The 54,466-nt window shown below is 66.5% G+C and carries 57 protein-coding genes and 3 pseudogenes (2 of these 60 only partly in view); 26 read left to right on the top strand and 34 right to left on the bottom strand.

What is annotated here, in order from left to right:
* The 6 genes and pseudogenes from AC1D2E_RS01155 to AC1D2E_RS01130 form a co-directional block, all read left to right on the top strand.
* A protein-coding gene (locus tag AC1D2E_RS01155) for an NADH:flavin oxidoreductase/NADH oxidase (protein WP_478195679.1) crosses the window boundary here: on the top strand, positions 1 to 264 show its final stretch. Its footprint begins 858 nt before the window's first position; only the last 264 of its 1,122 coding nucleotides appear in the window; its start codon lies beyond the left edge, outside the window; the stop codon is at positions 262 to 264.
* Between the two features lie 25 nt (positions 265 to 289).
* Positions 290 to 772 carry a (2Fe-2S)-binding protein gene (locus tag AC1D2E_RS01150; RefSeq protein WP_478195678.1) on the top strand — a complete coding sequence of 161 codons (483 nt, stop codon included), beginning with the start codon at positions 290 to 292 and terminating at the stop codon, positions 770 to 772.
* On the top strand, positions 769 to 2,883 hold the full coding sequence (locus tag AC1D2E_RS01145) for a molybdopterin cofactor-binding domain-containing protein (protein ID WP_478195677.1): 2,115 nt from the start codon (positions 769 to 771) through the stop codon (positions 2,881 to 2,883). Before AC1D2E_RS01150 ends, AC1D2E_RS01145 begins: the two co-directional genes overlap by 4 nt.
* A gap of 49 nt (positions 2,884 to 2,932) precedes the next feature.
* Positions 2,933 to 3,385, top strand: a complete 453-nt coding sequence (locus AC1D2E_RS01140; protein ID WP_478195676.1) for a VOC family protein — start codon at positions 2,933 to 2,935, stop codon at positions 3,383 to 3,385.
* On the top strand, positions 3,382 to 4,617 hold the full coding sequence (locus tag AC1D2E_RS01135) for an FAD binding domain-containing protein (RefSeq protein WP_478195675.1): 1,236 nt from the start codon (positions 3,382 to 3,384) through the stop codon (positions 4,615 to 4,617). Before AC1D2E_RS01140 ends, AC1D2E_RS01135 begins: the two co-directional genes overlap by 4 nt.
* Before the next feature lie 302 nt (positions 4,618 to 4,919).
* Positions 4,920 to 5,641: pseudogene (locus tag AC1D2E_RS01130) on the top strand (IS6 family transposase).
* A gap of 56 nt (positions 5,642 to 5,697) precedes the next feature.
* On the opposite strand, the pseudogene AC1D2E_RS01125 reads toward AC1D2E_RS01130, so the two are convergent.
* Positions 5,698 to 5,973: pseudogene (locus AC1D2E_RS01125) on the bottom strand (IS6 family transposase); the annotation flags it as partial.
* A 238-nt stretch (positions 5,974 to 6,211) separates the two neighbouring features.
* Here AC1D2E_RS01125 and AC1D2E_RS01120 point away from each other — a divergent pair.
* Entirely contained in the window at positions 6,212 to 7,021 is an 810-nt protein-coding gene (locus tag AC1D2E_RS01120; protein WP_478195674.1) for an alpha/beta fold hydrolase, read from the top strand.
* A gap of 1,380 nt (positions 7,022 to 8,401) precedes the next feature.
* Here the strand turns inward: AC1D2E_RS01120 and AC1D2E_RS01115 are convergent.
* Positions 8,402 to 8,656: a hypothetical protein gene (locus tag AC1D2E_RS01115; RefSeq protein ID WP_478195673.1), complete on the bottom strand. Its 255-nt coding sequence runs from the start codon at positions 8,654 to 8,656 to the stop codon at positions 8,402 to 8,404.
* Positions 8,657 to 8,753: 97 nt separating this feature from the next.
* On the opposite strand from AC1D2E_RS01115, the gene AC1D2E_RS01110 reads away from it, so the two are divergent.
* Positions 8,754 to 9,095, top strand: coding sequence for a hypothetical protein (locus tag AC1D2E_RS01110; RefSeq protein ID WP_478195672.1), 342 nt, complete (start codon positions 8,754 to 8,756; stop codon positions 9,093 to 9,095).
* Between the two features lie 523 nt (positions 9,096 to 9,618).
* Here AC1D2E_RS01110 and AC1D2E_RS01105 read toward each other — a convergent pair.
* The gene (locus tag AC1D2E_RS01105; protein WP_478195671.1) at positions 9,619 to 10,428 is read right to left on the bottom strand and encodes an IclR family transcriptional regulator domain-containing protein; all 810 of its coding nucleotides are present in this window, start codon (positions 10,426 to 10,428) and stop codon (positions 9,619 to 9,621) included.
* A 222-nt stretch (positions 10,429 to 10,650) separates the two neighbouring features.
* Between AC1D2E_RS01105 and accB the strand changes: the two genes are divergently transcribed.
* The 7 genes from accB (at position 10,651) to AC1D2E_RS01070 (ending at position 19,119) form a co-directional block, all read left to right on the top strand.
* A complete protein-coding gene (gene accB, locus AC1D2E_RS01100) occupies positions 10,651 to 11,127 on the top strand; it encodes an acetyl-CoA carboxylase biotin carboxyl carrier protein (RefSeq protein WP_478195670.1) in 477 nt (158 codons plus the stop codon).
* 8 nt (positions 11,128 to 11,135) lie between these two features.
* On the top strand, positions 11,136 to 12,545 hold the full coding sequence (locus AC1D2E_RS01095) for an acetyl-CoA carboxylase biotin carboxylase subunit (protein WP_478195669.1): 1,410 nt from the start codon (positions 11,136 to 11,138) through the stop codon (positions 12,543 to 12,545).
* A 52-nt stretch (positions 12,546 to 12,597) separates the two neighbouring features.
* The gene (locus tag AC1D2E_RS01090) at positions 12,598 to 14,061 is read left to right on the top strand and encodes a hypothetical protein (RefSeq protein WP_478195668.1); all 1,464 of its coding nucleotides are present in this window, start codon (positions 12,598 to 12,600) and stop codon (positions 14,059 to 14,061) included.
* Positions 14,058 to 14,933, top strand: coding sequence for an HAD-IIA family hydrolase (locus AC1D2E_RS01085; RefSeq protein WP_478195667.1), 876 nt, complete (start codon positions 14,058 to 14,060; stop codon positions 14,931 to 14,933). Before AC1D2E_RS01090 ends, AC1D2E_RS01085 begins: the two co-directional genes overlap by 4 nt.
* Positions 14,930 to 16,939 carry an acetoacetate--CoA ligase gene (locus tag AC1D2E_RS01080; RefSeq protein ID WP_478195666.1) on the top strand — a complete coding sequence of 670 codons (2,010 nt, stop codon included), beginning with the start codon at positions 14,930 to 14,932 and terminating at the stop codon, positions 16,937 to 16,939. The genes AC1D2E_RS01085 and AC1D2E_RS01080 overlap by 4 nt, the downstream gene beginning before the upstream one ends.
* Before the next feature lie 93 nt (positions 16,940 to 17,032).
* Complete coding sequence (locus AC1D2E_RS01075) at positions 17,033 to 18,277, top strand: Tm-1-like ATP-binding domain-containing protein (protein WP_478195665.1); 1,245 nt, start codon at positions 17,033 to 17,035, stop codon at positions 18,275 to 18,277.
* 50 nt (positions 18,278 to 18,327) lie between these two features.
* Complete coding sequence (locus AC1D2E_RS01070; RefSeq protein ID WP_478195664.1) at positions 18,328 to 19,119, top strand: SDR family NAD(P)-dependent oxidoreductase; 792 nt, start codon at positions 18,328 to 18,330, stop codon at positions 19,117 to 19,119.
* Here the strand turns inward: AC1D2E_RS01070 and AC1D2E_RS01065 are convergent.
* The 7 genes from AC1D2E_RS01065 to AC1D2E_RS01035 all read right to left on the bottom strand — a co-directional run bounded on the left by AC1D2E_RS01065 (position 19,104) and on the right by AC1D2E_RS01035 (position 26,087).
* Complete coding sequence (locus AC1D2E_RS01065) at positions 19,104 to 20,369, bottom strand: amidase (RefSeq protein WP_478195663.1); 1,266 nt, start codon at positions 20,367 to 20,369, stop codon at positions 19,104 to 19,106. The genes AC1D2E_RS01070 and AC1D2E_RS01065 overlap by 16 nt on opposite strands.
* Before the next feature lie 16 nt (positions 20,370 to 20,385).
* Positions 20,386 to 21,444: a branched-chain amino acid ABC transporter permease gene (locus AC1D2E_RS01060; protein WP_478195662.1), complete on the bottom strand. Its 1,059-nt coding sequence runs from the start codon at positions 21,442 to 21,444 to the stop codon at positions 20,386 to 20,388.
* A 1-nt stretch (position 21,445) separates the two neighbouring features.
* Entirely contained in the window at positions 21,446 to 22,351 is a 906-nt protein-coding gene (locus tag AC1D2E_RS01055; RefSeq protein ID WP_478195661.1) for a branched-chain amino acid ABC transporter permease, read from the bottom strand.
* Complete coding sequence (locus AC1D2E_RS01050; protein WP_478195660.1) at positions 22,348 to 23,103, bottom strand: ABC transporter ATP-binding protein; 756 nt, start codon at positions 23,101 to 23,103, stop codon at positions 22,348 to 22,350. The genes AC1D2E_RS01055 and AC1D2E_RS01050 overlap by 4 nt, the downstream gene beginning before the upstream one ends.
* Positions 23,100 to 23,768, bottom strand: a complete 669-nt coding sequence (locus tag AC1D2E_RS01045; RefSeq protein ID WP_478195659.1) for an ABC transporter ATP-binding protein — start codon at positions 23,766 to 23,768, stop codon at positions 23,100 to 23,102. Before AC1D2E_RS01045 ends, AC1D2E_RS01050 begins: the two co-directional genes overlap by 4 nt.
* Positions 23,769 to 23,852: 84 nt before the next feature.
* Complete coding sequence (locus AC1D2E_RS01040; protein WP_478195658.1) at positions 23,853 to 25,175, bottom strand: ABC transporter substrate-binding protein; 1,323 nt, start codon at positions 25,173 to 25,175, stop codon at positions 23,853 to 23,855.
* 54 nt (positions 25,176 to 25,229) lie between these two features.
* Positions 25,230 to 26,087 (bottom strand): SDR family NAD(P)-dependent oxidoreductase, encoded by an 858-nt coding sequence (locus AC1D2E_RS01035; protein WP_478195657.1) that lies wholly within the window; start codon positions 26,085 to 26,087, stop codon positions 25,230 to 25,232.
* Between the two features lie 247 nt (positions 26,088 to 26,334).
* Here AC1D2E_RS01035 and AC1D2E_RS01030 point away from each other — a divergent pair, with 247 nt between their 5' ends.
* Positions 26,335 to 27,108, top strand: a complete 774-nt coding sequence (locus AC1D2E_RS01030) for a coniferyl-alcohol dehydrogenase (protein WP_478195656.1) — start codon at positions 26,335 to 26,337, stop codon at positions 27,106 to 27,108.
* A 438-nt stretch (positions 27,109 to 27,546) separates the two neighbouring features.
* Here the strand turns inward: AC1D2E_RS01030 and AC1D2E_RS01025 are convergent, their stop codons facing one another.
* Positions 27,547 to 28,497, bottom strand: coding sequence for an amidohydrolase family protein (locus AC1D2E_RS01025; protein ID WP_478195655.1), 951 nt, complete (start codon positions 28,495 to 28,497; stop codon positions 27,547 to 27,549).
* Between the two features lie 763 nt (positions 28,498 to 29,260).
* The gene (gene pobA / locus AC1D2E_RS01020) at positions 29,261 to 30,433 is read right to left on the bottom strand and encodes a 4-hydroxybenzoate 3-monooxygenase (RefSeq protein WP_478195654.1); all 1,173 of its coding nucleotides are present in this window, start codon (positions 30,431 to 30,433) and stop codon (positions 29,261 to 29,263) included.
* A gap of 214 nt (positions 30,434 to 30,647) precedes the next feature.
* Here pobA and AC1D2E_RS01015 point away from each other — a divergent pair, with 214 nt between their 5' ends.
* Positions 30,648 to 31,493, top strand: coding sequence for a helix-turn-helix domain-containing protein (locus tag AC1D2E_RS01015; protein WP_478195653.1), 846 nt, complete (start codon positions 30,648 to 30,650; stop codon positions 31,491 to 31,493).
* Positions 31,494 to 31,550: 57 nt separating this feature from the next.
* Here AC1D2E_RS01015 and AC1D2E_RS01010 read toward each other — a convergent pair whose 3' ends face one another.
* From AC1D2E_RS01010 to nifH, 19 genes and pseudogenes are all read right to left on the bottom strand, one after another.
* Positions 31,551 to 32,342, bottom strand: coding sequence for a TOBE domain-containing protein (locus tag AC1D2E_RS01010; protein ID WP_478195652.1), 792 nt, complete (start codon positions 32,340 to 32,342; stop codon positions 31,551 to 31,553).
* The gene (locus AC1D2E_RS01005) at positions 32,335 to 33,126 is read right to left on the bottom strand and encodes a sulfate/molybdate ABC transporter ATP-binding protein (RefSeq protein ID WP_478195692.1); all 792 of its coding nucleotides are present in this window, start codon (positions 33,124 to 33,126) and stop codon (positions 32,335 to 32,337) included. The genes AC1D2E_RS01010 and AC1D2E_RS01005 overlap by 8 nt, the downstream gene beginning before the upstream one ends.
* Positions 33,127 to 33,144: 18 nt before the next feature.
* Positions 33,145 to 33,894 carry a molybdate ABC transporter substrate-binding protein gene (modA, locus tag AC1D2E_RS01000; protein ID WP_478195691.1) on the bottom strand — a complete coding sequence of 250 codons (750 nt, stop codon included), beginning with the start codon at positions 33,892 to 33,894 and terminating at the stop codon, positions 33,145 to 33,147.
* 28 nt (positions 33,895 to 33,922) lie between these two features.
* On the bottom strand, positions 33,923 to 34,597 hold the full coding sequence (gene modB, locus AC1D2E_RS00995) for a molybdate ABC transporter permease subunit (RefSeq protein WP_478195651.1): 675 nt from the start codon (positions 34,595 to 34,597) through the stop codon (positions 33,923 to 33,925).
* A gap of 167 nt (positions 34,598 to 34,764) precedes the next feature.
* A pseudogene (locus AC1D2E_RS00990) lies at positions 34,765 to 35,064 on the bottom strand (globin family protein); the annotation flags it as partial.
* A gap of 84 nt (positions 35,065 to 35,148) precedes the next feature.
* Positions 35,149 to 35,745 carry a nitrogen fixation protein NifQ gene (locus AC1D2E_RS00985; protein WP_478195690.1) on the bottom strand — a complete coding sequence of 199 codons (597 nt, stop codon included), beginning with the start codon at positions 35,743 to 35,745 and terminating at the stop codon, positions 35,149 to 35,151.
* A 2-nt stretch (positions 35,746 to 35,747) separates the two neighbouring features.
* A complete protein-coding gene (gene fdxB / locus AC1D2E_RS00980) occupies positions 35,748 to 36,053 on the bottom strand; it encodes a ferredoxin III, nif-specific (RefSeq protein WP_478195650.1) in 306 nt (101 codons plus the stop codon).
* A gap of 45 nt (positions 36,054 to 36,098) precedes the next feature.
* The gene (locus AC1D2E_RS00975) at positions 36,099 to 36,293 is read right to left on the bottom strand and encodes a CCE_0567 family metalloprotein (protein WP_478195649.1); all 195 of its coding nucleotides are present in this window, start codon (positions 36,291 to 36,293) and stop codon (positions 36,099 to 36,101) included.
* 2 nt (positions 36,294 to 36,295) lie between these two features.
* Positions 36,296 to 36,781, bottom strand: coding sequence for a NifX-associated nitrogen fixation protein (locus tag AC1D2E_RS00970; RefSeq protein WP_478195648.1), 486 nt, complete (start codon positions 36,779 to 36,781; stop codon positions 36,296 to 36,298).
* Positions 36,774 to 37,187, bottom strand: a complete 414-nt coding sequence (gene nifX / locus AC1D2E_RS00965; protein ID WP_478195647.1) for a nitrogen fixation protein NifX — start codon at positions 37,185 to 37,187, stop codon at positions 36,774 to 36,776. Before nifX ends, AC1D2E_RS00970 begins: the two co-directional genes overlap by 8 nt.
* Before the next feature lie 21 nt (positions 37,188 to 37,208).
* Positions 37,209 to 38,603, bottom strand: coding sequence for a nitrogenase iron-molybdenum cofactor biosynthesis protein NifN (nifN, locus tag AC1D2E_RS00960; protein ID WP_478195646.1), 1,395 nt, complete (start codon positions 38,601 to 38,603; stop codon positions 37,209 to 37,211).
* Between the two features lie 27 nt (positions 38,604 to 38,630).
* On the bottom strand, positions 38,631 to 40,139 hold the full coding sequence (gene nifE, locus AC1D2E_RS00955) for a nitrogenase iron-molybdenum cofactor biosynthesis protein NifE (protein ID WP_478195645.1): 1,509 nt from the start codon (positions 40,137 to 40,139) through the stop codon (positions 38,631 to 38,633).
* Positions 40,140 to 40,338: 199 nt separating this feature from the next.
* Positions 40,339 to 40,695, bottom strand: a complete 357-nt coding sequence (locus AC1D2E_RS00950; protein WP_478195644.1) for a hypothetical protein — start codon at positions 40,693 to 40,695, stop codon at positions 40,339 to 40,341.
* Between the two features lie 78 nt (positions 40,696 to 40,773).
* Entirely contained in the window at positions 40,774 to 41,259 is a 486-nt protein-coding gene (locus AC1D2E_RS00945) for a hypothetical protein (protein WP_478195643.1), read from the bottom strand.
* Between the two features lie 19 nt (positions 41,260 to 41,278).
* Positions 41,279 to 41,515, bottom strand: a complete 237-nt coding sequence (locus tag AC1D2E_RS00940) for a hypothetical protein (protein ID WP_478195642.1) — start codon at positions 41,513 to 41,515, stop codon at positions 41,279 to 41,281.
* Between the two features lie 27 nt (positions 41,516 to 41,542).
* Positions 41,543 to 41,863 (bottom strand): hypothetical protein, encoded by a 321-nt coding sequence (locus tag AC1D2E_RS00935; protein ID WP_478195641.1) that lies wholly within the window; start codon positions 41,861 to 41,863, stop codon positions 41,543 to 41,545.
* A 35-nt stretch (positions 41,864 to 41,898) separates the two neighbouring features.
* Entirely contained in the window at positions 41,899 to 43,458 is a 1,560-nt protein-coding gene (nifK, locus tag AC1D2E_RS00930) for a nitrogenase molybdenum-iron protein subunit beta (protein WP_478195640.1), read from the bottom strand.
* Positions 43,459 to 43,533: 75 nt separating this feature from the next.
* Entirely contained in the window at positions 43,534 to 44,997 is a 1,464-nt protein-coding gene (gene nifD, locus AC1D2E_RS00925) for a nitrogenase molybdenum-iron protein alpha chain (RefSeq protein WP_478195639.1), read from the bottom strand.
* Positions 44,998 to 45,085: 88 nt separating this feature from the next.
* Positions 45,086 to 45,973, bottom strand: coding sequence for a nitrogenase iron protein (gene nifH, locus AC1D2E_RS00920; protein WP_478175548.1), 888 nt, complete (start codon positions 45,971 to 45,973; stop codon positions 45,086 to 45,088).
* A gap of 378 nt (positions 45,974 to 46,351) precedes the next feature.
* On the opposite strand from nifH, the gene AC1D2E_RS00915 reads away from it, so the two are divergent.
* From AC1D2E_RS00915 to hmuQ, 9 genes are all read left to right on the top strand, one after another.
* Entirely contained in the window at positions 46,352 to 46,819 is a 468-nt protein-coding gene (locus tag AC1D2E_RS00915) for a group II truncated hemoglobin (RefSeq protein WP_478195638.1), read from the top strand.
* Positions 46,816 to 47,424 carry a hypothetical protein gene (locus tag AC1D2E_RS00910; protein ID WP_478195637.1) on the top strand — a complete coding sequence of 203 codons (609 nt, stop codon included), beginning with the start codon at positions 46,816 to 46,818 and terminating at the stop codon, positions 47,422 to 47,424. Before AC1D2E_RS00915 ends, AC1D2E_RS00910 begins: the two co-directional genes overlap by 4 nt.
* A gap of 14 nt (positions 47,425 to 47,438) precedes the next feature.
* Positions 47,439 to 47,999 (top strand): ankyrin repeat domain-containing protein, encoded by a 561-nt coding sequence (locus AC1D2E_RS00905; RefSeq protein WP_478195636.1) that lies wholly within the window; start codon positions 47,439 to 47,441, stop codon positions 47,997 to 47,999.
* A gap of 7 nt (positions 48,000 to 48,006) precedes the next feature.
* Entirely contained in the window at positions 48,007 to 49,656 is a 1,650-nt protein-coding gene (locus tag AC1D2E_RS00900; RefSeq protein ID WP_478195635.1) for a nitroreductase family protein, read from the top strand.
* Positions 49,653 to 50,423 carry an ankyrin repeat domain-containing protein gene (locus tag AC1D2E_RS00895; RefSeq protein WP_478195634.1) on the top strand — a complete coding sequence of 257 codons (771 nt, stop codon included), beginning with the start codon at positions 49,653 to 49,655 and terminating at the stop codon, positions 50,421 to 50,423. Before AC1D2E_RS00900 ends, AC1D2E_RS00895 begins: the two co-directional genes overlap by 4 nt.
* Positions 50,424 to 50,519: 96 nt before the next feature.
* Positions 50,520 to 50,768 carry an FmdB family zinc ribbon protein gene (locus tag AC1D2E_RS00890; protein ID WP_478195633.1) on the top strand — a complete coding sequence of 83 codons (249 nt, stop codon included), beginning with the start codon at positions 50,520 to 50,522 and terminating at the stop codon, positions 50,766 to 50,768.
* Positions 50,768 to 51,205, top strand: a complete 438-nt coding sequence (locus tag AC1D2E_RS00885; protein WP_478195632.1) for an Ohr family peroxiredoxin — start codon at positions 50,768 to 50,770, stop codon at positions 51,203 to 51,205. The genes AC1D2E_RS00890 and AC1D2E_RS00885 overlap by 1 nt, the downstream gene beginning before the upstream one ends.
* A gap of 50 nt (positions 51,206 to 51,255) precedes the next feature.
* Positions 51,256 to 51,717, top strand: coding sequence for a hypothetical protein (locus tag AC1D2E_RS00880; RefSeq protein WP_478195631.1), 462 nt, complete (start codon positions 51,256 to 51,258; stop codon positions 51,715 to 51,717).
* Complete coding sequence (hmuQ, locus tag AC1D2E_RS00875; RefSeq protein WP_478195630.1) at positions 51,702 to 52,004, top strand: heme-degrading protein HmuQ; 303 nt, start codon at positions 51,702 to 51,704, stop codon at positions 52,002 to 52,004. Before AC1D2E_RS00880 ends, hmuQ begins: the two co-directional genes overlap by 16 nt.
* Positions 52,005 to 52,109: 105 nt before the next feature.
* Here hmuQ and AC1D2E_RS00870 read toward each other — a convergent pair whose 3' ends face one another.
* The 3 genes in view from AC1D2E_RS00870 to AC1D2E_RS00860 are tightly spaced (at most 56 nt apart) and all read right to left on the bottom strand, a layout consistent with a single transcriptional unit that may run on beyond the window.
* Positions 52,110 to 52,484 carry a hypothetical protein gene (locus AC1D2E_RS00870; RefSeq protein WP_478195629.1) on the bottom strand — a complete coding sequence of 125 codons (375 nt, stop codon included), beginning with the start codon at positions 52,482 to 52,484 and terminating at the stop codon, positions 52,110 to 52,112.
* The gene (locus AC1D2E_RS00865; protein ID WP_478195628.1) at positions 52,481 to 54,094 is read right to left on the bottom strand and encodes a flavin monoamine oxidase family protein; all 1,614 of its coding nucleotides are present in this window, start codon (positions 54,092 to 54,094) and stop codon (positions 52,481 to 52,483) included. Before AC1D2E_RS00865 ends, AC1D2E_RS00870 begins: the two co-directional genes overlap by 4 nt.
* A 56-nt stretch (positions 54,095 to 54,150) precedes the next feature.
* A protein-coding gene (locus tag AC1D2E_RS00860; protein WP_478195627.1) for a 2Fe-2S iron-sulfur cluster-binding protein crosses the window boundary here: on the bottom strand, positions 54,151 to 54,466 show its 3' portion. 5 nt of this gene lie beyond the right edge of the window; the window shows 316 of its 321 coding nt (coding positions 6–321); the start codon falls outside the window, past its right edge — the gene reads right to left on this strand; it ends in the stop codon at positions 54,151 to 54,153.

Here is a 54,466-nt window from a genome sequence, read left to right as displayed (position 1 = left end):
GGCTTCCAGGTCGGGCTGGCCGCGCAGGTGCGGCGCCGCAGCGGGATCGCCACGCGTGCCGTCGGCGGCATCAGCGAGCCGGCGCAGGCGGCCGAGATCGTCGCCTCGGGCCAGGCCGACCAGGTGGCGCTGGCCCGCCCCTTCCTGGCCGATCCGCGCTGGGTCTGGCGGGCGGCCGAGACCCTTGGCAGCACGCCTTACTACCCGCCACCGTACCTTCGCGCGGCCGGGCTGCGCAAGCCTGCCATGGCGCCGGGCGCCTGAGCGCGCGGCCCCACTTCGAGCCCCCATGACTTCCACCTTCGAACTCAAGGTCAACGGCAGCGCGCACCACGTGCAGGCCGACGAAAACGACCTGCTGCTGTACGTGCTGCGCAACGATCTCGACTGCAAGGGCGTGCGCTTCGGCTGTGGCGCCGGCCATTGCGGCGCCTGCACCGTCTGGATGGACGGCCGCGCGGTCCAGTCTTGCGACATGCCCCTGTGGGGCACGGTCGGTCGCGAGCTCACCACGGTCGAGCATCTGCGCGACGACCCGGTCGGCGCGGTCGTGCTCGACGCCTTCGTCACGCTCCAGGCCGCGCAGTGCGGCTATTGCATCAACGGCATCCTGATGTCGGTGACCGCGCTGCTCCATCGCACCACCGCGCCGACCGCGGCCGAGCTGCACGAGACGATGCACCGGCACCTGTGCCGCTGCGGCGCGCATGCGCGCATCCTGAAGGCGATCGAGGCGGCCGCGGCCCGGCTGCGCGCGGAAGGCCGCCCATGAGTTCCACGCTCTCCACGCCGTCGGCCATCCAGGCCCATCCGCGGCTCGGCCAGTGGCTGCGCATCGGACCGCAGCGCCAGCTCACCGTGTTCACCGGCAAGGTCGAACTCGGTCAGGGCATCGAAACGGCCCTGGTACAGATCGCCTGCGACGCCCTCGGCCTGACGCCGGCGCAGGTGCTGCTGGTGGCCGGCCACACCGACCGCTCGCCCGACGAGGGCTACACGGCGGGCAGCCTCTCGGTGCAGTACGGCGGCGCTGCGCTACGCTGGGCCTGCGCGCATGCCTACGCGCTGTTCCTGGCCCAGGCCGCGCGCCGGTTGGATGTCTCGCCCTCCGCGCTGCAGGTGGACGCGGGTTGCTTCAGCGATGCCGGCGGCGCGCGCCGGACCGACTACTGGGCGCTCGCCGCCGCCGTCGATCTCGACGTCCTGATCGTCGCGCCCCCTGCCAGCCTTCGCCACGCCGCCGAGCCCTACGTGGGGCGATCGCTGCCGCGCGTGGACCTAGGGCCCAAGCTGACCGGCGCAGGCTACCTGCAGGACCTGGTCATTCCCGGCATGCAGCATGTGCGCATGCTGCGCGGCCGGCATCCCGCGCAGCAACTGGCGGCGGTGCCTCTGGCCGGGTTGCAGGCGCTACCGGGCGTGTCGCAGGTCGTGCACAGCGGCCGCTTCTTGGCCCTCGTGGGCCCGCACGAAGGCGCGTTGGTGCGCGCGCTGCCCAAAGCGCGCAAGCTGCTCGACTTCGATGCCATGCCCGATCCTCATGCAGGCCAGGACGCGGTCACGCTGCTGCAGGGCTTGCCCGCCAGCACGCGGCGCGTGCATGAGGCCGGCACGCCGGGGACGGGGCTGCAGACCTACAGCGCCACCTACTCCCGCCCCTACCTGGCGCACGCGTCGATCGGCCCGGCCTGCGCGCTGGCCGATCCGCGCGGCGGACAGCTGCGTGTCTGGTCGCACACGCAGGGCGTCTATCCGCTGCGTGACCAGATCGCCGCGGCGCTCGGACGCGAGGCCACCACGGTGGAGGTCATCCACGCACCAGGCGCCGGCTGCTACGGCCACAACGGCGCCGACGATGCCGCCTTCGACGCCGCCTTCGTCGCCACCCGCATCGGCCTGCCGGTGCGCGTGCAGTGGATGCGCGAGGACGAGATGACGATGTCGCCGTTCGGCTCGGCCAGCGTGGTGCAGCTCACGGCCGGCCTCGACGACGCCGGCCGCATCGGCGGCTGGGCCGTGTCCCTGTGGAGCCACACCCACATGAACCGGCCAGGCTGGGGCGATGGCATCAACCTGCTCGGCGCCTGGGAGATCGACCCGCCGCTGCCGCGGCCAACGCCGCGTGACATGCCCCTGCCGATGGGCGGCGGAGACCGCAATGCGATCGCGCTGTACGACCTGCCCCACCAGCAGGTCGACTACCACTTCATCCCCGCCTCGCCGGTGCGCGTGTCGGCACTGCGCTCGCTCGGCTCCTATGCCAACCTGTATGCGATCGAAAGCTTCATGGACGAGCTGGCGCAGTGGGCCGGCTGCGACCCGGTCGAATTCCGCCTGCGCCATCTGGCCGACCCGCGCGCCCGCGCGGTACTGGAGGCCGCTGCCGAGATGGCGGGCTGGAGCCGGAGCGGCGAGAGCGGAACCGGTAGCGGCCTGGGCATCGCCATCGGCCGCTACAAGAACCAGGCGGCGTACTGCGCCATCGCGATGCGGGTCAGCGTCGAAGAGAAGGTCCGGGTCGAGAAGGCCTGGGTCGCAGTCGACGCCGGCGCGGTGGTCAATCCCGACGGCCTGGTCAACCAGATCGAAGGCGGCGTGCTGCAATCGCTCAGCTGGACACTCAAGGAAAGCGTGAACTGGGACCAGAGCGGCATCACGTCCAGCGACTGGGAGCACTATCCGATCCTGAGCTTCGACGAGGTCCCGGAGATCGCCGTGCGTGTGATCCAGCGGCCGGGCGAGCCCAGCCTGGGTGTCGGCGAGGCCGCCGCAGGGCCGGCCGCCGCGGCCGTCGCCAACGCCGTCGCGCATGCGCTCGACCTGCGCGCCCGCCAGTTGCCGCTGTCCGCAGAACGCCTGGCGCAGCTGATCAACGCGGGCTGAGCGCCCGCCTTCCGAACCCGATTCGAATCCAACGTCCAAGGACCCCATCATGGCCATCCAGACCCTTGCCCACTACTCGGTGCGCACCACCCGGCTCGAAGCTTCGCGCCACTTCTATGTCGACGTGCTCGGCTTGCGCGAAGGCTTCCGGCCGCCGTTCGACTTTCCCGGCCTCTGGCTCTACAAGGGCGACGACGAGGCCCAGTTCGGCGTGGTGCACATCATCGGCATCGACCCTGACGCGCCCCAGGGCCTGGTCGAGTACCTCGGCGACAAGAGCGAAGAGTCGCTGCACGGAAGCGCCGCAATCGACCACCTGGCCTTCCTGGCGACCGACCTGCCCGACATGCGCCGGCGGCTGCAGCAGGCCGGCCTGGCCTTCCGCGAACGCACGGTGCCGAGCATCGGCCTGCACCAGGTGTTCGTCGAGGATCCGTCGGGCGTGACGATCGAGCTGAACTACCCGGCCGATGAGGCACGGGGCCAGGGAGCGCACGCATGAACGCGCCGAAGTCCGCGAATCCGGCGCGCAAGGCGCTGGTCATCGGTGGCTCGCTGGGCGGCCTGTTCGCGGCCAACCTGCTGCTGCGCGCCGGCTGGGACGTCCATGTCCATGAGCGCGTCGCCGACGAACTGGAAAGCCGAGGCGCCGGCGTCGTGACCCACCCCGAACTGATGGAGGTGCTGACCGCCGCGGGCGTCGACGTCAGCGACGGCATCGGCGTCGAGGTCCGCGAGCGCATCACCTTGGCACGCGACGGCCAGGTCGAGGACTCGCGGCCGCTGCCGCAGCTGCTCACCGCCTGGGGGCGCCTGTACCAGGTGCTGCGCCGTGCCTTCCCCTCGGAGCGCTACCACAACGGCCGGCCGCTGGTCTCCTTCGAACAGGATGTCGCCGGCGTGCGCGCGACCTTCGCCGACGGCGAGGTGGTGGCGGCCGACCTGCTGGTGGCGGCCGATGGCTTGCGCTCCACGGTGCGCCAGCAGCTGCAGCCCGACACCCGGCCCCGCTATGCCGGCTACCTGGCCTGGCGCGGCCTGGTCGAGGAAGCAAGCCTCTCGCCGCGTGCGCTCGCCGAGCTCTTCCCGTATTTCGCGTTCGGCCTGCCGCCGCGCGAACAGATGATCGCCTACCCGGTCGCTGGCCAAGGCAACAGCGTGGAGCCCGGCAAGCGGCGCTACAACTTCGTCTGGTATCGGCCCGCCGACCAGGACACGACGCTGCGCGAGATGCTGACCGATGCGACCGGCAAGATCTGGCCGGACGGTATCCCACCGCCGCTGATCCGGCCCGAGGTGCTGGCCGCCGCGCGCCAGGCGGCGCACGAGGTGCTGGCACCGCAGTTCGCCGAGGTGGTGCAGAAGACCGAGAACCTGTTCTTCCAGCCGATCTTCGACCTCGAGAGTTCGGCCCTGGCCTTCGGCCGGGTCGCACTGCTGGGCGACGCGGCCTTCGTGGCCCGGCCGCATTGCGGCATGGGCGTCACCAAAGCCGGAAGCGATGCGGCGGCGCTGGTGCGGGCGCTCGACCAGACGCCCGACGTACCCGCCGCACTCCAGGCCTACGAGGCCTCGCGGCTGGACGCCGGCAGCTTCATCGTCAACCACGCTCGCGCCCTCGGCGCCTATATGCAGGCGCAGATCAGCACGCCGGCCGAACGCGCGATGGCGGAGCGCTACCGGACCACCGAGGCCGTGATGCGCGAGACCGCGGTGCCGCCGGTGCGGCGTTGATGTCTTCATTGGCTGCCGTGTAGCGCTCGTTCAAGCGCACGCGGCCAAACGCGCAGTGCGAGTGCACCAGGCGCCGAAGCTGCGGAGAGTGCCGTGAATGCGACTAGCCCCACTGGGCGAGCAACAGTGCGCTGGCGGCAGGGCCGACGGCCGATGAACATGCCCGTGAACAGCACTGCGTTGAGCCTGCTGCGTGCGCCGTGATCGCCGCCCATGTCACCGGACACTTCGTGACCTTCGGCGCGGCGCTGGTGCACGGCGCCTGGTTCTGTCGCAATAAGCCTGTCGGCGACCATCAGGGGATGGTACCGCTGCACGTTCAACTTAAAAAATCGACCCTGCGAGGAGTTATCAAGCGGCTGCATTTCCCGCTGGAGATCGTGCTGGTGTGCGTTTCGCTGGTACGCGGCCTACCCTTTGAGCCTGTGCAATCTGGAAGAGATGATGGCCGAGCGCGGGGTGCTGGTCGACCACGCAACCGTCCACCGCTGGTCACTGAAGATGCTGCCGGTGCTGGCCAAAGTGTTTCGTCGGCGCAAGCACCCGGTGGGGTCCTCGTGGCGTGTCGACGAGACCTACTTGCTCGTGGGTGGCCAGTGGGAGTATCTGTACCGAGCCGTCGATCGGCTGGGCCAGACCGTTGACTTCCTGCTGACCGCGCGCCGTGACGTGGCGGCCGCACGCCGGTTCTTCGAGCGCGCGATCGGCCAGCACGACGTGCCCGAGAAGATCACGATCGACAAGAGCGGTGCCAACACCGCCGCCGTGCGGGGTCTGATCGCCGATAGCGGCGTCACCATCGAACTTCGGCAGTCCAAGTACCTCAACAATCTTGTCGAGCAGGACCATCGGAGCATCAAGCGGCGAATCCGACCGATGATGGGATTCAAGTCCTTTGACTGTGCTGCCCGGATGATTGCCGGCATCGAGACCATGCACATGGTCAAGAAGGGGCAGTTGCGCTGCCCCGGTGGCCTGGCATTTTCAAAATGCCGACTACTTCTACAGCCTCGCCGTCCGTTGATCCGGACAACTGCCGGCCTCAACTCGCCTTGACCGGCTTATTGCGACAGAACCCTTGCCACGGACCTTCACATAGGTCTCGTCGACGCGCCAGGATCGACCGGCCGCGCGTGCGAATCGATTCCAGCGCTTCTCGAACTCCGGCACGAATCGTTGCACCCAGCGCATGATCGTCGTGTGAGCCAAGTCCAGGCCGCGCTCGGCCATCATCTCCACCAGGTCACGCAGGCTCAACTTGAAGCGCAGGTACCAGCGAACGCACAGGACGATGGTCTCGCGCTCGAAGTACCGACCTTTGAACAGTTCGTCCATGCTCTGCAGCCTCTGCGCCATCGACCCGCCCTCAGTTCAAAAGGCCGGTAGCCTACCGCAAGCCAAACTTTGCACCAGAGCCCTAACCGTCGCTGACCATCACCAGCATGTGCAGGGCATCGACCCGGATACAAGGCCGATACACGCCGCGATAGCGAATACCCCTTTGCAACGCAGTGTGCATATCGCGACATGCGGGAGATACCAGCCGTGTCGATGCTTCGCAGCACGGCCGTTTGCCGCTTCACAGGAGTGCACCATGTCCACCACCCGCTTGCTGAACCCGTCGCACGGCACCGCCGCGCGACTGATCTGCCTACACAGCAGTGCCGCATCTCCGCGTCAGTGGGACGCCTATCGGCAGGCCCTGGCGGCGCACGCCGAGGTGCTGACGCCTGAATTGATTGGCTATGCCGGCGCGGCGCATTGGCCGACCGGCAAGCCGGTGTCGCTGGACGACGAGGCGCGGCAGTTGGCACCGCTGCTGCCACGCACCGGGGTGCACCTGCTGGGCCATTCTTACGGCGGCGCGGTGGCCCTGCAGATCGCGCTGCGCTGGCCTGAACTCGTGCATAGCCTGACGCTTTACGAGCCGGTGCGCTTCGAGCTGCTGAGGCACCACACGGTGACGCGCGAATCGGCCGACTGGATCGGCGGCATCGGTCGGCGCATCGGGATGCAGGTGATGTCGGGCGTGCTGCACGGGGCGGCGCAGATGTTTGTCGATTACTGGTCCGGCGACGGCAGCTGGGCGCGGCTGAGCGAGGCGCGACGGCAGGCACTGGCCAGACTGATGCCGAAGGTGCACGCCGAGTTCGAAGCGCTGTTCGCCGACCGGGTGCCCCCGGCGGCCTACCGCCAGCTGCAAATGCCGGTGACTTTGCTCGGGGGCAGCCGTTCGCCCCTGCCGGCGCGGCAGGTGCTGGATGTGCTCCAGCGGTTGCTGCCGATCTGTCGTCGTGTGCACTTCGACGGCCTGGGCCACATGGGGCCGGTGCAGGCCCCTGACCGGGTGCGGACCGAGGTCGTCTTGCCACTTGGCACCGAGCCGTGGCCCCTGGCGGCCTGAGGGTGGGGGACACGTCATGAACACACCTGGGCCAAGGGGGGCCCAGCACCCGGCCGCGAAGGACGGCCATCCGGCGCTGCCGCTTCGCTCTCCGCGCGCGCCACGCTGGCGCCGCTGGGCGTCGGCCGGCCTGTGGCTGATCGCGCCCTGGGCGTCGTCGGCTGTGCTCGCCTGCCGGACGTGGCCGAGCGGCCGCACTCGCAAGCGCTGACCGAGGTCGACGACTCGCCGCTGGCCCGACTGGCTGTTGTATCGACAGCGCATGGGCGACGCCACCTGTCCGGCTTTGGTTGTTTTCGAATGTCACGAACAGGCGGCCCGGGCCCAGACGAGCACGTGGGGCCCTCGGGCGGTCACACGCTGGTCGTCCGTTGCTACCAGGATCTGACGCGGTCGACGAACTCGAATTTGCTCGTGGCTGTCGCCGAAGGTCGTGACCGGTTTTGCAGATGGGGCGCCTCGCCAAGCGGGAACCTGCCAGCGCGCCTGGCGCGCATGCAGCATGAGGTGCCAGGTTCACGGACCCGCACGGATAGAAGCTCGTCCGGGCACGGACTCGGACTTGCATCGGTTCCCGACCTTTGATCGCTCAGTTTTGACAATCGACCGCCATGAAGGGCCTTGACATTCCAGCCCTCACTTTCATGGTGATCTTTCGGCGGGAGCCGCGTCGAACGATTCGACGGGTGTCAGATTGATGAGCCGGCGCGCTTCTTGCAAGGTGGAACTATGCCCCTACCCTTCCGGCCGACGAGCGAGGCTCGCAGGTCCTTCCGAAGGGCACGGTGAGCCCAAGCCGCTCGATACAAACAGATGATCCGTATCATTCATTCCACAAGGACAACGCCCGGTCCGTCGGGCGGCGAGGAGAAAAGGATCGTGGGCACTTTCACAGCAACCATGTTCAGGGCGCTGCGCGCGTCCGAACGCGTCATCGTCGATGGCCTACTGGTTAAGACTTACCAACTCGAAGGATCTGATGGCGGTTCCGGGACCCTGAACCTTAAGATGGAAACGCAATATCCTTTGCGAATCAGGAAATCACCATCATCAACGGCTATAGCGCCTTCCGCACTGAGGCACCAAATCCGCACTGCATCGACTTCATCGCCGCAGGGCAGCGAGCTCTGGCGCAGGCCGACATGACTGAACATTTGAGGCCTGATTCCCAAGCGACTGGCGAGCAATAGGCCGGCGACCATGGTGGCGCTTGCGGTGATTGGGGCCCGAAATTGCCGCTCAGCCGCCCGGACGCTCAATGAGGTAGCGGCTTGCGATATGGACGCCGGCCTCCGGCATCGAGGAGCCGCCCGTGTCCGGGTGGGTACCGAAGCTTCCTCTACCAGCGCCGGAGGCCGTCGTGTTCGCTGCAACGGATCGCTATAGTTCCAAGAATCCCGTTTCGCCGATGTGGGTGCGGGACATCCAGTCGTCGATGAAGCCCCGAGCTTTCGCGCACAGGGCGAGCCTTGCGGCCCTCTCATCAAGTCGCGAAGAGGACAACGCCATCCGGCATTTGTGCTGTCCCTCCCAGAAGAGATCCGCATGCGCTGAAAACGCTTCTCCGGCACTTGTGATCTCCACGCGTACTACCCATTCTCGATAGTCAAAATCTGCGTAGCCGTCGCTGACCATCGTGATCCTCTCTCATCTGATCCAGGGCGCAAATTGTTCTGGTCGGCAGCATTGGCGCGTCGAGTGCTTCTTGCTTTGTTCAGGATCAAGGTTCACGATGATTCTTTCCTCTCCGACCTTGCAAGAAGGTCTTGCCCGCTTCGGCGGGCTTTTTCATGGTGCGCCCAGCATGGGCGCACTCCCGGAGGTGCAAGTCCTCCCGCAAGTTGATCACAGCGAACGAAGCGAAGCGCAACTGCATCAGGACGACCGAGTGTGGGGAGGAAGCGCGGAGCGAAGCTGCGAGCCGATGGACAAGAACCGGATAGAAGGCGGTGCCGAGCAGGGCGAGCGGGCCATGAACCGCGAAGCTTTCGTGATCAAGGCAAGAACCGGATATTCGACAACGTCTCTCAGATTTACAGGCATCGCCATATCGTGCTACCGGCCTCGATCATGAATTGAGCCGTCGCTACTTAACCATACGCCATCGCTGAGGTACCCCCGGCGTGCGCCTTGCCGCCTTTCAGAGACCAAGGCACTTGGCGTGGGTCACGGCGGCAGCTGGAGCAAGGGTGAACCGCTGTGGACGGGGTCGTGCTTGGTCCCAGGCTCTCATGCTGTTGCCGGACGTCAGCTTCCCGGCTTCGCTACGACCTCACGGTCCTGGCCGCGAGCGTGAGTTCGCGGCCGAGCCTGGCAGCTGCCGTTCGGCGTGATCGCCCGGTTGGCCAACGCTGCTGTCGGCGAGTTTTGGTGAACGGGCAGTCCCGGCCTCTGCAGTCATTCGCGCCGCGAGCGTCGACATCTGCTTCAGCGGCAAGCAGACGTTGGTTCAGTGGCTGTCCTTGGTGGACGGACGCCTTGTGCTTCGTGAAGCGCCGAGCCTTGTGGGGACGCGGTCGCCCTTGCCCATCACCAAGGCGATGGGACCTCGCTTCGGTTGTCGTCGGCAGGGTGACCTTGCCCCTCTGTCCGCCTGTTCACTCCGCGAGCAGCCGCATCGAGATGTCCCTTGCCGCAGCTGTCAGGAGCGGCAAATGCGCCTTGACCATGTCTTGAACCGTGGCAACCTTGTGCATCCAGGTCAGGTTGATCGCCGCGATCACTTCGTCGTTGACCCAGATTGGCACCGCGATCGAATCCCTCCCATCGTTCCACTCCCGGCGACTCTGTTCAWAGTGGCCGCCAAAATCCGGTGTCCTGTGCCCGTACCCCAGACGCCGAGTTTCTTCGAGCAAGCGCTCCACCATGGCAGGCTGACGCGCCATAAAGTTGCCCGGCTCGTTGCTGGCTGCCAGGCGCTGAATCATGGCCTTGCGCTCGCTCTCGCTGCAGAACGCGATGTACGCCCGTCCCGTTGCTGAACGCAGCATGTTGATCCTGAAACCGATCGGACCTACCGGCACATTCGAGAAGTAGGACTTGGGGCGGTTGGTTTCGATGACCTCCATGCAATCAAGCCGCGGGACCGCCAATACCGACGGCCAATTGACCTTCTTGCACAACCGCTCCATGACCGGCGACGCGACCTCCACCAGGTAGTTCTCGTCGCTGAGCTGAGGCGCGCGCGGCTGCAGGGTGTGACTGGCCATGTAGGCCCCGTCGGCCAGCCGTTGCCAGACCATTCCACGACGCTCGAGCGTCAAGATCACCCGGGTCAGCGTGGCCTTCGGCAAGCCCGTGGCGAGGAAGAGATCGTGCAGGCTGGCCGCCCGCGCCTGGTGCAGGTGCGCCAGGACTTCCAGGCCGCGATCCAGCGCCCTGATTGTCTTGACCTTGTAGTCGCGCATGCGATGTCTCTAACGCGGTAAGTTTCACTAGGAGAAAAGCTGATGCGTGATGCTACCCGGCGAACCCCATGGGCGCCAATACTTTCGCCATGCCCCGGAGCACCACTGGCCGGGAAAACAAGAAGACAGGAGACAAGCGTGCGACGGCCGTCCTCGGCCGCCGCGAGCCATGGCTCCTTCTTACCTGTGCGGCGAGCGCCGCGCCTTCAAGGAGTCATGTTCATGAGTTTTTCCCACGAAGATGTTCAGCGCCTCTTGCAGCTGCTGGACAGCTCGCAGTTCGACGAGCTGCAACTTGAAACCGAGGGCATCAAGCTGTCACTTCGCCGCAATGGTGCCGGGTCGAATTTCACCCCTTCGGCGTCGAGCGCCGCACCCGTGGCCCTGCCTCGCGTTTTACCCGCAGCCGCGCCCGCAGCACCTGTGCAGCCAGCCCCCACCCCAAGCAGCGACCCCTCGCTCCTGGAAATCCGTGCGCCGATGCTCGGCACCTTTTATGGCGCTCCAAAGCCTGGCGCTGAACCTTTCGTCACCGTGGGTGGACGGGTCGACGCGAACACCGCCGTGGGGATCATCGAGGTCATGAAGCTGATGAACTCGATTTCCGCCGGCTTGGTCGGCGTAGTGGTCGAAGTGTTGGCGCGCGATGGTGATCTGGTCGAGTTCGACCAGGTGCTGATGCGAGTTCGCCCAGAGTGAGCGCGGTCATGAGAACGGCAGACGAACTGGCGATCGACGGACCGATCCGCCGGGTTTTGGTGGCGAATCGCGGCGAGATAGCGGTGCGCATCATCCGCACGCTCAAGCGCCTGGGCATCGAGTCGGTGCTGGCGGTCTCGGCCGCCGATCGCGACAGTGTCGGGGCCCGGCTGGCCGATCGCTCGGTGTGCATCGGACCGGCGCGCGCGACCGACAGCTACTTGCGTATCGGCACGCTGATCGAGGCCGCGCGCGGCGTCGGCGCACAGGCCGTTCATCCGGGCTACGGATTTCTCTCCGAGCGTGCCGAGTTCGCCGCAGCCTGCGAAGAGAACGGCCTGATCTTCATTGGGCCCACCGCTGAACAGATCGAGCGGGTCGGGAACAAGCTCGAGGCACGCCGCTGCGCCGAACAGGCGGAGGTGCCGATTGCCCCTGGCGGGCAGGTCGATACGTTGCCTGCCGCGCTCACGATGGCCGAGCAGATTGGCTATCCCGTGCTCATCAAGGCCGTGGGCGGGGGTGGCGGCCGTGGTTTGAAGCGTGCGAACACGCCGGAAGAATTGACTGCGCTTTTTGATCTCGCGAGTTCCGAGGCCCTGGCCGCCTTCGGCGATGGACGCGTGTACGTGGAGTGCTTCGTGACCCAGGGACGCCACGTCGAGGTACAGATTCTGGGCGACGGCGAGAGCGTGATCCACATCGGCGACCGCGATTGCTCTGTCCAGCGCCGCTACCAGAAGCTGGTCGAGGAGGCGCCCGCGCCGAACCTGACCGAGGCCATGCGCCGCGACCTGCACGCGGCAGCCGTTCGCTTCTCCAAGCACATCAACTACCGCAGCCTGGGGACGATCGAATTCCTGGTCGACGTGGCGCGCCAACGCTTCTACTTCCTGGAGATGAACGCGCGCATCCAGGTCGAGCATCCGGTGACCGAGCAAATCAGCGGCCTGGACCTGGTGGCCGAGCAGCTTGTCGTGGCACAGGGCCATCGGTTGCGCCTGAAACAGGCCGACGTGAGCCTGACAGGCCACGCCATCGAATGCCGTATCAATGCCGAGGATCCCACGCATGACTTTCGGCCCGCGCCGGGCCGAATCACGGCGGTCCACTTTCCGACCTGGCCGAACCTGCGCGTGGACACCCACATGGAGGCGGGCGCGATGATCTCTCCGTACTACGACTCGATGATCGCCAAGGTCATCGCCACCGGTGCAGACCGCGAACAAGCCCGGAGGCTCCTCGAAAGCGCCCTGTCGGAAGTTCGCATCGATGGCGTCTTGAACAACATCGCCTTGCACCGTGCCGTCCTCGCCACGCCCGAGTTTGTCGAAGGCGGCTTCGACACCGGATTCCTCGGACGATTCCTGGCGGGCTCCGGCGCCGCCGTCTTCCGCCAACCGGCGGCACAGGCCTAACTCAAAGGACACCCTGATGACCTCAACTCGACTCGACTTCATCGACACGACGATGAGAGACGGCAACCAGAGCCTGTGGGGCGCCACCGGCCTTCGTACCGGCATGATGCTGGAGATCGCGCCCGATCTCGACCGCGTGGGGTATCGCGCGATCGACTTCGCTACCAGCACGCACATGGCCGTGACGGTGCGGTTCCACAAGGAGAACCCTTGGGAGCGCATCCGTCTCATGAAGGCGCGCATGCCGCGCACGCCCCTGAGCTTCTTGTCGACCGGCATGCGCTTCATCTCGTGGGAGACGGCCCACCCTGAACTGATGGACCTGTCGTATCAATTGCTGGTACGCAACGGCATCGAGCGCTTCATGGTGATGGATCCCATGAACAACATGCAAGCCGTCGCCGACAGCGCGACCGCCATCGCCGCTGCCGGCGCGCGCGAGATCGTGGGTGCTGTCGTCTACACGGTCAGCCCGATCCACGACGACGCCCATTTCGCCGACGCCGCGCGCAAGTTGGCCGCGGTGCCGGCGATCACGCGCGTCTACCTCAAGGACCCGGGTGGTTTGCTGACCCTGGAGCGCGCCCGGACGTTGCTGCCGGCACTCCACAAGGCCCTGGCCGGCAAACCGCTGGAGTTGCACTCGCACTGCACGATTGGTCTCGCGCCGTTCACCTATGCCGAGGCACCCGCCCTCGGCGTGGAAACGCTGCACACGGCCTCCCGGCCGCTGGGCAACGGAAGCAGCCAGCCGGCGATCGAGAACGTGGTGGCCAATTTGCGAAGCCAGGGCGTCTCCGTCGATCTGGACATGGAGGCAGTGGAACGTGTCAGCAGCTACTTCGCTGCGCTGGCCGCCGCCGAGGGCCTCGCGCCGGGCGTACCGCAGGAGTACGACATGCGCTACTTCCATCACCAGTTGCCCGGCGGAATGATCGGCACCATGCGTCGACAACTGCGAGAGATGCGTCAGGAGCATCGCTTGCCGGAGGTGTACGAGGAGGTCGAGCGCGTTCGGCGCGAACTGGGCTATCCGATCATGGTGACCCCGTTCTCTCAAGTGGTCGGGACCCAGGCCGTGATGAACGTCTTGGCGCCTGAACGCTATGCCAACCTGCCAGACGAGGTCATCCGCTATGTGATAGGCCGGTTCGGCACGCCGCCCGCACCGATGGACCCCAACGTGCGCGACCGCATCGAGCAGCTGCCCCGTGCACGAGAACTGGCAAACCAGAGCGCGATGCCGGAGCTCTCCGAGCTTCGCCGCCGTTTCGACTCCAGGCTCTCCGATGAGGAGTTTCTGCTGCGTGCCACGATGCCTGCCGAGCAGGTGGATGCCATGGTGGCGGCCGGTCCCTGTCGCCAGCACTACAGCGCGGTGGCCAGCCCGGTGGAGCGCCTCGTCAGCGAGCTTTCCAAGAGACCCGACGTGAGCCATGCGCGCATCGAGCGGGACGGTTTCCTCCTGGACCTGCGGGCCAGCAGGCCAGCCGCCCCGGCGGGAGGTGCTGCATGAGCGACAAAAATCAGAGCGCTGCACCGGAGACGGAGACCGCGGTGACCGCTCCCACGTTGGCCGGCGTGCGCGGATACGTCTTCGACATCGATGGAACATTGGCACTGGCGGACAAACGCCTGAGCGGTTATCAAGCGCTTCCGGGCGCCCGTGAATTGCTCGCATTGCTCCGTGAGCGCGGACTTCCCTACGTCGGCTTCACGAACGGGAGTACCAAGACCCCACAACAGCTCTCGCAGGCGCTGACGCAGATCGGTATCGAACTGGACGAGAAGCACACCCTGACACCGGTCAGCGTGGCGATCGACCTCTTTCAACGCCGGCGCTACAAGCGGCTGCTGGTACTCGGCGGCGAAGGCGTCTGGAAGCCCTTGGTCGAAGCAGGCTTCGACGTGGTGCGCTCTCCCGAGCGCGCCGATGATGCCGAAGCCGTCCTGATTGGCTGGCATCCGGAGTTCGCGCTCGGCGATCTCGATGCGGCCTGCCGCGCGGTCTGGGCCGGCGCGGCGTTCTATACCGTCTCCAAGGCAGCTGTCGTGGCCAGTCGAGAGGGCCGCACGCTGGGAATCTCGGGCGCGCTCGCGGCGGCCGTGGGCAGCGTCACGGGAAAGAAGGCGGTGGTCGTCGGCAAGCCGTCGGCCCAGGCCCTGGTGTGTGCCAGTGGGCGTTTGGGTGGCCTGAAGCCGGCCCAGATGGCGATCGTCGGCGACGACATCAGCCTGGAGAACGCCATGGCCCTGCGCGGCGGAGCGATCTCGGTGGGCGTCCACACGGGATTGAGCAGTGCCGAGGACTTCGAGCGTTTGCCCTTGGGTAGCCGTCCCCACCTGTCGATCAGCGGCGTGGATCGGCTCCTGGAGATGCTGACATGAGTGCCACAGACACCGCCAGCGCTCCCGCAGAGGTCTTGTGGGCACCTCGGCCTGACCAGGTCGAGCCGACGCGCCTCGCCGCCTATATGCGGTGGCTGGCCGCCGACAGAGGTTTGAAGTTCGACAGCTACGACGCGTTGTGGCGCTGGTCGGTCGACGAGCTCGAGGCCTTCTGGCAGTCGATCTGGGACTTCTTCGATGTGCAGGCTGATGGCAGCGGTGAGCCTGTGCTGGGCTCGATCGCCATGCCCGGCGCGCGATGGTTCCCGAACACGCGGTTGAACTATGCCGAGCATGTCTTTCGCCATGCCAGCGACGACCGGTCCGCGCTCATCGCACGCAGCGAGGACACCGGCACGTACGAGGTCTCGTGGGCGGACATGCGGCGCGACACTGCAGCGCTGGCAGCCCGCTTCCGCGGCCTCGGTGTCGGCCCTGGCGATCGCGTGGCCTCGTACATGCCGAATCGGGCCGAGACCGTGGTGGCGTTCCTGGCCTGCGCCAGTCTGGGCGCGATCTGGTCCAGTTGTGCTCCCGACATGGGCGCTACCGTGGTTCTGGATCGGTTCCGTCAGATCGAGCCAAAGGTTCTGCTGGCCGTGGACAGCTACAGCTACAACGGCAAGGTCCACGACCGCCGCGAACTGGTCGACGAGTTGCTGCTGGAACTGCCGACCGTTCGCCACGTCATCCATGTGGCAGGGCCGATATGCAGGGCCGCGTCGCACAAGCCTCCGGCATGGCGGGATCGCTCGAGTTGGCAAGACTCGGTCGCGGCCGATGCCGAACTGCGTTTCGAGCGGTTGCCCTTCGATCACCCCCTCTGGATCGTCTATTCGTCAGGCACGACCGGGCTGCCCAAGGCCATCGTGCACAGCCAGGGCGGCATCGTGCTGACGCACCTGAAGACCATGGCGCTGCAGCACGACCTGCGCCCAGGCGATCGCCTGCTGTTCCTGGGCGGCACCGGCTGGATCGTATGGAACCTGCAACTTGGTGCGCTGCTGACGGGGGCGAGCATTGTGCTCTACGACGGCAATCCGGCCTGGCCCGAAACGGCCTCGCTGTGGCGCTTCATCGATGAACAAGGAGTCACGTTGTTGGGCTGCGGTGCGGCCTACCTGATCAACTGCATGAAGGATGGCCTGCGGCCGCGCGATCTGGTCCCCATGAAGAGCCTGCGGGCCATCAACGCCACAGGGTCGCCTTTGCCGATCGACGCCTACCGCTGGGTCTATGACGCGATCAAGCCCGATCTCTGGCTGGCCTCGATCAGCGGCGGAACCGACATCGCTTCCGGCTTCGTCGCTTGCGCGCCGATCCTCCCTGTGACCGCCGGCGAGATCCAGTGTCGTGAGCTGGGTGTCGCCGCCTATGCGTTCGACGACAACGGACACGCAGTGATCGACGAGGTGGGCGAACTCGTGATCACGAAACCCATGCCCTCCATGCCGATCTACTTCTGGGGAGACCCGGAGCAGCGGCGCTACCGCGAGAGCTATTTCGAGATGTACCCGGGCCTCTGGCGCCACGGCGACTGGATTCGCTTCACGGATCGCGGGACCTGCGTCATCTACGGCCGTTCCGATTCGACCATCAATCGATATGGCATCCGCATGGGAACGGCGGAGATCTACCGGGTCGTCGAAGAATTGCCGGAGATTCGCGACAGCCTGGTGGTCGACCTGGAATACCTCGGGCGGCCGTCCTTCATGCCGTTGTTCGTGGTGCTGGCGCCCGGCGAGGTCCTTGACGATGCCCTGAAGGCACGCATCGTCCAACAGATCCGTACCAAGGCCTCCGCCAGGCATGTCCCCAACGAAATCTACCAGGTGGCCGAGATCCCGCGAACGCTCACCGGCAAGAAGATGGAGGTTCCGGTGCGCAAGCTCCTGTTGGGGGCCGCGCCGGACAAGGTGGCCAGCGCAGATGCGATGGCAAACCCGAAAAGCATCGCTTTCTTCGTGCGTCTGGCCGAGCAAATGAAAGCCTCGGAAGCGACGTAACGCGATCTGCATCAGATTTTTTGAACCCGCGGAAAGCCGCATCTCGACGGCCGCCGCATTTTCACCGTGTCACGCGACACAAGGAGACAGGAAATGAGCAGCAAACCCAAGGTACTGATGATCATCACGCTCGACACCAAGGCGGTGGAGGCGAAGTACATTCGTGACGTGCTGGAATCGCAAGGCGTGGACGTGGTCCATCTCGATCCGAGCATCCGTGAGTCGTCCGATTCGAGCGCGGAGATCACGCCCGAGGCTGTGGCTGGCGCAGCCGGCAAGACGATCCAGGAGGTACGCGACCTGAAGCACGAAGGCAAGTGCCAGGCCGTGATGATCGAAGGCGCCGTCAAGTGCGCACTGAAGTTCCACGAGGAACATGGCCTGAGCGGCATCATCGGAGTCGGCGGATCCATGGGAACCGCGCTTGGCACGGTCGTGATGGGCGCTTTCCCGTATGGTCTACCCAAGGTCATGGTGTCGACGATGGCCTCGGGCTTCACGAAGCCATTCATCGGCGCCAAGGACATCAACATGTTCAACCCGGTGTGCGACATCGCGGGGCTGAACAGCATCACACGCGATGTATTCCGGAACGCGGCGCTGGCCACGGCTGCCATGGCGAAGGACTACTCGCCGAAACGCGTGGAACCCAAGCCTCTCATCGCCATGACGACGCTGAGCACGATCGACAAATGCACGGTCAACGTGCGCAAGCAACTGGAAGCCAAGGGCTACGAGGTCATGGTGTTCCACACCCTTGGTACAGGCGGCATGGCCATGGATCAGATCGTCGGCGAGCGCGACGTCGCGGCGGTGGTCGACACCTCATTGGTGGAGATCAACGACTTTCTCAACAACGGCCTCTGCAGCGCCGGTCCGGACCGAGCGAAGTCGGCCATCCGCAAAGGCGTTCCGGTGATCTTCGCCCCCGGCAACGCGGACTTCATGGTGGCCGGCCCCGTCGACCAGGCTCGCGCTCAGTTTCCTGGCAAGCGTTACCACATGCACAACCAAGCACTGACGGCCGTGCGCACCGAAGCCGGCGAGCTTGAGGCGCTGGCCAAGCACATGGGAGGCCTGATCAAAGATGCGGAGAAGACGCGTGGCCCGGTGTCGTTCTTCGTACCGTTGAAGGGCTTCTCGAACCACGACAGTCCGGACGGCTATCTGCATGACCCGGCCCTGTGCCCGGTGTTCCTGGAAGCGCTGAAGAAGGCCCTGCCGGCGGGCATCGTGCCCCGCGTGTTCGACTGTCACATCAACGATGCGGAGTTCGCGGATGCGATCGTCGAGCAGGTTCTGGCGTACACAAAAGACAAGAGCGCGGCAACTGCCTGAGCACGCAAGCGCGTGTAGCAAACGTTTCATCACGAAAGAGACTCGACCCAATGACCACGGATACCAGGAACCCGGGCGGCCCAACCGCTCAGCGCGCCTTCGAGGGCAAGGTTGTCCTCGTCACTGGGGCGAGTACCGGAATTGGTCGAGCCACCGCGATCGCCTTCGCGAGCGCAGGCGCCCGACTGATGCTGGGCGACATTGACAAGCGATCCGCCGACACCGCTGCCTCCATCGTGGCGGCGGGCGGCGAGGCGCGTTTCGTTCCTACCGATGTCAGCGATCCCGAGTCGGTTCGCGCGTTGGTCGAAGCAACTGTGCAGACCTATGGCAGGCTGGACGCCGCGTTCAACAACGCCGGCCTTCTGCCCCCTACTGCGGACTTCGCAGACATGAGCGTGGAGGATTTTGATCGCACCATCGCAGTCGACCTGCGTGGGGCGTTCCTATGCCTCAAGTACGAAATTGCCACGATGCTCAAGACTGGCGGCGGCGCCATCGTCAACACCGCGTCCGTCGCCGGTGTCGTTGCTGATCCAGGCATGGCCTCCTACGTCGCTGCCAAACACGGCGTGGTCGGCCTTACCAAGGCAGCAGCGCTGGACTATGCGACACGCAACATCAGGGTCAACGCCGTCGCGCCCGGGCTCGTCGCGACCCCAATGACAAACCGGTGGCTCGACGATCCGAAATTCGCCGCGAAGCTCATGCAGAACAGTCCGATCGGGCGGCCCGCGCAGCCGGAGGAAATAGCAGGAACCGTTCTGCATCTGTGTTCGTCAGCTGCGTCCTTCATCACGGGTCAGACCTTCGTGGTCGACGGGGGTCAGACCGCGCACTGAGCTGAAGCTGACGCAAGTGGTGGCATGCGCAGATGCCAATGCGTTGCATGCTGGAAGGCGGCGCCCAGAGCCAACAGGCGGGCTTCGGCCCCGCCTCGTCCGACGAGTTGGATGGCCAGAGGCAGGCCGTGGCGGTCGAACCCCGCAGGAAGACTGATCGCACAGCCGCCGACGTGGTTGACCCAGCGCGTGAACTGGCCAAGCGGCGTGCTGCGCTCGTCGATCGAATCCAATGACGGGGCGCTGCAATGCACCGTCGGCAGAAGCAGCAACTCGTCGGCCGGCAACCACTGCTCGAAGCTATCGGTGGCTTCGCGGCGCGCATGGTGTGCGGCGGCGACTTGGACGGGATCGGTGCTGCGCGCCTGGTCGAGGCGGCGCCTGATCTCCTCGCCAAATGCACGAGGGTCGTTCTCGAGTCGCGTGCGATGGATTGCCCAGGCTTCGGAGGCAATCAGCATGCCGGCGTCCCGCGTCAGGTCGGCCAGTGCGAAGGGCGTCGCGCGTTCGTGCAACTCTGCTCCCAAGCTCTCCAGCACTCCGGCTGCATCCTCGAGCGCCTGCTGCACGTCGGGCTCCACGGCCACGGGGTAGTCTGCTCTCGGGAGCCGGGCGATCTGCCAACCTTGCGGCTCCCCCATCGGCTGCAGCCGCGTTCGAGCCAGCACCTCGAGAAGGCGCCTGCAGTCCTCGGCACTGTGGCCCATGGGTCCAACGCTGTCATAGGACGGAGCGAGTGGGAACACGCCATCGAGCGGGATCAGACCATGGGTGGTCTTCAGGCCGGTGATGCCGCACAACGCCGCAGGCATGCGAATCGATCCTGCTGTGTCGCTTCCAAGCGCCGCCGTCGCCATGCGCGCGGCCACCGCCACTGCCGAGCCGCTGCTGGAGCCGCCCGCCACGCGTACGGTGCGCGAGTCCCAGGGGTTTCGCGGCGTACCGAGCGCCGCGTTGATGCCCCAGCCGCCAAAGGCCAGTTCGACCATCTGGGCACGGCCGGCGATCCGCGCACCGGCATCCAGAAGGCGCTGAACAGCGGGTGCCGACCCGGTGGCGCGCCTGTCTGCGAACATCGGCGCGCCGACGCCGACGAGCTCCCCGGCCATGTCGAAGTTGTCCTTGATGGCGATGCTCCACGCCTGGAGGGCGCCTGAGGAGGCGGGCTCCCGGAGCGATCCGAAGCTCACGAAGGCGTGCAGCGCGTCGTTCAAGCGCACAAGGGATGGGTCGATCGAGGCGTCCTGCATCACTGCGCTCGGCGGGTCAAGGCTTGGCGACTGGATTCGGCGCTGCAACGGGTGGGGCTTTCTGGTCGTGGAGGCGACCCCGCAAGTCCAACCAATATCCCACAGGCAGCAACTGCACCCCCAGCCGGCGCTCGATCTCGCCCCAGATGCCGCGCGGCAGCAAAAGCGCAAACAGGAGCGCCGTCGCACCCAGGCCGATGAGATAGATCACACCGGTTGCGCCGAACAAGGTCTCCAGCGTAAAGAACAGCACCGCACCGAGGATCGGCCCCTCGTAGGTGCCGATTCCGCCGACCAGCACCATGAAGATCATGTACGCAGTCCATTGCACGCTGAAATAGGTCTTGGGCTGGAAGGTGATCGAGGTGGCGAGCCACAGCGCGCCGGCAGCGGCGCAGCCGAAGGCAGACAGCACGAAGATCAGTCGCTTCGATTGATGGACGCGAATGCCCACCGAGCCGGCAGCCTCCTCGTTGTCGCGGATGGCCTGCGCCGCGGTCCCCATCTTGCCGCGCAGCATCACGAAGACCAGCCAGGCCAACGCCGCCATCGTGGCCAGCGCCGCCCAGTAGGTGTAGGCGCGCCGCGCGTCGGCGCCATAGGCCTGCAATGAGATCAACGAGGTACCGGTCTCGCCCTGCACCAGGTTGTCGAGATTCACCAGCAGATGCGCCAGTGCCGCCACGACCCACATCCCGATCGCGAACTCCCCGCCACGCAGGCGCAGCATGAGCGAGGAGATCGGCAGCGACAGGGCGGCGACGATCGCCGCCGCCAGCAACAGGGCAGGATAGGGGCTCACGCCCCAGTCGGCCAGCCGTACCGCGAAGTAGGCGCCGAGGCCAAAGAAGGCCTGCTGGCCGACCGACAGCAGTCCCGCATAGCCAGCGAGCGCATTCCACATCAGCGCGAGGATGCCGTAGATGAACAGGGTCGTGAGGCGCTCCACGAGATTGGGCGACAGGAACAGCGGTCCGACGGCCAGCACCAGCTGCGCCGCGACCACCAGCGACACGGTGAGGATGGAAGCCGTGGTCCAGCGCTTGACGCGGGAATTTTCAGGCGGCGAAGTCATTTCATGCCTTTCTGGCGGGGCGGCGCATCGATCGAACGAAACTGCGGAAACGGTCCGTGGCATAGACACGGGCCAGCAGGACGAGGAGGAAGACCACGTGGCCTGCAATGAGGAAACCCTGCGGATGCACTTGCGCGCCGATGCTCTGTGCGACGCCCAGGACGATGCCGCCGACCAGCGTTCCCCACAGCGACCCGGCGCCGCCGATGATCACCGCCTCGAAGGCGAAGATCAGCTGCTGCGGCCCTGTGTAGGGGTCGAAGGTCGCGCGCATCGCAAGGAAGCCCCCGGCGATGGCCACGGTCGCCAGCGCGATGGCGCTGGAGGCGGCATAGACCGACCTGGCATCCACGCCCACGAGTTGGGCGGTGTCGGGGTCATGGGCGGCGGCGCGAATGCGGCGCCCGAGCGCGGTGTGCGCCAACATGAGGTGCAGGCCACCGAGCAGCGCGATGGCCACCGCAAGAGTCAGCACGGCGAGCTGGCCGACGATGATGCCGCCGGGCAAGGTCCAGCTGTCATAGCTCAGCGAATCGATGTACGGTGCCAGCGAGCGGGTGTCGGCGCCGAAACCCTCGAACATCGCGTTGTCGAGCACGCTGGCGAGTCCGAAGGTACTGAGCAGAGGCACCAACGCGCCGGCACGCGCGCTGCGCTCAAGAACCAGCCGGTGCAGCACCCAGCCGAGCAGCGCCATCACCGGAACCACGGCCAAGAGTCCGAGCAGCGGGTGCACCTCGAAGCGATCGGCCAGGAAGTACAGCATGTAGGCGGAGAGCACGGCCAGGCTGCCATGGGCCAGATTGATGATCCGCATCACGCCGAACATGAATGAGAGCCCACAGGCGAGCACGGCGTAGTAGCCGCCGAGCATCAGGCCCTGGGTGATTTGATTGAGCCAGATCATGGGGTGGCAGTCGAAGCGGTGGTGGCCTGCGCCGCGGGCGCGCGGTGGCCGAAGTAGCAATCCATGACTTGCTCGCGTGTCATTTCGTCGGTGCGTCCGCTGGCGACGACCCTGCCCTCGAGCAGGCAGACGATGCGGTCGGCCACCTGAAAGGTTCGCTTCAGGTCCTGCTCGACCAGCACGACGGTGGTGCCTTGTTCGCTGCCCATGCCCATGAGGGAGTGCAGCGAATCGTAGACCCCCTGCACAGCCAGGGGCGAGAGGCCCAGCGATACTTCGTCGAGCAGGAGCACCCGTGGATTGGTCATCAGCGCGCGGCCGATGGCCACCGCCTGCTGCTGGCCACCAGACAGCGTCCCCGCCGCGGCCTTCAGTTTGGGTTTGAGCTGCGGGAAGGCCTCGAGAACCGTAGCCAGATTCCACCTGCCCTCGCGCATGGCCGAGCGGGCGACCAGCAGGTTCTCCTCCACGGTCATCGCAGGAAAGAGGCGCCGACCTTCCGGCACCAGCGCCAGGCCGGCTGCGGCGCGCCGGTGCGCAGGCATGCTGCTGACGTCCTCGCCATCGAAGACGATGCGGCCGCCGGACACCGGATGAACGCCGGCCACCGTGCGCAGCAGGGTCGTCTTGCCGGCGCCGTTGGCGCCGACCAGCGCGAGTGTCTCGCCCTGCTCGATGTCGAGGCTGATGCCCTGCACCGCGGTCAGCAGGCCATGCCGTGCAACCAGGCTTTCGATCTTCAGCAAGCTCATTGGCCGCCTCCCAGGTAGGCATCGACGACCGTGGCGTTGGCGAGCACCTCCTTCGGGTCGCCCTCGGCGATCACCCGACCGGCGTCCATGCAGACCAGCCGCTGCGCCACCTGCAAGAGGACATGCACGATGTGTTCGATCCACACGATGGCGATATTGCGGGCATGCAGCACACGGATCGTCTGCACCAGTTCGGACGCCTCGCCGTCCGTCAGTCCACCGCCGATCTCATCGAGAAGAAGGACCCGTGGATTGGTGGCCAGCGCACGCGTGAGTTCGAGGCGCTTGCGGTCCAGCAGGCCGAGCGTCTCTGCGCGGCGGTTGGCGACCTGGGTCATGCCGCACAGGTCGAGCGCGTCGATGCAGCGATCGTAGGCCTCGGTGCGTTTGAACCCGCCGCCGTGCGTCGCCGCCGTGAAGACGTTCTCGAAAACCGTCATGCCGGAAAACGGTTGCGGAACCTGGTGCGTGCGAGCAATGCCCAGGCGGCATCGCGTGGCGGCGTCCAGCGAGGACACGTCCGCGTCCCGGAACTCGATCTTGCCGGCTGTGGCGGCCTGGGCGCCAGAAAGAACGCTCAGCAGCGTCGTCTTGCCGGCACCGTTGGGCCCGACGATCCCTATGGCGTCCCCTGGCCGGACGTCGAAATCCACACCGTCGAGCACGACCAGCGCACCGTAGTGCTTGCGAATTCCACGCGCGGACAGCAGCGAGTCTTGAGCCGACATGAGAGGCAGGATCCTTCCGATTCAGGCGAGCGGAAGGAGCTTGGCGCCGACCGGTACGTTCGGATCGGTCGCGTTCTCCGTGATCACGTAGTCGAACTTGTACTTCGAACCCGCCGGCGCCTTGACCCACTGGGTGCCGATGATCGAGGTATTGGACACGTTGGGTACGGGTCCCTTGGTGAAATCGACCTTGCCGATCATGGTGGTCACGACCAGCGTGCTCAAGGCCTTGGCGACGGAGGCCTTGTCCTTCGGATTGCCGCTGGTCTTGAGGGCCTCGGCTCCCGCGTCCAGGAGCGCCATGGTCGCGCCCAGCTGCTGCGTCCACTGCTTGTTCGCGGACTTCTCGTAGCTGTTGGCGAGATCGACGCTGCTGATGCCCGTCAGCGCCGACTTGTAGGGGAAGGTCTTGTGCCAGTAGCAGGCGCTGGAGAGGTTGTATCCGAGTGGACCCAGCGCTTCCACGTTGGAGGGGAAGAGCCCGAACTTGGCCACCTGCGCGATCTTTAGTTGTTTCGTCAGGCCCTGCTGCGCAGCCTGGCGCCAGAAAGCCGCGAAATCGGGTGGGATCGGGAAGGTGTTGAAGATCTCGACCTTTTCGGCCTTGAACTTGGCGATCTGCGCGGAATAGTCGGTGGTGCCGTCTTCATAGGGGCCCGCGTCGACGATCGTGAATCCGGCCTTCTGCAACGCCGGTGCGAGGCTGGCCCGGATCGCGTTTCCGTCTGCATCGTTCGGGTACAGGGCGCCGACTTTCTTGTTGGTGGACAGCAGGCTCCACTGAGAGGCGTAGCACTTCGCGAACTCGTCAACTCCGAAAGAAAAGTGGTAGGTCCACTTGAATGGCGAGGGCGCGCCGGGCTTGGCGCCGCGGCCGAAATACCATGCCTCCCAAGGCATCACCGTCGACAGGCACGGCACGCCGGCGGCTTCGCAGGCATCAGATACGGGGTTGACGGTTTCCGGCGTCGAGATGGCGAGCATCAGGTCGACCTTCTCGCTGTTGATCAGCGTCTTCGCCAACTGGCTGGCCCGGGCCGGATCGGACTGTGTGTCGCGATCCAGAATCTCGACCGCGTACTTCTTGCCGCCGACGGTCAGCCCCTCCTTGAGGGTTGCGCGCGCGAGCCCAAGAATGAAACCATCGGCTTCGCCGAAGCCGGCCAGGGCGCCGGTGCGCGGGCTGATGAAACCGATTCGAATCGTGCTGGACGCATCGGCTCCCTGGGCGAACACCGAGGCGGGATTCAGCAATGCCAGCCCGACCGCGCCCCCGGCCCCGAGCACTGTACGGCGGGTGGGCATCGACTCGTTGTCGCTGCTGAGGTTCAGGTCTGCATTCATGACTTTGTCTCCTGGGTTTTGTCTGAGTGAAAAAGAAATCGGAATCAAGCAGGCCTACTTGGCCATGCAGCCGCCGTCGGTGACGAGCATCAGGCCGGTGGTGAAGCTGGAAGCGGCCGACGCGAGGTACAACGCCGTGCCCTTGATTTCGCTTGCGTCCGCCACGCGCAACATCGGCGTGAACGCGGTGACGGCTGCAACGAAGTCGGGATCGTCGTATTTGCCGTCCGCCAACCGGGTCCGAAAGAACCCCGGGCAGATTGCGTTGATCTGGATGTTCTGCGTCGCGTACTCGAGCGCCAGTTCGCGCGTCAGATTCACAACGGCGCCCTTGGCCGCGTTGTAGGCCGGGATCGGCGCGACGCTCGATGCCCCCGCCAGTCCCCACATCGAAGCGACATTGATGACCTTGCCGCTGCCTTGGCGCACCATGATCTTCAGCGCCTCGCGGTCTGTGAAGAAGACCCCCTGAAGGTTGACGGCCAGCACCGCGTTCCAGTTCTCAGTGGGGTAGTCGTGCAAAGGCTGAGGCGCAGCGTCGGCGATGCCGGCATTGGCGAAAGCGATGTCGACGCGTCCGAAGTTCTTGTCCGCGAGCTTGAACAATGCAGCCACGTCGGCTTCGCATGTCACATCGCACTTCACGCTCAGCGCCTTGCGTCCAAGTGCCTGCACCCGGGCGGCAATGGCCTCGCATCGGTTCATGTCAATGTCGGCGCACACGACGTCGGAACCGGCCTCCGCCATCGCTTCTGCGATCTGATAGCCCAGCCCGTTGCCGGCACCCGTGATCACGCTGACTTTTCCGGTCAGGTCGAACATTTCCATCACGTGCATATGAGCGCCACTGGATGGAGTCCTGGAGGGGCCACCGGTTGCGACGGCGGCGATCTTGTCAACCGAATCGATCATTGATGTCTCCTTGGCGGCGGCTGGGGGAGTGCTAGTGCCACTTCCTTTCCACGAGCTCTTTGTGATGTCTCGATCAGGTACAGATCGACAACGAGGCGGATCATGTGTGCTGTCGCCCGACTGACTGAAGCTGCGTCGCAGTTGTTTTCACTGGGTGAAAACGTCTAACGCGTGAGGGCAAGCCCTAATGACGACCATAGGGCGCGCGCGTCAGATGACACATCAAACGCTCGCAAAGGCCTCTTTCATGCTCCAAGGCAAGACCATCATCGTGACCGGCGCGGCGTCGGGGATCGGCGCTGCTTCCGCGGCACTTCTCGCATCCCATGGCGCGCAAGTCATCTCGGTGGACATCAACGAACCGATGCGACCTGTAGGGCGCTTCATCAAGGCCGACCTTTCGGACGAGTCATCGATCGATGAACTGGTGGCCGCACTTCCGAGTGGTGCGAATGGCTTGGCGAACATTGCGGGCCTGCCGCCGACCCGGCCGGCTGAGGCGGTCGTGAAAGTCAATCTCGTGGGACTCAAGTACCTGACGACCCAGTTGGTTCCGAAGCTCTCGGACGGTGCTTCTATCGTCAACCTTGCGTCTCTCGCAGGCCTGGGATGGGCTGACGCGAAGGACGCGATACTGGCGAGTTCGGACCTGGCGTTCGACGACGTGGCTGCATTCTGCGAAAGCCACGCAATCGCCGGAGCGCGCAGCTATTTCTTCTCGAAGGAAGCCCTCATCGTTTGGACCATGCAAAACCGATGGACGTGGCGTGCACGCGGCATTCGAATGAACTCGGTCAGCCCCGGGCCGGTCGATACACCAATACTGAAGGACTTCATCCAGACGCTTGGCGCCCGCGCGGAAGAGGATATGAAGACGATGGACCGACCCGGCACGCCCGCGGACATCGCTCCGGTCATCGCTTTTCTGATGTCCGACGGCTCAGCTTGGATCAGGGGGACAAATCTACCTGTGGACGGCGGAATGCTCTCGAACGTGCTTTGCAACAGTCACGGTCTGTGATGGAACCGCCTCTTGTGCCTAGTGGCCCTCCCACGCGGGCGACGAGCACCCTCCGGCCAGGGGTTCTGCCGTGTGTTGCTTTGAACAAGTTGCACCGCGCTCGGAGCCTTGGTCGTCTTCATTGGTATCTCCCGGATCGGTTGAGTTTGTCGACTACTTGCGCAACGTGTTGAGATGCGCCCCGGGCCTTTCAGCGCGAGTCCACCGAACAGGTCAGGCATCGATTTGGTCAGCTCGTGGGTCGCCTCGCAACCCAACCGTGCAGATCGAGCGGACCACCGGTCGATCCGCCGTGCAGTTCACTTCTCGATAAGACGGAGTTGCCTGGAGGTGCCTACTTCGAGCAATCGCTTTTCAACGATCTACCAGTGGCTCTCACATCGGAAGGACGGATGGCAGAGGATGGCGCGACATGCAGAGCCAAGCTGACTCACATGATCAGATGGTAGGCCTGTCGGTCGGCGCGGCGGACTGCCCCGGTGCGGGTACGGCGGAGGGCGCCTGTGGTACGGCGCTACCGCCTTTGTTGCCAAGCCCTAGTAACCGGATCGCGTTGCCCTTCAGGATCCCGGGCGTCACCTCGGGCTTGAAGCCGGCGTCCTCAAAGTCCTTGAGCCAGCGGTCGGGCGAGATCAGGGGCCAGTCGCTGGCAAACAGGATGCGGTCCTTCAGCAGCGTGTTCGCGTACTGCACCAGCTGCTTTGGGAAGTACTTGGGGCTCCAGCCCGAAAGGTCGATCCACACGTTGGGCTTGTGCGTGGCCACGCTGAGGGCCTCGTCCTGCCACGGAAAGCTGGGGTGCGCCATGATGATCTGCATGTCAGGAAAGTCGATCGCCACGTCGTCCAGGTGCATCGGGTTGCTGTACTCCAGGCGAAGACCTCCGCCGCAGCGCATGCCGGAACCGATGCCGCTGTGGCCCGTGTGGAACACGGCTGGAAGACCGTATTCGTTGATGACCTCGTAGATTGGCCACGCCATCTTGTCGTAGGGGTGGAAGCCCTGCACCGTCGGGTGGAACTTGAAGCCCTTGACGCCATGCTCCGCGATCAGCCGGCGAGCCTCCCGCGCGCCCATCTTGCCCTTGTGCGGATCGATGCTGGCGAAGGCGATCATGATGTCGGGGTTTTTCTGGGCCGCGTCGGCGATCTCCTCGTTGGGCACGCGGCGGCGGCCTAGGTTCGACTCGCTGTCGACGCCGAACATCACCAGGCCGATCTTGCGTTCCCGGTAGTAGTCGATGCTCTCCTGGATGGTTGGGCGCCGGCTCGAACGGAAGTACTTGTCCGCGGCACGGTCGTATTCCTCGCCGTAGTTGTCGAATGGGTTCCAGCAGCTTAGCTCGGCATGGGTGTGGGTGTCGATCGCGATCAAACTGTCGATGTCCATTCGTGTCTCCAGGTCGAGAATTCCTCGGTGGCTTTGATTTGATTGTTTCCGATAATCAGAATCAACCTTGCAACGGAAAGCAAGAATGCGTCATCAGGATCTCCAGGTCGAGCTTTTACGACGACGAAGCTCATTCCGCTCGACCAGTGACGCAAAGCGCACCGCGCTGTCCACCGTGCCCATCCTGACCCTGAGCGACGCGTTCGACAAGGTCACAGCCCTCGGTGCGCTCCGCTTATCGGCGGCGAAGCCCGCACTCAGGCAAGCGGATCGAACGCAGCTCCAGCGGTATTTGCAAGCGTTGCGGCGCCTTTCGGCTGCGCGGACTTCGCTGGCGCCGTTGCGGTGTTCCACAGCGGCCAGGGCAAGCCGGGGCAGCCATCAATCGGTCTGGGCAGTGTAGGCCCGGAGCCGGTGATGGCGGCGCGCGGGACCAGGGCAACTCGCATCATCGGCATCTATGGGCCCTCGTCGAAATCTAACCTTGCCGCAGTGGGTGCAACGGATTGCATCGACGCGCGCGCAAACCTGAGTCGCGCCCAATCTCATCGCTTGCGCGACGAACGCCGCCTTGCCTCGACCTTCTCTCGAACTAGCACGTTATGAGACGTCCAGGCCCATGTGAACTTTCTGCGCTCTTCCATGGTCGGTCTTCTTGTTTCTGACGACGCAAGTCACAGCATGACGCTCAGCACTCCTCGGCATGCAACCTGCTCTCACGGACACCGGCAGGCTACCCCGGCGAGGCGAGCATCATGTCTAGCTAGAACGGCAGTCCCACATAGTTCTCAGCCAGGGATCCCAGTGCCTTCTGGGACGAGAACAGGTAGGCGAGGTCTGTGTCCTGCAAGCGCCGGTCAAAGGCACTGCTGTCGGGAAAGCGATGAAGCAGGGTGGTCATCCACCACGAGAAACGCTGACCCTTCCAGACCCGAGCCAGCGCCTTCTGCGAATAGGTGTCGAGGCCGCGGTCATCGCGCTTCTTGTAGTGATCGACCATTGCGTGATAGAGGTAGTAGATGTCGGATGCGGCGCTGTTGAGGCCGCGTGCGCCGGTCGGTGGCACGATGTGCGCGGCATCGCCGGCAAGGAACAAGTTACCGTAGCGCATCGGCTCGGCCACAAAGGAGCGCAGCGGCGCGATGCTCTTCTCGATGGAGGGACCGGTCGTGAGTTCGGCGGCCACCGACTGCGGCAAACGCTTCCTGAGTTCGTTCCAGAACTGCTCGTCCGACCAATCGTCGACGCTGTCCGTCAAGGGGACCTGGATGTAGTAGCGGCTCAGGGTCTGCGAACGCAGCGAGCACAGCGCAAAGCCGCGATCATGCTTGGCATAGATGAGTTCGGGCGAGACGGGCCGGGTGCGCGAGAGCACCCCCAGCCACCCGAAGGGGTAGACGCGCTCGAACTCGGTGATCTTGTCCTTCGGAATGGACTTGCGGCTCACGCCGTGGAAGCCATCGCAGCCGATGATGTAGTCGCAGTCGATGCGCTCGACCTGATCGCCCATGCGGTAGGTCAGGTAGGGGTGTTCGCTTTCGAGGTCGTGCGGCTTCACGTCCTGCGCGTTGTGGATCACGATACCGCCGAGCTTGTCGCGGCCTTCGTAGAGATCGCGCGTGAGTTCGGTCTGGCCATAGACGACGACCGAATTGCCCCCGGTCAAGCCGCTCAGGTCGACCCGTTCCTTGATGCCGTCGTGGGCGATGTAGAAGCCGTGATGGATCTCGCCTTCGCGATCCATGCGCTCGCCGACCTGCGCCTCGCGCATCAACGCGGCGAAGCCGTGTTCCAGCACGCCGGCGCGAATGCGGCCCAGCACGTATTCGCGGCTGTGCTGTTCGAGCACCACGTTGTCGATCCCCTGCAGATGAAGAAGTTGCGAGAGCAGCAGCCCCGAGGGACCGCCGCCGATGATGCCGACCTGAGTTTTCATGGGTGTCTCCTTTGGTTCGAAGCGGATGCACTTCGTGTTCGAATTGTGCGCAGGCAGGGCCAGCCGCACCTTGGACAGATGCCCCCGAACAATTGCACTTTTGCCGTATATTGCGCGCATGCCTGCTTCATCGCCGCTGCGCCGCTCCACCTCTCGCCGAAAGACTGCGCGATTGCCGGCCTTCTCGCTCTACGGAGAGCAAAGCCGCCCCGGTATGCCGCTTCTGCACATCGAATCCATTGATTCGCGCAGCCGGCTCTACGATTGGGAAATCGATGCGCATGTCCACCAGGGGCTGCATCAGGTGTTGTGGCTGCGCTCCGGCCGCGTCGATGCGATGTTGGACGAATCAAGCAGCAGCAGTACGGGTCCGGCRGCKCTGACGATTCCTCCGGCCGTCGCCCATGCMTTCCGCTTCTCGCGCGATTGCGACGGCTTCGTCCTGACCGTCGACGCGATGCTGCTCGCCGAGGGCGATGCGGCCGGCATCGACGAAGCGCTCCACCTGCTTTTCGGGTCGCCCCGCGTCATGACGCTGGAAGCCTCCTCGCCCGAGGTGATGCGCTTGCAAAMCTTGTTCGAAGCGCTGCATGCCGAAAGCAACACAGCCGACGGCCTCGATGGCCCGGTGCCCTTGTGGCTTGCGCGCGCCGTCGTCTGGCGGCTGGCGYAGGTGGCACGYCGCGATGCGCAAACGGCCTCACGGCGAGACGTCGCGGGCCGGCAGGCGCATTACACGCGTTGGGTGGTGCTGCTGGAGTCGCACTAYCGCGAGCACTGGCCCGTCTCGCGCTATGCCGAACAATTGGGACTCTCGACCGAAAGGCTCAACCGGATGGTWCGCAATGAGACGGGGCAGAACGCCCAGTCCTTGATCCATACCCGGCTTGCGCGCGAAGCCTGCCGCAGGCTCGTACACGTAGCGGCGCCCGTGTCCAGGTTGGCCTTCGACCTCGGCTTTCAGGACCCCGCCTACTTCTGCCGCTTTTTCAAGCGGCACACGGGCCTCGGGCCGAGGGAATATCGAACTCGGACGCTCGAACGCTTGGCAGGCCGCTGAAATACCCCTTGTCGCAAGGCTTCGTGCAGACCCATGGCGTCCGCTGCGCCAATCAGATCATGCGGCCGTGGCCAGCATCACCGCATACGCCTTGAATACCGCCGTCGCGGCTTGCCCGATGGCCAGGCCCAACGCATCGACCGCATCGTTGGTCACACTGGCCGCCAGGTTGCCGCCACCCGGAAGGGTGACGATCACCAGCGATGACACCGCACCCCGCTCAACGCGCGAGATGGTGCCGGCGAACTGATTGCGGGCCGACAGCACATAGCCGGCGAAATCCGTCACCAGCACGACGGCCGAGGACTTGATCAGCGCAATGGCTTCCTGGCCCACTGCAAGCCCGAGCTTCTGGGCAGCGGCCGTCGTCAGGGTCGCGACGATTTCGTGCCCACCGGCGATCGCGAGCGTCGCCTGGGTCGTGACCGGGCCTGACTCGACGGCCGCGATGGTGCCGGCGAACTGGTTGCGGGCTGTGGTCTTCATGGAAATCCTCCTGAGAAGGCCGGCCAATGCCGGCTGTTGGGTGAGCCAGCTCTCCTGCGTGCGCAGGAAGCCGAGATGAGCCGCCTGCACGATGCGCCAGGCCGCCAGAAGATCGCGGGCCGCGCGTGTCAGCCGGGTGCCACCGCCCCCCTTGCCGCCGATCGCGCTTTCGAGCAGGGGTTCGCTGGCCAGGTTCTCAGCCGTCTCGAGCAGGAGCCAGGCGCCCTTGTAGCTGTAGCCGGCGGTGCTCGCCGCACGGTTGATCGAGCCGGTGTTGTCGATCGCCTCGAGCAGCGCGAAGAAGCGCGCATCGAGCCGTCCCGCCAGCTTCAGCTCGCCCGACAGCAGCGTCGCGTCAGCCATGGACCGGCGCTCCCAGCCATCCCCGCACCGCCCCTTCGGCGGCGGTGACCGCTGGCTTGTCCCACCCGGGCACAAGCAAGCGCTGAGTCAATTCGCGTCCGGCGCCGCGGCGGACATCGACTTCGCGCACGGCCCGCCCGCCCTCGATCACGAAGGTGACGTCGGCCAGCGCCAGTACGTCGTCGATGTCGTGCGTGATCATCACCACCGGCACGCGCCGGCGTGCACAGACCTGCGCCAGTTCGCGACGAAGCTCCTGCCGAAGCATCGGATTCAGCGCCGCGAAGGGCTCGTCCAGCAGCAGCACCGAAGGCTCGCAAGCCAGGGCGCGGGCCAGCGCCACCCGCTGCTGCTGGCCACCGGACAGCGCGGACGGCCGGCTGCGCGCGAAGGCGCTCAGGCCGAAGCTCTCCAGCAATCCGTCGACCCGTTCGGCGTCGCGCGGAGACAGGCGCCGATGCCACCAGTTCTTGAGCCCGAAGCTCACGTTCTCCCAAACGCTGAGGTGCGGGAACAGCGCATAGTGCTGGAACAGGTAGCCGACGCGCCGCTCGGCCACCGCCAGATCGATGCCGAGACTTGCATCGAACAACGTCCGGCCGCCGATGCGTACATGCCCGGCCACTGGCCGCTGAAGCCCGGCGATCGCCTGCAGCGTGAGCGATTTTCCCGCGCCGGACGGTCCGTACAGCGCGACCACGGGGGCCTCGCAGGCAAAGCATACGGCCAGGTCGAATCGGCGTGCGCCGTCGCTCACCGAGGCCTGGAGATCGATATCGATCATCACGCGGGCTCTCCCTGCTCAGGGCTGCCCGAAGCCGAATCTGGCCAAGACATCGAGGGCCGGTGGCGTGGACAGGAAGGCGATGAAATCTTTGGCGATGGCCTTGTTGCGGCTCTCGCTGACCACGATCACCGGATAGCTCACGGGCGTGTGGCCCCCCGCGATGAGCACCACCCTCACCTTGTCGCCGCCGATCGCCGCGTCGGTGCGATAGACGAAGCCCGCCTCCGCCTCGCCGCGCGCAACGTAGTCCAGCACTTGGCGCACGGTGTCGGCGTAGACGAATTTCGGTTCGAGCACCGGCCAGAGTCCGGCCGCGTCGAGCGCCTCCCTGGTGTATCGGCCCACGGGCACGGTGGCGGTCTTGCCGATCGCGATGCGCTTCACGCCGGGCGATGCCAGATCCGCCAGCGACCGGATCTCCGGCGCACCCTGCGCAGGGGTCACCAGCACCACGCTGTTGAGCGCGAAGTCCCGCTTGCTGTCCGCGTCGAAGAGCTCTTGCTCGATGCCGCGCGTGACGGTGACCTGGTCCGCGCTCGCGAACACATCCACCGGCGCGCCCTGTGCGACCTGCTGGAGCAGCACGCCGGAGGCGGCGAAATTGAAGCGCAGCGTCACGCCGGGCTTGCCGGCCTCGAACTTCGGGCCGAGCTCCTGGAATGCATGGGTCAGACTCGCCGCGGCCGAGACGGTGAGTTGCTGCGCAGCGGCCGATGGTGGCAACGCGGCCGCAACGACCACTGCGACGACTGCGAGGAAACGGATGGAACGCATCTGTGAAACTCCTGGAGGGTCAGCGAAGGGAAAGAAAACGAGCGGAAGCGACCAGCACGGCGATCGAGATGGCGGAAGTGACGATCACAAGTGCCATGGCCGTCTGGTCCTGCCCGGCCTGCACCGCGTCGTAGATCGCCATCGAAAGCGTCTGGGTCTGGTGGGGGATCGATCCGGCCACCATCAGCGAAGCGCCGAACTCGCCCATGGCGCGGGCGAAGGCCAGCAGCGTGCCGGCCAGGATGCCGGGCCAGGCGAGCGGCAGCGTGACGCGCACGAACACGCTCCAGGGTGTTTGCCGCAAGGTGCGCGCAGCGGCTTCCAGGGTGCGGTCGACGCCCGTGAAGGCGGCCCCGGCCGACTTCAGCACGAGGGGCAGCGCGACCACCGCGGACGCGATGACCGCGCCGTGCCAGTTGAAAATGATCGTGTAGTCGAAGTGATCTCGCAGCCAGCCGCCGAGCGCGCTGCGCCGGCCGGCCAGGAGCAGGATGCCATAGCCGATGACGGTCGGCGGCAGGACCAGCGGCAACATGCAGGCCGCCTCGAGAACGGAACTGCCCGGGAAGGAATGGCGCGCGAATATCCAGCCCAGTGCCAGGCCGGCCAGCAGCGCGAGCACCGTGGCCACTGCGGCCACCTGGAGCGACAAAATCAACGGCGAAGCGTCGAAGCTGTGTAGCGAGTCCGACATCATTGCGACATTCCTTACGTAGCGGGCTACATAGCGTCATTCACCGCAATATGCAGGCCTGCATGAACAGGGCCAGGGCCTCCAGTTCGTGCTGCAGACCCGCGATGTGCGCCTGCGCGCGAGCCGCATGGAAGGCAGGGGAATTCATGGCGAGAGCCCCGTCGCAATCACGGCGTTGCGCGGCCGCGAGACGCGCCGGCGATGCGGGACGCCCGCGCGGGAAACCAGCTGCGCACCGTGTCGTACGCATAGCGCGTGAGCTCGCGCCGGCGCGCCTGGAGGGCCAGCAGATAAATGGAAAGCGGTTCGGCCCAGTTCCAGAAGTCCGCCCGCACCGCCGGGGGAAAGCCCGCGTCGTCGAAGGCATGCCAGAGCTGCACCAGCCAGACCTCGCGGCCCTCTTCGTCCAGCAGCAACGGCAGGCCGGCGGCGGCCTGAAGCCGGGTGTGGCGCTCGCTGTAGTACAGCGTCGGTTCTGTCGTCCGGTTTGTCGGCTATGCAGTGACATGCATAGCGATGGACTCTCCATTGCAATCGCCATGCCCGCGGCGTCAGTCCGGCAGCAGGAGGGCGGGCGCCTCTTCGGAGCCGAAGCACACGCCATGGTCGGTGCACACGCCGCAGCTCGGGGCCTTGCAGATGAACAGTGCCTCGCGCTCGCACAGCTGCTTGTAGAAGAACTTCTTCCACTTCATGTCGTGCGTGTTGCGGGCCGCAAGACGCGGGAACCACCGACCAATCAACGCGGAGAGTTCGCGGCGCGAAGGCAGGTGCAGGTCCTGCCACAGATGGTTGTCGCCGAGGCTGGCGCAAGCGAGGGCATGCGCGACGGCGTCCGACGCCGCGGCCGGGCCGGCGCCGACGTCGACATGGTCGCGCAGCAGGCCGACCAGGTCTTCGATCTCGTCGCGGCGCGGCTCCTCGCGCCCGGCCCCGGCGAGCGCCGTCCAGTCGAGGCCGAGTGCTTCATCGGCGCCAGGGAACCAGCGCAGGAACAGGGCGCGCGTGGTGGCGGCGTCCAGCCCCGGCATCGGCAGCAGGCCGCGGCCATGGCGCTCGAAGGCCGCCGAGATGACGCCGGCCAGCGCCAGCGCCGCCGGGTCCCCCGCATCCGCGGCGCAGGACATCAGCATCGCACGCACGCCCATGGTCACACCGATGCGGCAGCGTGCGTGTAGCACTTCTTCGGACAGATCTTCGCGCAGGCCGTGCAGCCGATGCACAGCTCCTGGTGGGCGATCGTCATGACCTTCTTTTCGTATTCCTCGTCTTCGTCCTCGTCGCCTTCGAGGCGGATGTGCTCGCCGTCCTCGTCGAGTCCGACCAGTTCGAGCACGCCGCGCGGGCAAACCTTGAAGCAGCGGCCGCAGCCGATGCACTTGTCCTCGTCCAGCGAGGCGACGAAGGTCGGCGTCCAGGTGGCGCCGCTGGGAAGGGTGACACTGAAGGCCGTCATCGCTGGTTCCTTGCTGGCTGTCTGGCGGGTGCGGGGGATGTCTCGTCAGGCTGCGGCGGCCTGGAGCTTGCGTGCCGCCATCAAGGCGGCGTGGGTGTCGTGGCAGCGCTGCGCGACCGCGAGGATCTGCTCCCAGTGGGTCGGCAACTCTTCCGACAGGTCGTGCAAATCCATCTTGGCCTGCGTGGCCTGTGCATTGAGTTTCTTCAGGCGCGCCTTGAGCTCTTCAGGACTTTCCATATTCAGGCTCCGTACTGCGCGACGGCCGGGTACTCGCGGATCATCGCGACGGCCTCGTCGAAGAACTTGGTGCCGGCTTCCGACAGCTTGGCCAGCGAGGAGAAGCCGAAGCGGTGGACGTCGCGCAGCTGCTTGTTGACCACCACCAGCCGGCCGGCGATCAGCACCAGGCGACCAAAGCCTTCGTGGCTCATCTTCATCATCGGCGAGACCATCTGGCCGGTCTCCCGCTCGATCGCCACGGCGATCGCGTTGTAGAAAATCTCCAGGCGCCACAATATCTCCGGATCGGGATCGCCCATGATGGGGATCGCGCGGCGCTCCTCGGGCGTGTGGACGTAGGGCTTGAGCAACTGCATGTCGCTCTTGCCCTCCCACGCGCCGTGCGTGTCCTGCGCACGCAGCTGCTTGACCAGCTGCTGCACGAACGGGCTGGCGAGATGGGCTTCGTCGCCCGTTGTCGCCTCGATGATTGCTTGTTCAGCCATGTGGAACCTCGTCGTCTTCGAAATCGAATGAGCGCTCGCCGTCCCTGGCGAGTGCCTTGCGCAGCCACGGAGGCGGCGTGCCCTTGAAAACCTCCTGGAGCTTGTCCAGGATCTCGGCGATCGGCTCGGGCTGCGGCACCTTGATCGGATGGATCTTCAGTGCCACCACGCGCGCGGCGCCGGAGCCGCCGATGGCGGCGACATAAAGAATGGCGCAGTCCTTGATGGCCTCGAGCTTGGGTGCCAGCTTGTCCTCGTCGCCGTCCTCCTCCAGCTTGCCGCCGAAGTCGAAGCTCTCGACGAAACGGTGGCCGTCGGCCGTGACCTCGTAGACCACGATGGCTTTGGCCCAGCCGAAGTGCGCATCCACGCGCTCCTTGTCCTGGGTGGCGAAGGCGATTTTCATGGGAACTCCTGGTTGCTTGGTTCAGGCGCTGGCTGCGGCGATGGTGCTCTCGACGGCGTCCGCGCGGCTCGCGGCCGCGGCGGCGCGGCGCGCCTCGGGCGTGAGCGGCCAGTCGCCGGCGTGGTGATGGGCGATGCGTTCCATCATCAGGTTGGAAACCTCGAAGATCAGGTTCATCGTTCCGCGATAGCCGACGTGGCGGCGGTGCGCGTTGCCGATGCGGTCGAACACCGGGAATCCGATGCGCAGCAGGGGCTTGTCGAGGCGCTCGGCAGCCTGGCGGCCATGCGAATGCGTGATCAACAGGTCGCAATCGGCCGCGCCGCGCTCCAGGTCCTCGAGGTCGCCGAGCACCACCTGCTCGGCGGGCAGCAGCGCGTGCGCCGCCGACTTGGTGGTGCTCACGCAGCAGCGCAGCTCGGCACCCATCTCGTGCAGCAGGCCGCCCACCGCCAGCAGCAGATCGGGCTCGGCGCCGATGGCGACCTTGATGCCGCCCGTGTAGAAGTGCCCGTCGAGCATCGCGTCGAGCAACTGGCTGCGCTGGCGCCTGTACTTCGCCGGCACCGGGCGTCCGGCGATCTGCGACAGGCGCTGCAGCAGACGGTCGTTGACCTCGAGGCCCGTCAACCGCTCGAAGACTTCGAAGGGCGTGCCGGCGATCGACTGCAGCGCCTCGGCGGCCTCGCGCGTCTGCTCGCCCACCGCGATCGTGAACGCCGATGCGCCCGCCGCCCGGACCTGTTCCAGCGTCGTGCCGCCGATCGTCGTGCCGCGCCAGTCGGGCGCGATGTGGCCGTCCAGCGAGCCGGATATGTCGGGCAGCACGATGACCGACAGGCCGAAGGCCTCGACGATCTCGCGCAGCTCGTCGATGTCGCCCGGCGAAAGATGGCTGCCCGGCAGCAGCGTGATCTGCCGGGCGTCGACCGGCAGCGGCTTGACCAGCGCGCGCACGATGCCGGTGACTGCGTGCTTGTAGCCGTCCTCGAACCCGCCCACGTAATCGGGCGTCGACACGTAGAGGATCTCGGTGTCGTCCAGCTCGGGCTTGCGCTTGCGCACCGTGGCCAGGTAGCCGGTCACGTCGTCGCCCTTGGTCTCGGTCAGGCCGGTGGAGCAGATCGCGATGATCCTCGGCGCCGCACGCTTGCGGATGTTGAGCAGCGCGGCCTCGATGTTCTCGTAGCCGCCGAGGATGGTCGTGACCTCGTTCATCGCCGTGGTCTGAAGCGGGATCGCTTCCTTGAAATGGCGCACCAGCAGCACCAGCGCGAACGAGGTGCAGCCCTGCGAGCCGTGCATCACCGGCATGCAGGCATCGAGCCCCATGAACGCGAAACTCGCGCCCAGCGGCTGGCTCATCTTGAGCGGATTGACCGCACAGGCTTTCCTGGATTCGACGACGCTGGCCATGCTGTTTCGCTCCCGCTTGCGTCCTGCTCAGGCCGGAACTTCGTCGGGCTCCAGGCCCATGGCCCGGCGGGCGACGTCGGCCAGGAAGCCCATGCCCGGCGCCACGGCGCTCGGCTGCGCGACGACCCGCACCGCGCCCAGCGTCTCGCCGTCGTCGCCCCAGGGCGCAGGGATGCGCACCTGCTGCCACACCGGATTGAAGATCGCGCGATCGATCTCGTGCACCAGCTCGACCATGCCTTCGTAGCCGCCGTAGGGATGGTGGCGCTCCTGGTTGATGTCCAGCCAGGGCATGCGCGCCTTCAGCGCGACGAACTGCGAGCGGCCGCCCGACAGCATGATGTCGGCCTTGGCGTCCTTGAGCATGTTGAACATCTCGCGCGGCGTCATGTCGTCGATCATGTGGGCGTCGTCGCCCATGATCTCCTTGATCTTTTCCTTGTCTTCCTTGGTGCTCTTCTTGACGCTGGTGCCGACGACTTCCAGGCCCGCCTCCTGCAGCGCCGCGACCACCGACCAGGACTTCACGCCGCCGGTGATCAGCAGAACCCGCTTGCCGGCCAGGCGCTGCTTGTAGTGCGCGATGCGCTTCCAGGCGCGCGCTTCTTCCACCTCGATCAACCGCTCGGTGCGCTCCTGCAGCTCGGCGGGCGCGCCCTGCGCCACCAGCAGCCGCGAGATCTGGCGCAGCGTGTCGCTCATGTCGCCGATGCCGTAGAACGAACCCTCGAAGTACGGGATGCCCCAGCGCTGCTGCATCTTCGTCGCGATGTTGATCATCGACTTGGAGCAGACCATCATGTTCACCTTGGCCCGGTGCGCGCTCGCGACCTCGTTGTAGCGGCCGTCGCCCGAGATGCACGAGAGGATGCGGATGCCCAGCGCGTCGAGCAGCGGTTTGGCTTGCCAGAGTTCTCCGGACAGGTTGTATTCGCCGATGATGTTGATGTCGTAGGGCGTCGTGTACGCCGGCTCGCGCGTGCCGATCACGTAGTCCAGGATGGCCTCGCCGCCGAGCTTGTTGCCCAGGTTCTTCGGGCCGGCGAAGCCGGGCGAGTTCACCGGGATCACCGGCTTGCCGAACTTCTCCGACGCACGCTGGCACACCGCCTCGATGTCGTCGCCGATCAGCGCGGTCACGCAGGTCTGGTAGACGAAGACGGCCGGCGGATCGTACTTCTCGATGATTTCGCGCACGCTCTTGAAGAGACGCTTCTCGCCGCCGTAGACCACGTCGAGCTCGTTGATGTCGGTCGTGAATCCGGTGCGGTAGAGCTGCGAACCGGAGGACGCCGAATGCCGGTTGTCCCAGGAGTTGCCTTCGCAGGCGATCGGCCCGTGCACGAGGTGCGCAACATCCACGATCGGCTGCAGCGCGATCTTGGCACCGTCGAAGGCGCAGCCGCCGGCCGCGGCGCCCGGCGAGAGCTGCTTGGTGCAGCCCTTCTTGCGTTCCTTCTCGCTCTTGCCCTGGTTCTTGTCGCAGCCGGGCTCATCGAATACTTCGGCGATCTTGGCTTTCAGCGAGACTGACATGGAAGACTCCCGACAGGTGGATGAGGCTCTCATTGCAGGTTTGGTGCCAGCGTCCGGGAGGCCGTTCGGGGGCGATTTATCGCCGGTTTGGCGGTCTTTTGGCGCGCCGGGCGCCACCCTGCTGGCGGGTTTGAACGGAATGCGACAAAGGCCTTGCGACACACGACGGTGCGCCACGCGCAGCGACGCGCCCGATCTTTCAATACGCAATCTCGAACCACACCGGCTCGTGGCGGCGCAGCTGGCCGATCAGGTGCACGGTGGCCGGCACCAGCGACCGGATGCCGTACCAGACCTGCTCGCGGCGCGGCTGGACGTCGTGCTCCAGCAGACGGCGCAAGGCTTGCCAGCCGTTCCAGTCGATCCATGCAAGGCGGCCGCGCAGGGCCGGCGCCAGGTGGTCCAGCGTCTGCGCGATGGCGAGCAGCGACAGCTCCACGCCGGCCAGCGTGTTCGGGCTGGCGAACAGCTCGCTGTCGTCCCGCATCTCGGCCGTCAACACCTGGATGGCGTCGGCGCAGCCGCACACGATGTCGCATTGCATCCGGGACAGCATCGAAGGTCTCCTCAGGCGGCGAGCCGGTGGGCATGCGAGCGCTCGATGCCCGGCTTCATGGCCTCGCTCGTTCCGGATTCAGTTGTCGTCCGCCAGCACTTCGAGCGCAATGAGCTGCTCGTAGAGGGCGCGCCGCGCCCACCAACGGGCCTCGCCCGCCAGCCGCGGATCGGCCCCTTCGAACGCACCGATCGCCTCGCGGTCGTTCCAGTAGATGCAGCTCTGCCCGCCGCGCGCGGCGAGCGCAGCGGCCAGCGCGTCGCGTTCGGCCACCGGCTCGGTGCGCAGCACGCCACGGCCGAGCAGGTGATCGGCGCGGTAGAGCGGCGTGTCCCAGCCGTGCGCGTCGCCCAGCGCGCAGAGGGCCGGCGAACGTTCCCGCGCATCGTCGTCGGGCCCGGCATGCCCCGCGGCTTCCAGCAGGTCGCGTGCCGTCAGCTCGTCGTGGATCTCCCAGGGGTCGAGCGGATCGGAGGCCGCCACCTTGCGCGCGAAGTCCTCGTCGTCATAAGCGAACCAGGCACGCGGGTCGCCTTGTTGCGGAAGTTCCACCACGAAGATCACGGCCGGTTCCCGCGCTGTCTCAGGCGCTCTGCGGGTCTTGCATCAGGGTGCGCCGGAAACCGACGGCCTCCGGCGCCAGCAGCGTGGCCCTGCCCACCTCGCCGCAGGCGGTGCACTTGCCGAGCACCGAGAAGCCCTGCTTGCTGCACAGCGCGTCCCTGCTTTGCATGCAGCCGACGTGACCGCAGGCGCACCGGTAGAGGCTGCCGTTGCACAGCAGTTGGTAGCCGTTGCGGCTGCCATCACAGCGAACCATGGTCACTCTCCTTGGTTGAGTGGTCTGTCATTCCACGCCTTCCGCATGGGCCTTGGCCCAGATCGCGTGGCGGATGCGCTGGGTGATCGCGGCCGGGCTGGGGTCGAACGCGCGCTGCGCGGCCGCCATCGCCCCCTGGGCGATGGCGGTTTCCGCATGCGTGAGCGGAATCCGCCCGGCCATGTGCGTGGCACCGTGCACCGCTTTTCCGATGGCCTGCCGGTTCGGATGCTCCAGCAGCGGCACCAGGTGGTCGGTCTCGCGCGCGCCGGCCAGGCAGACCCAGCCGTCGATCACTTCGACCTTGCGGCCATCCTGCGTCATCTTGACCCATACGGCATCTGTCATGGGATAGGTTCCTGGCAAGAATCGAGGGGCCCCGCTTAGCGGATGATGTCGTAGCTGTAGTCGGTCTTCGCGGCGACGATGGTGTTGGCATCGAGGGTCTCGAAGAACTCGTCGAGCAGCATGATCAGCGTGCGCATCGCACCGTCGTAGCCCCAGGTGGGGTAGCGGTGGTAGTGGTGGCGGTCGAAAATCGGGAAGGTCATGCGCACCAGCGGCGTCTTGGTGTCGCGCTCCAGGTACTTGCCGTAGGTGTTGCCGATCAGGAAATCGACCGGCTCCGTGAACAGCAGCGAGCGCAGGTGCCACAGGTCGCGCTTGGGGTAGACCTTGCAGCCGGCGCCGTACGGCGAGCTGTCGAACAGAGCCTGCACCTTCTTCGCCCAGGTGTCGGTGCCGTTGGTCGCGAGCACGTGGGCCGGCTCGGCGCCCAGCTCCAGCAGGAACCGGGTGGTGCCCAGCATCTGGTCGGGGTCGCCGTACAGCGCGAAGCGCTTGCCGTGCAGATGCGCCTGGCTGTCGGCCATGGCGTCGACCAGCTGGCCGCGCTCCTTTTCCAGCGCCGCCGGGACCGGCTTGCCGGTGAGCCGGGAGATCGCCATCAGGAATTCGTCGGTGCCAGCCACCCCCATCGGCGCGTTCAGCACCACCACCTCCTGGCCGTGCTCGGCGATGAACTTGCTGGTCTTCTCGCAGCAGTATTCCTGGAACACGATGGTGGCCTTGGCGTGCAGGGCCGCCACGACCTCTGCCTTGGTGGTGCCGCCCTCGTACATGCGGAACTCGCCGTCGGTGGGCGTGTTCCAGTTCTCCGACGGGTCGCAGATGACGTTCACCTTGACGCCGAACAGATCGAAGATGCGGCGGATCTCCTTCATGTTGCCGACGACGAAACCGTCGAAGCCGCCGATGAAGTTGATGCTCTCGTCGGGCACGCGCTCCAGCTTTTCGGCCGTGCCGGCCTTGCCGTCCCAGAAGTGCTTCAGGATGCCCAGCAGCGCGTTGTCGTACCCGGTGATGTGGCTGCCGACAAAGGCCGGCGTGTGCGCGAAGGGCACGTCGTAGTCGTCCGGCACGCTGCCCTTCTGCTTGCTGTTCTTGATGAAGGCGTCGAGGTCGTCGCCGATCACCTCGGCCATGCAGGTGGTCGACACCGCGATCATCTCGGGCTTGTACAGGTTGTAGGCATTGGCCAGGCCGTCGATCATGTTGTTCAGGCCGCCGAACACCGCGGCGTCTTCCGTCATCGACGAACTCACGCAGGAGGTCGGCTCCTTGAAGTGGCGCGAGAAGTGCGAGCGGTAGTACGCCACGCAGCCCTGCGAGCCGTGCACGAAGCTCAGCGTCCTGGCAAAGCCGTTGGCCACGTACACGGCGCCCAGCGGCTGGCAGGCCTTGGCCGGATTGACGGTGAGCGAATCGCGCTTGAAGTTCTTTTCCTTGTAGTCCTCGGTCTTGGTCCACTCGACGATCTGCTTGACGGTGTCGTCGGAATGGTTGAACTCGAACTGTTCCTTCTTCGTGCGGAAGATTTCCTGGTACTCGGGCTCACGGAACAGCAGTTCGTGGTCGAGGATCTTGTCGGCTGATTGGGGCATGGCGGGCTCCTTGGGGTTTCTGTGAGGCGATAGGGGTCGGTGATCGGGGGGTCGGCGATCACCGACCACCCGGTGTCAGGCGGCTTTCTTCCAGGGCGCCTTGGTCAGGCTCCAGATCGGGCTGGAGATGGCCATGTCCATGTCGCGCGCGAAGATCGCGAAGCCGTCGTAGCCGTGGTAGGGGCCGGAATAGTCCCAGCTGTGCATCTGGCGGAACGGCACGCCCATCTTCTGGAACACGTACTTCTCCTTGATGCCGGAGCCGACCAGGTCGGGCTGCACCTGTTCGACGAACTTCTCGAACTCGTAGCCGGTGACGTCGTCATAGATCAGCGTGCCGTCCTTCACATAGTGGGTGGTGCGCTGGTAATCGTCGTTGTGGCCGAACTCGTAGCCGGTGCCGACAACGTCCATGCCCAGGTCCTCGTAGGCACCGATGACGTGGCGCGGGCGCAGGCCGCCGACGAACAGCATCACCTTCTTGCCCTGCAGGCGCGGCTTGAAGCGCGCGATCACCGCATCCATCAGCGGACGGTACTTCTCGATCACGCGCTCGGCGTTGGCCTTGATGGTGTCGTCGAAGTGGCTGGCGATCTCGCGCAGGCTCTTCTCGATCATGGTGGGACCGAAGAAGTTGTATTCGACCCATGGAATGCCGTACTTCTCTTCCATGTGGCGGCTGATGTAGTTCATCGAGCGATAGCAATGCAGCACGTTGAGCTTGGCCTTGGGCGTGTTCTCCAACTCGGCGATGGAGCCGTCGCCCGACCACTGCGCGATCACGCGCAGGCCGATTTCCTCCAGCAGGATGCGGCTGGACCAGGCGTCGCCGCCGATGTTGTAATCGCCGATGATGGCCACGTCGTAGGGCGTGGATTCGAAGTCGGGGCGCTTGTTCGGATCGACCTTGTCGAACACCCAGTCGCGGATCGCGTCATTGGCCAGGTGGTGGCCGAGCGACTGGCTGACGCCGCGGAAGCCCTCGCAGCGCACCGGCACGATGGTGTGGCCTTCGTACTGCTTGGCCTTCTTCTTCGACACGGCCTCGATGTCGTCGCCGATCAGCCCGATCGGGCATTCGCTCTGGATCGAAATGCCCTTGTTCAGCGGGAACAGCTCCTGGATCTCGTCGATGATCTTGTCGAGCTTCTTGTCGCCGCCGAAGACGATGTCCTTCTCCTGGAAGTCGGAGGTGAACTGCATCGTCACGAAGGTGTCGATGCCGGTGGTGCCGATGTAGTAGTTGCGGCGCGCGGCCCACGAATACTGGCCGCAGCCGACCGGGCCGTGGCTGATGTGGATCATGTCCTTGATCGGGCCCCAGACGACGCCCTTGCTGCCGGCGTAGGCGCAGCCGCGGATGGTCATGACGCCCGGCAGCGACTTGATGTTGGACTTGACGCCGCAATCGGGCTTGCCTTCTTCGAAGGTTCCGAGGTGCTTGGCGCGCCGCTTGGCCATCTTTTCGGGATAGGCCTTCAGCACTTCATCGATCAGGGCCTTGTTCGCGGCCTTGCGTTCTTCAACCGTGGCGGTCATGGGGATGCTCCGTAGGGTGGGTGGGGGCGGTACGGACCCGCAGCGGCGGACGCTCATGGCGTCAAGCGGCAGCGGGCCCGGGTCGGCGTCAGGCCGCGGCGGCCAGTTCTTCGGCGGTCTTGCCGACCTGGGACTCGTCGACCTGCTTCATGATCCCGTGCTCCATGAGCAGGTCTTCGAGCTGGTCCATCGTGATCGGGGTCGGGATCGTGCCGTTGCCCGCGTTGTCGTGGATCTTGGTGGCGAGCGTGCGGTATTCGGCGGCCTGCTTGGATTCCGGCGCGAACTCGATCACCGTCATGCGGCGCAGTTCCGCGTGCTGCACGATGTTGTCGCGCGGCACGAAATGGATGAGCCGCGAGCCCAGCATCTTGGACAGCGCATCGGCGAGTTCGAGTTCCTTGTCGGTCTGGCGTTCGTTGCACACCAGCCCGCCCAGGCGAACGCCGCCCGAGTTGGCGTACTTCAGAATGCCCTTGGAGATGTTGTTGGCCGCGTACATGGCCATCATCTCGCCGGACATCACGATGTAGATCTCTTGCGCCTTGTTCTCGCGGATGGGCATGGCGAAGCCGCCGCACACCACGTCGCCGAGCACGTCGTAGGACACGTAGTCCACGCCGTCATAGGCGCCGTTCTCCTCGAGGAAGTTGATCGAGGTGATCACGCCGCGGCCGGCGCAGCCGACGCCCGGCTCCGGACCGCCGGACTCGACGCAACGGATGTCGCGATAGCCGATCTTCATGACGTCTTCCAGCTCCAGGTCCTCCACCGAACCGGCTTCCGCGGCCAGCGAGAGGATGGTGTCCTGTGCCTTCGCGTGCAGGATCAGCCGGGTCGAGTCGGCCTTGGGGTCGCAGCCGACGATGAGGATCTTCTGGCCGAGTTCCGTCAACGCCGCGAGGGTGTTCTGGGAAGTCGTCGATTTGCCGATGCCGCCTTTGCCGTAGAAGGCGATTTGCCGAAGTTTGGCCATAGCAGTACTCCATTCAGGAAGGGTTGAAAAACAAGGTTGCGTAGCCGCGCCCATGTCAGCCTGTCGTGCCTGTTGGTCTTCTTCTGTGGGGTCACGCATCGGCCGGACCTGTGTCCGCGCAGACCCTTCTTCGCAGCTTCCATGCCATGCTGTTTCAGCTCCTTCGGCAGGGCTCTTGCCATGCCCTTCCACAGAGGGAAAACAGGTGTTCGGCGCACACCGCAATGCCGGTCGGCGCACATTGTTCGCTTCGCGACAAACGCTGCACGGCGCGTCGGAAAAAAGACCTGCCATGCAACACGCGGGGCCGCTTTGTGTCGGGTTTGCAGTGCGCCGCAGGCCGACATCCCCTGGTACGTTCGTTGCAGGAGACAGCACATGAACGCCGCCGCGAACAACACCCTGCCGCTGCTCCAGCGCCCCCCGCACTTCGACATGCTCGGCGGCCGGGCCGGTGTCGTGCAGCTGGTCGACTCTTTCTATCGCCACATGGACACGCGGCCCGATGCGCGCGGCATACGTGCCATGCATGCGCCGGACCTTGCCTCGACCAAGGCCGTGCTCGTGCTCTACCTGTGCGAGTGGCTCGGCGGCCCCAAGGCGTATTCGGCCCGCCGTGGCCRCCCCCGCCTGCGCATGCGCCATGCGGGCTTCGCCATCGGCACGGACGAACGCGATGCCTGGCTGGCCTGCATGCAGGCCGCGCTGCTGGACGGCGGCGCCGCGCCCGCGCTGCGAGACGAACTCATGGCCGCCTTCTTCAAGACGGCCGACTGGATGCGCAACACGGCGCCGCCCCCCGCTTCCGCTTCTTCTGTATCCATCACCACCAAGGAATCTTCATGAATGCCACGCTGGACCGCAAGGAACTCGACGACACCGCGTTTGCCCGGCTCGAGAAGGAGGGGCGGCTGCTGAACCCCGTGTTGAAGGCGCCCACCGGCAAGTTCGGCCGTTTCGGCTTTCGCGGCGAACTGGCGCTGCGCTTTGCGCCCAAGCTGGCCGACGAGGCACGCCCGCCGGAACTCACGTGCGACCAGGTGATGGCCATCGGGACCACCGGCGACCGGCACCTGCCCTTCTTCGCGGGCTACCTGCTGAGCTTCGAGCACCTGAAGGATGTGGCCGAGGTGCTGGGCGAGACGCTCAGCGCAGGCGGCAAGTACTTTCTGTTCTGCAACAACATCGACCTGAGCAAGAAGTACCAGGTGCCCTACAAGGGCGCCCTGTTCTACGTGCTGCCGATCGACGAGAGCACGGTCTACAACGAACTGCTGACGCTGCTGTACCTGGAGAAGAACGAACTCAAGAAGAAGGACACCGCCGGCAAGCTCGATGCGGTGGCCGATGCGGCGATCAAGTTCGACGTCACCTTCGACACCATCACCTACGCCGAGGGTCTGGAACTGATGGGCCCGGTGCGCAACCCCAACGAGAACCGTCCGGTTTGAGCGCGGTACCGGCCATGAACGCCCTGCATCGACGCCTGGCCGTGGCTGCGTCCGCCGGCACTTCTCGCGCCGTGCGCCGCACCGCCGCATGGCGCGAGGCGGCCAACACCGCGATGCCGCCGCAGTCGCATGCCGAACTCGCGACCTGGCTGGCACAGCAGGACTTTCCCGGCCCGCAGGCGCGCCGCGACAACGGCGACACGCCGCTGATGCGGGCCGCATGGCATGGCGAGCATGAGGTGGTCGAGGCCTTGCTGGCCGATGGCGCTGCGCCCGATGCGGTGAACGACGAGGGCAACAACGCGCTCTGGTTCGCCTGCCTGCACGGCGGTCCGGCGACCATCCTGCGGCTGATCCAGGCCGGCACGCCGATCGACCATGCCAACGACGACGACATCACCTGCCTCATGCAGGCCGCCGCCAGCGGCCGGCTGGAGATGGTGCACCTGCTGCTGGCGCAAGGGGCGGCGCCGGACCTGAGCGCGCCGGACGGCCGCAGCGCCTTCGACATGGCCGCCGACCGAGGGCTGGAACTGCTGCGCCTGGCCCGTCGCCGGTTGGCCGCTTCGCCCTGAGCCCCCCATGCCGGCCGCACGCTCAGCCACTGTCCTGGCCTACCACGCGCGCACCAAGCACCGGCTGGAGCGCTACGCCGCCGGTCCGCAGACGCTCGACTGGGACGCCCGGCCCGACCCGTTCCGCCGCTTCGCCGGTGCGCCCGCCGCGGCGCTGCCGCTGCCGGCCGACGGCGAGGACCTGCCCTGGCCGCACATCTTCTCGCCCGGCGCCGTCGCGCCGCGCCCCCCCACGCGCGACAGCGTGGGCCTGCTGTTCGAACTGTCGTTCGCGCTGTCGGCCTGGAAGCAGTCCGGCCCCGACCGCTGGGCGTTGCGCTGCACGCCTTCCAGCGGCAACCTCCATCCGACCGAGGTCTATCTGCTGGCGCGCGGCGTGGAGGGCCTCGAAGACGGCCTCCACCACTACACGCCAAGGGAGCACGCGCTGGAACTGCGGGCGCGGACGCTGCCGTGCGGGAGCGGCGAAGCTGTCCCGCGCACCCCGCGCCTGCTGGTCGGCTTCAGCTCGATCCACTGGCGCGAGGCCTGGAAGTACGGCGAGCGCGCATTCCGCTACTGCCAGCTCGACATGGGCCACGCCGTCGGCGCGCTGCGCTATGCGGCCGCGGTGCTCGGCTGGCGCGTGCAGGCCTGCGGGCTGGAGCATGCCGCCATCGCGCAGTTGCTGGGCCTGGACCGCGCCGACGACTTCGCCGGCGCCGAGCGCGAGGAGGCCGAAGACCTGTTCGAACTGCGGCATTCGCCCGCGCAGCCCGGGGTGGAAGATCTCCTCGCATGGATGGCCGGCGGCGCGTGGAGCGGCCACGCCAACCGGCTCGACGCGCGGCCGATGTACCGCTGGCCGGTCATCGACGAGGGCGCCCTGGCCTCGCGCCGGGACACGCGCGTCGCGGCCTCGCCGCTGCCGCCGATGGTCGAGCGCCGCCTGCCGCCCGGCACCTGCCGGCCCGCTGCCGCGCTGATCCGTTCGCGCCGCAGCGCCCAGCAGTTCGACCGGCGCGCCCGGCTCGATGCCGGGCGCTTCTGGCCGATCGCCGCCGCCCTGATGCCACGGACCGCCGATGCCGGCGCGCCCTTGCCCTGGGATGTCTGGACCGCCGAAGCTCGCCTGCATGCCGTGCTGTTCGCCCACCGCATCGACGGCCTCGCGCCGGGCACCTACCTGCTGCCGCGCGATGCCGCGGCGCAGCCCGCGCTGCGGGCCGCCCTGCCTCACCTGGCGTGGCGGCCGGTCGCGGCCAGCCCCCCCGAGGTGCCGCTGTACGAGTTGGCGCCCAACCCCGCGCTCGCGGGCACGCTGCGCACGCTGAGCTGCCATCAGGCCATCGGCGCGGAGGCCGTGTTCGTCATCGCGCTGCTGGCCGATTTCCGTCCGGCGATCGACGGCGAGCCCTGGCGCTACCGCGAACTGCTGCGCGAGGCCGGCTTGGTCGGCCAGGTGCTCTACCTCGAAGCCGAGGCTGCAGGCCTGCGCGGCACCGGCATCGGCTGCTACTTCGACGACCCGGTCCACGCGCTGCTGGGCCTGCCCGACGCGCCGCCGGCGCGTTGGCAGGTCGTGTATCACTTCAGCGTGGGGCTGCCGCTGACCGACGAGCGCATCGCCAGCGAAGCGCCCTACGGCGCCCGCGCGCGCCAGGAGGACACGCCATGAAGGGCCAGCGCACATTCCGCCGTCTCACGCTGGCCGAGCTCGGGGCCTGGCGGCTCCAGCGGCCGGACGCGCTGCTGCTCGACGCGCGCGACGCCGCCAGCCACGCGCGCGATGGCTGGCCCGGCGCCGTGCGGATCTCGGGCGACAACCAGGACATGCTGCTGCTGCGCACCGACCGCCGGCGCCCGGTGCTGATCTACTGCCACCACGGCAACGCCAGCCAGGCCTACGCGCAGATGTTCGCCGACTTCGGCTTCACCGACGTGCACGACCTGATCGGCGGCCATGCCGCCTGGGCGGTGGCCGGCGCCGGCGCCGACCCCTCGGGCAAGCCGCCCGCGCCCGCGCTGGCGGCATGGCTCGCGCGCGAAGGCTTCGCCGGCCCGGATGCGCACGGCGCGCACGGCAACACACCGCTGATGGCGGCCGCGTGGCGCGGCAACGCGGACATCGTCGAGGCGCTGCTGGCGCACGGCGTCGCGCTGGACGCGACCAATGCCGATGGCAACAACGCCCTCTGGCTGGCCTGCGTGCACGGCGATCCGCGAGGCCTTGCGCGCCTGGTGGCGGCGGGCGTGCCGATCGACCATGCCAACGCCGCGGGCGCGACCTGCCTCATGTACGCAGCATCCTCCGGCAAGGCCGAGATCGTGCGCACGCTGCTCGCGCTGGGCGCCGACCCCGCGATCCGCTCGCAGGACGACTTCAGCGCGCTGGACATGGCCGCCAGCGTCGAGTGCCTGCAACTCCTGCGCGTCGTCGCCTGAACGTCCCTTCCATGGCCCACATCACCCACGCACCGCTCGAAGGCTGCGCCGCCGCCACGGACGGCTGCGCACCGACGACTTGAACCGGAGACCGGAATGCCCCTCTACGACTACCACTGCCCCGCCTGCGGTCACCGCTTCGAGATGCTGGTGCGCTCCGGCACCCAGCCTGCCTGTCCGCAGTGCGGCAGCACGGCCCTGGAGAAAGCTGTCTCGCGCATCGCGCCCGCCGGCAAGATCGAGGCCATCCGGATGTCGAACCGCCGCGCCGCGGCGGCCCAAGGTCACTTCGACCAGTACAGCGCTTCCGACCGCGCCAGGCTGCTCAAGGGAAAGAACGTCTGATGGACCTCGTCTACAAAACGACCATGCTGGCCCAAGGCGGCCGTGGCGGCCAGGTGCAAAGCGAGGACGGCAGCTTCAAGCTCAGGCTCGTCGTCCCGAAGGAGATGGGCGGCAAGGGCGACGGCCCCAATCCGGAGCAGCTCTTCGCGGCCGCGTTCGCGGCCTGCTTCGAACATTCCGTGCGCCACATCGCCCGCGCCGGCAAGCTGCCGCTGCGCGGCTGCTACGTCGAGGCCGTGCTGTCGATGTACGTGAACTTCGAGGGCGCCTACCGCATGGCGTTGAGCCTGACCGCCTTCATGGCCGGAACGCTGGACCAGCCCACCGCCGACAGCCTGATGGAACGCGCCAGGGGCATCTGCCCCTACGTCGACGCCACCAAGACGAGCATGACACTGAACCTCAAGGCGGTGCTCGACACGCCGGTGGCAGCCTGAGCCGTGCGGCGCCGACCCTTCTTCTTTCTCACCGCCAGCAAGGTCGACGCGTGGCTCATGCAGATCCAGTGAACCCGCAGCCGCCGGCCGTCGGCGCGCTGCCGCGCGGCCCGATCGCCTACAGCCCCGCCCGCTTCGCCGACGCCAAGGCGTTCGTCTTCCGCCTGTGGTGCGAACTCGCCCTCGAGCGCCAGGCCCCGGTGCCCAGCGATCTTTCAGGGGCCTGCAAATACGGCTCGCTCTTCGTGCAGGGTGTCTTCGGCGGCGTCATCGAGGGCCACTATGCCCACCAGTTCAACCGGATCGACGGACGCCTGATCGACCTCGGCCACGACGCGCTCGACGTCGGCCGCATGCGCAACCCGTACCTGCACGACGCCGACTACTTCCTGATTCCCGAATACCGCGACCGCCTTGCCCGCTGCGCGCCGCGGGTGGAGGCATGGGTGGCAGGGTTCCTGTGTCCTCCTCTCTCTTCTCCTGAAAGGCTCACACCATGTTCATCGCCATGAACCGCTTTCGCATCGCGCCGGGCCGCGAAGCGGAATTCATCGAGGTCTGGCGCCAGCGCGACAGCAGGCTGGCCGAAGTGCCGGGCTTCCAGCGCTTCAATCTCCTGCAGGGGCCGAGCGACGCGCAGGCGACCGTGTTCGTCTCGCATTCGACCTGGGAGAGCGCCGAGGCCTTCGGGGCCTGGACGCGCTCCGAAGCCTTCCGCGCCGCGCATGCCGGTGCCGGCCAGCAGCGCGGCCTCTACCTGGGACCGCCGCAGTTCGAGGGCTTCGAGGCCGTGCTGTAGCCGGCCGGGCCGTTCAGAAAAGCCCGCACCGGTACACCGGTACTTCGGGAAGGCCAGCCGGCGGATTCTCGGCCAGGCGCTGCGGGCACCTTGGCGTCCCGGCGTTCACAACTGCATCTGGAACAGGTCCGACTGGCTCTGCCGGTACACGCGCAGCCACAGCAACGTTGCCGGCACGAGCGATTCACAGGCGAACCAGAGCGCCTCGTCGAGTTCCTCCCCGGCCGGGCCGGACAGGCGCGGGCGCAGCGCCTCCCAGCCCCGCCAGGCGAGTTCGGGCATTTCGAGCCGAACCGCGGGATCGACCTGGCCCATGCTGTCCGCCAGAGTCCTGAGCTGTCGCAGCACTTCGGCGCGCGTCAGGCGCGAGCGCAGCAGTTCGTCGCGCTCCAGCCCTTCGACGAGGATGACCACCGCCGTGCCGGCCTGCTCGATGATGGCCAGCAGCGCGCTGGTCTCGATGGGGCGGACGCCTGTCATGCCGGCACCGCCGTGCGCTGCGCGTGCGCGGATGCCGCGAGCAGGCGCGTGTTCAGTTCCAGTGCGAACTCGCGCCAGGCCGCCGCGAGATCGCGTGCGATGGCGCGCTGCAGCAACGCATCGGGCCGGTGCTCGCCGGGAAAGTTCGACAGCGCGCACGAACTGCCGTTGAAGGCCAGCGCATTCGACAGCAGTTCGCCGTTCCAGCCCTTGAAAGCGACCAGCAGTGCAGGCGTCAGCGCATGCCGGCCGGCTTCGGTCGGCCCGGTGCGGTCGAGGCCGAGATCAGGCAGCAAGCCGTCGAGCGCGAGCAGCGTTTCGCTGTAGACCTGCTCGACGGTCGCCAGCAGCGCGCGCTGCGTCAGCTGTTCCGCCTGCTGGGCGGAGAGCAGCCGCGCCAGATGCTGGCGATAGTGCGAAGGGGCCTGGGCGCGGCGCGCCGACACCTCGGCCTTGAACCGGCCGAGCGGGTCGTCCGCATCGCCGGCGCCGGCAGGTGCCGCGGGCACCGGCGCCAGCGCCCGTGCGATGCGCGCCGCCGCTTCCAGCGCGCCTTCCATGTGGCCTGCGCCGTGCGCGGCGCTCTCGCTGCTGCCGAAGTACAGGCGGCCCGCCCAGTGCGGCCGTCGCAGTGCCGGGTCCGCCTGCGGCGGCTCGGGCGGACCTTCGCGGTCGGCGGTGCTGCAGGTCCAGGGCTCGCCGGCCCAGTCGAGCATGTGCAGGTGCCCGTCCTGGTGCGCCTGGGCGCCGTGGAGCTGGGCAAGCTGGCTCTCGATCAGCAGCGGCATGCCGCGCCGGAAGTCGACACGCTGCGCGGCGCCGAGCGCGACGAAGCCGCCCAGCGCGCCGGCGCCCGTGGCCGCGTCGCTGGCATCGAACACTTCCCCCAGCACGGCCTGGGCATGGCGCACGAAGGCGTTGCCCGAATGACCCGCCACGCGCCAGAACGGGCGCGGGTAGGTGGTGACGGCCTTGGCCTGCGCGGCCATCCAGGTCGGCGTGGCGGCGAGCGCTTCGGCCAACGCTGCCGGCAGCGGCGGATCGAAGGCGATGCGCTCGTGCACCAGGCGCGGCGGCAGCGCCAGCACGGCATGGCGCGCGCGCAGCGGGCGCGTGCGGCCGTCCTCTTCGAGTTGCAGTTCGAGCCAGGCGCCGTGGTCGCGCAGCAGGCGCAGCGCGCTGCCGGTGTACACGCTGCCCTCGGGCAGGGCGGCGGCGAGCGCATCGACCAGGCGTGCCGCGCCGCCTTCGATGCGCTGCGCGCCGGCATGCACGCCGCCGGGCGCTTCGCGGCGCTCGGGCTCGCGGTTCGGGTCCGTGAGCCACAACGCATCGCCGGGGTCGTGCTGCGGCGCGCTCGCCAGGCCGAACTCGGCCAGCAGCGCGGCGATGCGCGGCTCGGTCTCGGGCCAGAACCAGGTCGGCCCCATGTCCAGCGCCTGGTCGGTGGCTTTGCAGCGCTGCGTCAGCACACGACCGCCGAGACGATCGCGCGCCTCGACGAGCGCGACCGAAAGCCCTTGCGCATGCAACGAGCGCGCCAGCGCGAGCCCGCACAGGCCGGCGCCGACGATGGCCACGTCGGCGACGAGATGTTCGATGATGGCCATGGAGGATTGCCCGGGAGATCAAGACGCGCGCAGCGACGCCCGTGGGCGAGATGGGCTCATTTGAACGTGAGCAGCTCGACGGTGACGGGCTCCTCGCCCAGCACCGCCCTGCAGGCCAGGCGCGACTTGGCGCCGACGCCGACGATGGCGTCGAGCCGCTCGTTCTCTTCGCGCGTGGTCTTCGACAGGCTCTTGCGGCCTTCGAGCACGAACAGGTGGCACAGGTCGGTGCACTTCGCGCCGCCGTCGCATTCGTGCGTCAGCACGCCGGCGCGGCGCAGCGCCTCGAGCAGCGTGATGCCGGGCACGGCCTCGTAGCTGTTGCCCGAGGGCAGTACGGTCACGGTCGTGGTGAGGGTGTTGCTGGTTTCG

It is taken from the genome of Variovorax sp. P1_H2, assembly GCF_056405295.1.
Note: the sequence above shows the minus strand (reverse complement) of the source record. Positions and strands in the feature narration are given on the sequence as shown.

Excerpts from the sequence above, each read along its gene's own strand:
- AC1D2E_RS01030 (WP_478195656.1), top strand. The coding sequence starts at position 26,335 with ATGCTCCAAGGCAAGACCATCATCGTGACCGGCGCGGCGTCGGGGATC.
- AC1D2E_RS00885 (WP_478195632.1), top strand. The coding sequence starts at position 50,768 with ATGGACCTCGTCTACAAAACGACCATGCTGGCCCAAGGCGGCCGTGGC.
- accB (WP_478195670.1), top strand. The coding sequence starts at position 10,651 with ATGAGTTTTTCCCACGAAGATGTTCAGCGCCTCTTGCAGCTGCTGGAC.
- AC1D2E_RS01055 (WP_478195661.1), bottom strand. The coding sequence starts at position 22,351 with ATGATCTGGCTCAATCAAATCACCCAGGGCCTGATGCTCGGCGGCTAC.
- AC1D2E_RS00900 (WP_478195635.1), top strand. The coding sequence starts at position 48,007 with ATGCCGGCCGCACGCTCAGCCACTGTCCTGGCCTACCACGCGCGCACC.
- AC1D2E_RS01090 (WP_478195668.1), top strand. The coding sequence starts at position 12,598 with ATGAGAGACGGCAACCAGAGCCTGTGGGGCGCCACCGGCCTTCGTACC.
- nifH (WP_478175548.1), bottom strand. The coding sequence starts at position 45,973 with ATGGCCAAACTTCGGCAAATCGCCTTCTACGGCAAAGGCGGCATCGGC.
- AC1D2E_RS00940 (WP_478195642.1), bottom strand. The coding sequence starts at position 41,515 with ATGGTTCGCTGTGATGGCAGCCGCAACGGCTACCAACTGCTGTGCAAC.
- AC1D2E_RS01075 (WP_478195665.1), top strand. The coding sequence starts at position 17,033 with ATGAGCAGCAAACCCAAGGTACTGATGATCATCACGCTCGACACCAAG.
- AC1D2E_RS00865 (WP_478195628.1), bottom strand. The coding sequence starts at position 54,094 with ATGGCCATCATCGAACATCTCGTCGCCGACGTGGCCATCGTCGGCGCC.
- AC1D2E_RS01040 (WP_478195658.1), bottom strand. The coding sequence starts at position 25,175 with ATGAATGCAGACCTGAACCTCAGCAGCGACAACGAGTCGATGCCCACC.
- AC1D2E_RS00895 (WP_478195634.1), top strand. The coding sequence starts at position 49,653 with ATGAAGGGCCAGCGCACATTCCGCCGTCTCACGCTGGCCGAGCTCGGG.
- AC1D2E_RS00890 (WP_478195633.1), top strand. The coding sequence starts at position 50,520 with ATGCCCCTCTACGACTACCACTGCCCCGCCTGCGGTCACCGCTTCGAG.
- nifK (WP_478195640.1), bottom strand. The coding sequence starts at position 43,458 with ATGCCCCAATCAGCCGACAAGATCCTCGACCACGAACTGCTGTTCCGT.
- AC1D2E_RS00985 (WP_478195690.1), bottom strand. The coding sequence starts at position 35,745 with ATGGGCGTGCGTGCGATGCTGATGTCCTGCGCCGCGGATGCGGGGGAC.
- AC1D2E_RS01065 (WP_478195663.1), bottom strand. The coding sequence starts at position 20,369 with ATGCAGGACGCCTCGATCGACCCATCCCTTGTGCGCTTGAACGACGCG.
- AC1D2E_RS01060 (WP_478195662.1), bottom strand. The coding sequence starts at position 21,444 with ATGACTTCGCCGCCTGAAAATTCCCGCGTCAAGCGCTGGACCACGGCT.
- AC1D2E_RS01025 (WP_478195655.1), bottom strand. The coding sequence starts at position 28,497 with ATGGACATCGACAGTTTGATCGCGATCGACACCCACACCCATGCCGAG.
- hmuQ (WP_478195630.1), top strand. The coding sequence starts at position 51,702 with ATGTTCATCGCCATGAACCGCTTTCGCATCGCGCCGGGCCGCGAAGCG.
- AC1D2E_RS00870 (WP_478195629.1), bottom strand. The coding sequence starts at position 52,484 with ATGACAGGCGTCCGCCCCATCGAGACCAGCGCGCTGCTGGCCATCATC.
- AC1D2E_RS01010 (WP_478195652.1), bottom strand. The coding sequence starts at position 32,342 with ATGGCTGACGCGACGCTGCTGTCGGGCGAGCTGAAGCTGGCGGGACGG.
- AC1D2E_RS00950 (WP_478195644.1), bottom strand. The coding sequence starts at position 40,695 with ATGCTGTCCCGGATGCAATGCGACATCGTGTGCGGCTGCGCCGACGCC.
- AC1D2E_RS01095 (WP_478195669.1), top strand. The coding sequence starts at position 11,136 with ATGAGAACGGCAGACGAACTGGCGATCGACGGACCGATCCGCCGGGTT.
- AC1D2E_RS01140 (WP_478195676.1), top strand. The coding sequence starts at position 2,933 with ATGGCCATCCAGACCCTTGCCCACTACTCGGTGCGCACCACCCGGCTC.
- modB (WP_478195651.1), bottom strand. The coding sequence starts at position 34,597 with ATGTCGGACTCGCTACACAGCTTCGACGCTTCGCCGTTGATTTTGTCG.
- AC1D2E_RS01110 (WP_478195672.1), top strand. The coding sequence starts at position 8,754 with ATGATTCTTTCCTCTCCGACCTTGCAAGAAGGTCTTGCCCGCTTCGGC.
- AC1D2E_RS01035 (WP_478195657.1), bottom strand. The coding sequence starts at position 26,087 with ATGATCGATTCGGTTGACAAGATCGCCGCCGTCGCAACCGGTGGCCCC.
- AC1D2E_RS01080 (WP_478195666.1), top strand. The coding sequence starts at position 14,930 with ATGAGTGCCACAGACACCGCCAGCGCTCCCGCAGAGGTCTTGTGGGCA.
- nifD (WP_478195639.1), bottom strand. The coding sequence starts at position 44,997 with ATGACCGCCACGGTTGAAGAACGCAAGGCCGCGAACAAGGCCCTGATC.
- AC1D2E_RS00935 (WP_478195641.1), bottom strand. The coding sequence starts at position 41,863 with ATGACAGATGCCGTATGGGTCAAGATGACGCAGGATGGCCGCAAGGTC.
- AC1D2E_RS00970 (WP_478195648.1), bottom strand. The coding sequence starts at position 36,781 with ATGGCTGAACAAGCAATCATCGAGGCGACAACGGGCGACGAAGCCCAT.
- fdxB (WP_478195650.1), bottom strand. The coding sequence starts at position 36,053 with ATGACGGCCTTCAGTGTCACCCTTCCCAGCGGCGCCACCTGGACGCCG.
- AC1D2E_RS01005 (WP_478195692.1), bottom strand. The coding sequence starts at position 33,126 with ATGATCGATATCGATCTCCAGGCCTCGGTGAGCGACGGCGCACGCCGA.
- AC1D2E_RS01085 (WP_478195667.1), top strand. The coding sequence starts at position 14,058 with ATGAGCGACAAAAATCAGAGCGCTGCACCGGAGACGGAGACCGCGGTG.
- AC1D2E_RS01070 (WP_478195664.1), top strand. The coding sequence starts at position 18,328 with ATGACCACGGATACCAGGAACCCGGGCGGCCCAACCGCTCAGCGCGCC.
- AC1D2E_RS00910 (WP_478195637.1), top strand. The coding sequence starts at position 46,816 with ATGAATGCCACGCTGGACCGCAAGGAACTCGACGACACCGCGTTTGCC.
- AC1D2E_RS01135 (WP_478195675.1), top strand. The coding sequence starts at position 3,382 with ATGAACGCGCCGAAGTCCGCGAATCCGGCGCGCAAGGCGCTGGTCATC.
- AC1D2E_RS01150 (WP_478195678.1), top strand. The coding sequence starts at position 290 with ATGACTTCCACCTTCGAACTCAAGGTCAACGGCAGCGCGCACCACGTG.
- nifE (WP_478195645.1), bottom strand. The coding sequence starts at position 40,139 with ATGTCAGTCTCGCTGAAAGCCAAGATCGCCGAAGTATTCGATGAGCCC.
- AC1D2E_RS01120 (WP_478195674.1), top strand. The coding sequence starts at position 6,212 with ATGTCCACCACCCGCTTGCTGAACCCGTCGCACGGCACCGCCGCGCGA.
- AC1D2E_RS00975 (WP_478195649.1), bottom strand. The coding sequence starts at position 36,293 with ATGGAAAGTCCTGAAGAGCTCAAGGCGCGCCTGAAGAAACTCAATGCA.
- AC1D2E_RS01145 (WP_478195677.1), top strand. The coding sequence starts at position 769 with ATGAGTTCCACGCTCTCCACGCCGTCGGCCATCCAGGCCCATCCGCGG.
- pobA (WP_478195654.1), bottom strand. The coding sequence starts at position 30,433 with ATGAAAACTCAGGTCGGCATCATCGGCGGCGGTCCCTCGGGGCTGCTG.
- AC1D2E_RS01050 (WP_478195660.1), bottom strand. The coding sequence starts at position 23,103 with ATGAGCTTGCTGAAGATCGAAAGCCTGGTTGCACGGCATGGCCTGCTG.
- AC1D2E_RS00905 (WP_478195636.1), top strand. The coding sequence starts at position 47,439 with ATGAACGCCCTGCATCGACGCCTGGCCGTGGCTGCGTCCGCCGGCACT.
- AC1D2E_RS01115 (WP_478195673.1), bottom strand. The coding sequence starts at position 8,656 with ATGGTCAGCGACGGCTACGCAGATTTTGACTATCGAGAATGGGTAGTA.
- nifN (WP_478195646.1), bottom strand. The coding sequence starts at position 38,603 with ATGGCCAGCGTCGTCGAATCCAGGAAAGCCTGTGCGGTCAATCCGCTC.
- nifX (WP_478195647.1), bottom strand. The coding sequence starts at position 37,187 with ATGAAAATCGCCTTCGCCACCCAGGACAAGGAGCGCGTGGATGCGCAC.